This window comes from Devosia rhodophyticola (genome assembly GCF_028816475.1).
GTDB lineage: Bacteria > Pseudomonadota > Alphaproteobacteria > Rhizobiales > Devosiaceae > Devosia > Devosia rhodophyticola.
Map to the genome: position 1 here is coordinate 1,258,805 of NZ_CP118247.1, position 56,574 is coordinate 1,315,378.

A 56,574-nucleotide genomic window follows, 5' to 3' on the forward strand; every position below is an offset into this window, starting at 1 on the left:
ACCGTTAGCAGCGCATAGCCAAATTTTGATCCACCGGCCAGCGAAGTCGCCCAATTGCCGGGGTCCATATAGCCGACGGCAACAAGGTACCCCGGCCCGACAAAAGCAGCGGCGCGGCGCCATTTGGATGCCATGCCCTTGACCGGAATCGACCGATTGACGTCCGATAGCGAGGATTCACCACCACCACGGCTCCAGCCGGTGAATGTTTTGGGAGCGCGTTCATCCATCAATCAATTTTCCTAATCTGCATTTGCAAATCATTTGCAACTAATGAACTTGCCTGTCAAGGGCCGAATGCGAAGCGGCGCCCGTGCATTCCGCAATCCGGGAGGATTGCCCTCGAAAATGGCCGCGCCGACACCTTGATTTTAGGCCGCATCCCGGCCCTAATGCCGCACTGACAAAGTGACGCGCGCCAAATGGCCATGGTCTTATTCACCTCCAGCAGGCCTACCTATGGCGCTATCGGAAGGCCAAGTGCGCCATTGCGTGAAGGAATATGAGCATGTTCATGGGAATGAGCGCCGAAATTCTGGCGCGACTGCAGTTTGCGTTCACCATTTCATTCCACTTTATCTTCCCGGCATTTTCCATCGGTACGGCCGCCTTTCTGGCGTATCTCAACTTTCTCTATCTCTGGAAAAAGGACGGTGCATACCTGCGCCTGTTTGATTACTGGAAGACCATATTTGCCGTAACGTTCGGCATGGGCGTGGTCTCGGGCATTGTCATCAGCTACCAGTTCGGCACCAACTGGGCGACATTCTCGGACAAGGCTGGCGCGGTCATCGGTCCGTTGATGGGCTATGAAGTGCTGACAGCATTTTTCCTCGAAGCGGGCTTTTTGGGGATCATGTTGTTCGGGCGCAAGCGCGTCGGCGACAGACTGCATTTTTTCGCAACGCTCATGGTGGCGCTGGGGACGCTGGTTTCAGCGACCTGGATCATTTCCGCCAACAGCTGGATGCAGACACCGGCTGGCTATACCATTGCAGAAAACGGGCAATATGTGCCTGCTGACTGGTGGGCGATCATTTTCAATCCCTCCTTTCCCTATCGCCTGGTCCACACGGTTCTGGCCGCTTTTCTGACCACCGCATTTGCCGTAGGCGCGGTGGGGGCCTACCACCTGCTCGCGGACAGGACCAATCGGCAGGCGCGCATCATGTTTTCGATGGCGATGTGGATGGCAGCACTGGTGACACCCCTGCAAATCGTGGCTGGCGACGCCCATGGGCTCAATACGCTCGAGCACCAGCCAGCCAAGATCGCGGCCATGGAAGGACACTATGAAACCCAGTCGGGCGCGCCGCTCATCCTGTTCGGCATTCCCAATGACGAGACCGAAACAACCGATTTCGCCATTGAGATACCCAAGCTCGGGTCGCTGATCCTGACCCATGATCCCGAAGGTGAGATCAAGGGGCTCAAGGAATGGGCCAAGACCGATCGCCCGCCCGCTCTCATTCCCTTTATCACCTTCCGCGTCATGGTCGGACTTGGCTTCCTGATGCTGTGTCTGGGACTGTGGTCATTGTGGCTGCGCTGGCGAGGGCGTCTTTATGACAATGTGTGGCTGCATCGCGCCGCCATCTTGATGGGCCCCTCAGGATTTGTCGCAGTTCTGGCTGGTTGGTACACGACCGAAGTGGGGCGGCAACCCTACACAATCTATGGTTTGCTGCGCACCTCCGATAGCCTTTCCAATGTTGATGCTCCGGCAGTGGGCACATCGCTCATCGCCTTCATCATTGTCTATTTCGTCGTCTTTGGCGCCGGGGTTTTCTATCTGTTGCGCCTGATGCGCCGCACGCCGCAAACCGATGATCATGAGCTTGAAAAAGCGCCGAACCGGGCAGCGGGCATTACGCCCGGACCGGCGCAATCATCAAGGATGGAGCCGAAAAATGGCCATTGATCTGGCGTTTGTCTGGGCTGGCATCATTGCCTTTTCGGTTTTGGCCTATGTGGTGCTCGACGGCTTTGATCTGGGCATCGGCATCCTGTTTCCGCTGTTTCCCGAAAAACACGACCGGGACGTGATGACCAATTCAATCGCCCCGGTCTGGGACGGCAATGAAACCTGGTTGGTGTTGGGCGGCGGCGGCTTGATGGCGGTATTTCCGCTGGCGTACGCCACCATCATGCCAGCGCTTTATATGCCGATCATTGCCATGTTGCTGGGCTTGATCTTTCGCGGTGTGGCGTTTGAGTTCCGTTGGCGTACCGAGCGCTGGCGGCCCGTATGGGACGTCGGCTTTGCCGCCGGTTCAACCCTTGCAGCCTTTACCCAGGGGATAGCATTGGGCGCGTTGGTGCAGGGTATTTCGGTTACCGGCAGGCAATATAGCGGCGGCTGGTGGGATTGGCTGACCCCGTTCAGCGTCCTGACCGGGGTGGCCGTTGTTTTTGGCTATGCCCTTTTGGGCGCCTGCTGGCTCAATCTCAAGACCAGCGGTCCATTGCAGGCCAAAGCAAGGCGCCACGCCATGATCGCTGGCGTTGCTACCTTGATCATGATCGGCATCGTCAGCCTGTGGACGCCCTTTATTCGCGAGATCTATTTTGCCCGCTGGTTTGGCTGGCCGACGGCTTTCTTTTCTGCCTTCGTCCCGCTGCTGCTGGCTGTTTGCGCCTTTGCGCTTTGGCACGGTCTGACCACCGGCAAAAATCTGCAGCCATTTCTGGCCGCATTGGGGTTGTTCGTTCTGAGCTTTGCCGGGATCGGGATCAGCTTTTATCCCTATATCGTGCCCGGCGCGCTGACCATCTATGAAGCGGCGGCACCCGACAGCTCGCTGAGCTTTTTGCTGGTCGGCGCGGTGGTACTGGTGCCGATCATTCTGGCCTATACCGGTTATGCCTATTGGGTGTTCCGCGGCAAGATCGACCCTGAAGAAGGCTATCACTGATGGCCGAGACACCGCTTTATCGGCGCCTCGGCTGGTTTGTCCTGCTGTGGATCGGTGGTGTTGGGGCCGTCGCCATTGTGGGGCTGATCATCAAGACCATGCTGAGCGCTTAGGACAGTGGCCACACCAGCAGCAACATCGGCACGCCTACCAGCACCACGATGATCGAAAGCGGCAGGCCCAGGCGCCAATAGTCGCCAAATCGATAGCCGCCAGGCCCCATGACCATGGTGTTGCACTGGTGGCCAATCGGGGTGAGGAAATCACAGCCAGCGCCAATGGCAACGGCCATCAGGAAGGCTTCAGGCCGGAAGCCCAGCGTTGTGGCGAAAGTTGCCGCAATCGGGGCCATCACCAGAACAGTTGCGGCATTGTTGAGAAATGGCGTGACCGCCATGGCCGCGACCATGATGAGCGCCAGGGCTCCGTAGGGCGGCAGCGTACTCGCCAGCCCCGACAACCAGTCAGCAATGAGTTCGGTACCCCCGGTGGTTTGCAAGCTTTCCGAAACGGGAATAAGGGCCGCCAGCATGACCAGAATTGGGGCATCGAGGTGGGTATAAGCTTCGCGCAGCGGTATGGAGCGTGTCAGGACCATGAGTGTGGCGGCACCAAAAAAGGCTACCGCCACCGGCACAATCCCGAAGGCTGTCAGGGCCATGGCAACCGCCAGAATGCCAACCGGAATCAAACCATTGCGAACGCTGCCCAACTGCAGTTTGCGTTCGGCCAGCGGCAAGCAGTCCCATTGGCGCAAAAGGTTTGGCAGATAGTTCATGTTACCGCGCAACAGCAGAACGTCGCCGTTTTGTAGCTGAATCTCGCCCAGACGCTTGGTGAAGCGGATGTCGCGGCGGCTGATGGCCAGAATATTGACCCCGGTTCGATCAAAAAGCGTCAGATCCTGCGCGCTCAGCCCGATCAGGGCAGAGGATTTTCCAACAATTGCCTCGACGGTGCCGATATCATCGGCAGGCGTCACCATATCGACCTTGCGATCCGAGAGGCTGAGGCCGCCCTGCCCGACCAGCTTATCAAGTGCCTCAGGTTCGCCTTCCAGCATTAAAATATCGCCATCGCGCAGGATGGCGTCGGGCAATGGGGTGCGGCGACGGCCATTTTCGCCAAGAATTGCGGTAATCATGGCCTGACCGCCGCCTAATTTTTGCAATTCGCCAACGGTCTTGTCGAGCACGGCGGATTCAGCAACCACCTGGGCTTCGGTGGTGTAGTTCTTGATCTTTATGGCTTCATCAATCGAACTGTCTTCGCGCTCGCGTTCGGGCAGTAATTTGTAACTCACGGCCAACACAGCGACCCCGACGATGGCCAGAACGCCGCCAACGGGGGTGAAGTCAAACATGGAGAAAGTCTCACCGGTCAGTTCGTAGCGCACGCGCGAAACGATAATGTTGGGCGAGGTGCCCACCTGTGTCATCAAGCCGCCAAGCAGCGAGCCGAACGACATCGGCATCAGGAACAAGGAGGGCGAAACCTTGGATTTTCGCGCCATTTGAAAGGCGATGGGGATCATGATGGCGAGCGCGCCGATATTCTTGACGAAGGCCGAGAGCACAGTGACCACCAGGACCAGCGCGATCAGTTGAACGCGGGGATGGGTAAGGTTGGGGGCGAAGCGCTGGATGATCACTTCCATGATGCCGGAGCGGGAAACCGCTGCGCTAACCAGCAAGGCGCTGCCCACGATGATGACGATATCGTCGGAAAAGCCGGAAAACGCATGCTCCGGTTTGACAATACCCACACCGATGGCCACCAGCAGCGCGCCCGCTGCGACAATGTCGTAGCGCACCTTGCCCCAGATGAAGACGAGCATCATGACGATAATGACAGAAAAGGACAGCAGTTGGTCGGTGGTCATAATTGGGCTCCGGCATTTCACTGCTATTCAGAGTCTTAAAGCATGCAAACGTGCAGGCTAGTATTTTCGATCCTTGCGTCGATGAAAAGATCGCCAGCGCCGGGAAGCAGCATTGGGGCGATTAAGGATCGAAACAAGCGAGGTCTGCCGCTTTGCGGGCACGACGCGGTGGCGGGTTTTAGCCCAATAGAAAGGCCGGTCTAGCAGTTCGTAGATGGCGCGGAGCGTGGCCCAGGAAACAAATATCCAATAGAGCGGCAACAGCAGTTGTGGGATCAACAGGCGAACGTGGCCGAGGCGGATGAGTCCAACCCAGGTCTGGATCAGGGGCGCGGCGTAGCCAAGAATGATGACTAGCAGATAGACGGCGTGCCAGGGGTGATCGAAATCGGCGGAGAACGGCAATCCCATAAAAAGACGCGTCAATGTGGCGATAATGTAAGCGCTGTGGAGCAGGGGCGACAGGATCATGCCGCCGACCATGGCTTCAAAGGCGATGAAATTGCCCCAGCCCAAATCGCGACGCAAGTGATGCGGTCGACGGTTGTGCACCACAAAGGTCTGCATCCAGCCTTTCATCCATCGGGTCCGCTGGGCCAGCCAGGTGTGCAATTGGGTGGGGATTCTTCGAGTGTGCCGACGGCGAGCGTTTCAACGCGATGTCGTGAGCGGGCCAGACGGACACCGAGATCGGCATCTTCTGTGACATTGTAAGGATCCCAGCCGCCCAGGCGTCGCAGCGACGACAGGCGGAAATGGTTGGAGGTTCCACCCAGGGGTATGGGCAGACGCCAACGCGCCAGTGCTGGCAATTGCACACCGAAAAGTCCGGCATATTCGCCGGCGAACAGGCTGGTGAGCGGGGATTCTGCGGCATTGTCGACGATCAGTTCTGCCTGAATGCAGTGCACGTCGGGATTGTCGCGGAACAGCAGCGCGGTGCGCCAAAGCTGATCGGGAGATGGTGTGTCTTCGGCGTCAAACACCACAACAAACTCGCCGCGCGCCAGCGGCAGGGCATAGTCGAGCGCTTTGGGCTTGGTCAGAGGCGCGGCGTGAGGCACTTCGATGAGGGTAAACTGTGGCCGGTCCAGCACCGGTTGGATGGCGTCCACCGTGTCCCTGCCACGAGCCTCCACCACGAACTTGATATCGAGGCGAGCGTGGGGATAGTCCAGTGCCAGCATGGCTGCAACCAGTTGGGGCACCATGTGTGCTTCATCGCGAAGTGGGATCAACACCGAGTAGACCGGCAATTCTTCGTCCGGCGGGCGTTGCTCGGGGTGGGCCAGCGCGGGTTTTCGGTACGTAAGGACGCTCGCCAGACGGATAGCGGCAGGCAATGCCAACAGCAATGCGACCACGGGGAAAAGCACCGCTGATTGAAAAAACGAGGATATCAGCACCAGTGTCACGGTCGCAAACAGGCCAGCAACAAAGGTCAGCCGCGCTGGAGTCGTCAGCTCAAGATTGGCACTGGCCATTGGCCAATGCCGCGCCAATCCCTGTCGAGCTTCGGTCAAGAGGTGTTCGGCAGAGGCCTCAACCAAAAAGCGGCGGAGCGCATTGGCGGGCACAAGGCACAAGCGGCGCGCCAACTTTGGCTGGGCCTGCACTAGCAATTGCAACCGTGCAAGTTCAAAAAACTGCGGTGCGCAAAACAGCACGTCGCGATCCAGAAGCCTGATCTTGAAGGCGCGCACATCCGCCAGCGCCTCAAGCCGGACGGGCGCGTAGTTGCCCTGCATCTGGCGGGGCACCACATCAAAATGAGCCAGCCCGGCCCAATTGGCGCAGCGCTCCAGCGTTGGTGCCTGCCCCACGCCCAATGTGATGGCGCAATAATCCAGCGGGTCCTGCTCGAGCGACAGGGCCGTTTCCAACACACAAAGCGCATCGTCGTGAGAGGGACACTTTTCGCGCAGAACAGCGCGTATCAGATCAGTGTGCTGCGACATGCAACGGTCGCAATAGTCCTATCGCCTTTGATGTGCGCTTACAGCAACCTAGCGCCTTGATGCCAATGATAATCAACCGCCCGCTCCCCCAAACAAGTGCGGTGAGGTTGACGTATCCGTCAACGGTCGGCAATTGCCTTTAATTGCAAAGTTGGGCGTCACTAACAAATTGTATTAATTCGATGTTTACCAGCCGAGCCCACTTTGGCAATTTACATCAATGCTTGATGGAGAAATGGTGCGGGCTGAAGTGGTAGGCGGTCGAACAAAACTCGCAGACCACCTCGATTTCCCCATCGACTGCCATTTCATCGCGATCTGCATCGGTAAAGCTGGTGGCCAGCATGTCCTCGATCCGGTCCGCCGAACAGGTGCAGCGCTCAACCATGGGCAGAGGCGGAAAAACCCGCACGCCGGTTTCATGATAGAGGCGGAATAGCAATCTTTCGGGCGAAAGGTCCGGGTCCGCCAATTCAACGTCTTCCAGCGTTGCCAGAAGGGCCTTGGCCTGGGTCCAGCTATCGGCTTCCTCTTTGTCTGAATTATCCAGGTCGCCATCGCCGGGCAAATCGCGCACCACCGACTCGCCATGGTCGGGTAGATGCTGGATCAGTACGCCACCGGCGCGCCAATGGGGTCGTTCATCGCCTTTGCGCGTGAATTCGGCAACGGTCAGTCGAACCATGGTGGGGATCTGTTCTGACTGGACAAAATAGGTGTGAGCCACTTCTTCAAGCGAATTGCCATCGAGCGCCACGATGCCTTGATAACGTTCGGTATGTTCGCCCTGATCAATGGTCATGGCCAGATGGCCTTTGCCCAGAAGTTCGCCCGGCGTGGTTCTGCCCGCTTCGGCAGCTGCCACCAATGCGTCCTGATCGAAACGGGCATAGCCGCGCAGCCCGTCGGGCGCGTCAAAATCCACAACGATCAGATTGACCGGGCCATCGGTCTGGGTCTGGAGAATGAAACGCCCTTCGAACTTGAGCGAGGAGCCGATCAGGGCCGCCAGTGCAACTGCTTCGCCCAGTAGCCGGGCAACAAGAGCGGGATAATCATGGCGGCTCAGAATGGTATCGAGCGCATCGCCAAACCGGACGGCGCGTCCGCGCGTATCAAGTTGATCGAGCGTGAAAGGGACAACTGCGTCGTCGCCGGTTTCGGGACGATCAAGGCCCAGGGCAGTCATCATATTGTCAGTCATGGCACTCAGGTCCGGCGTAAAATTACAATAGTTTCGCAGGCCGACGGCAAACGCGCAATCGCCCCCGATTTCCCAGTTGGGAAAATCAGAGGCACTTGCCCATGCGTTCTGTCAGGGGATCAGTCTAGTTGACGTCCGCCCCGAAGGCCCAGCACAACACAGCCTTTTGTGCGTGAAGGCGGTTTTCGGCTTCATCCCACACGACCGATTGAGGACCGTCGATCACCTCATCAGTTACCTCGTCACCGCGATGAGCGGGCAGGTCATGCATGAAAAGAGCGTTTTTGTCGGCCAAGGCCATCAAACTGGTGTTGACCTGATAGGGTTTCAAGACCCGGCGGCGCTCGGCAATATCCACATCGCCCATTGATACCCAGGTATCGGTGATGACAAGATCGGCGCCTTCGACTGCTTCGCGTGGGTCCTGGATCAGCCGAACCATATCGCCGGCGCGACGGATGTCGTCCATCAAGTCCTTTTCCGGACTATATTCCTCGGGCGTGGCGATGGTCAGCTGGCACTCGAAAAGTTCGGCGGCATTAACCCAGGAATGCAGCACATTATTACTATCGCCAACCCAGGCCACCTTGGCGCCCTTGATGGGCCCCCGATGCTCCTCGAACGTCATGAGGTCCGCCATGATCTGGCAGGGATGAGCGCGGCGCGTCAACCCGTTGATCACAGGCACACTGGCTCCGCCAGCCAATTCGAGCAAATCGGCGTGGGACAGGATGCGGATCATGATCGCATCGACATAGCGGCTGAGCACCTTGGCGGTGTCCGACAGGGTCTCCTCGCGACTGAGCTGCATTTCCTGTCCGGAGAGCATAACGGTCTCACCGCCCAATTGGCGCATGCCGACATCAAAGCTGACGCGGGTGCGGGTCGATTGGCGTTCAAAGATCATCGCCAGGACTTTTTCGGCCAATGGCTTGGGGCGGTCGCCCTGTTTGAGCCGGGATTTCAGCGATGCTGCGGTCGTGAGCATAGCGCGCAATTCGGCATAGTCGAAGTCGTCGATCGAGAGAAAATGTCTAGGCTGGCCGGTCATTGGCTTGGGTCCGGTTCTGGTTATCCGAGGTGATGAAAGTGAAAGTCAGTCGACAGCGGGGGCAGCAATGGCCTCGGCTTCGATAGCGTCAAAGGCGGCGGCCAGTTTTTCCATGGCCTCGACAATCTCGGCTTCCGTCACAATCAAGGGCGGCAGCAGGCGCAGAACATTTTCGCCCGCCCCAATAGCCAACAATTGGTGATCATCGCGCAGCCGTGCCACGAAATCGCGTACTGGCGGCGTGATCTTGATGCCGGCGAGCAGGCCCTTGCCACGCGTTTCGGTGACGAATTGGGGGTAGCTCTGCATCAATTGTTGCAGGTGCCAGGCCAGCTTTTGACCCATCTGATTGACGTGATCTAGAAATCCGGGGGCCAGAATGCGATCCAAAACCGCATTGGCCACTGCCGTCCCCAGTGGATTGCCGCCATAGGTTGAGCCGTGGGTGCCCGGCACCATCGACGCGGCGACTTCGCTTCTGGCAAGACACGCCCCGATGGGGAATCCGCCGCCGAGCGCCTTGGCAATAGCCATGATATCGGGTTCGATATCGCTCCACTCATAGGCAAAAAAGCGCCCGGTACGGCCATAGCCGCACTGCACTTCATCCAGGATCAGCAGCATGTCGTTTTCGTCGCACAGCGCCCGCAGCCCCTGCATATATTCAGCGGGTAGCGACGTTGCACCGCCTTCACCCTGCACCGGCTCGATCAGAATTGCGCAGGTCTGAGGCGTGATCTGGGCTTTTACCGCCTCAAGATCACCGGGGGCGACATGTTTGAAGCCCTGGGCAACCGGGCCGAAGCCTTCGGTGTAGCCAGCGTTGCCACCCGCAGCAATGGTGCCCAGAGTGCGGCCATGGAAGGAGCCGGTAAAGGCGATGATCTCGAATTTTTCCGGCTGACCTTTGGCAAAGTAGTAGTGCCGGGCGGTCTTGATGGCGCATTCGAGTGCCTCAGCGCCAGAATTGGTGAAGAACACCTTGTCGGCAAAGGTGGCGTCGACCAGTCGCTGGCCCAGACGTTCCTGCTCGGGAATAGTGAAGACATTCGAGGTGTGCCAGACCTTGTCGGCGGCCGCGTGCAGCGCTGCAGTCAGATGCGGGTCATTATACCCCAGCGCATTGACGGCGATGCCGGAATGGAAATCGAGATAGGCGGTGCCATCCTGAGAGAACAGGCGCATGCCTTCGCCCCGCTCAAAAGCGAGTTCGGACCGGGCATATGTGCCATAAAGCGCCGACATTGGAGTGCATCCCTATCGTTAGTGTTGCAAATAAATCGCAATCGAATGGCCGAATGGCGACAGTGCCACCCGAAAAACCAAAAACGCGCTACTTTTGGCGGCGCGTTCAGCCCGGTAATTAGGTCAAATCGGGCCGACAAGTCAATGTTCTCCCGGCAAGTGACTGATTTGACTCATCTTCTATTAAAGGAAAATTAACCAAGGGATTTCCGGGGGATATTTTGGGGGGACTCTTGATCCCGATTCCACCGATAGCGTAAGATCATTGGTGTTGGGGACACGATATCTCGTGTGGCGGACCCGCTCAACATACGATCCGTAGCGATTACTTAAACTGCCAATTCCAAGTTGGCAGAACGATGAGGGACTCTGTTTTGGCGATGGTAGCGGAAGCACAAACTTCGGGCTGGACTGATGAGCGCGTCGAAATCCTGAAAAAGCTCTGGATGGATGGTTTGAGCGCCAGCCAGATTGCAGGTGAGTTAGGTCAGGGCGTGACGCGCAACGCGGTCATTGGCAAGGTGCACCGGCTTAAACTGTCGGCGCGCGCCAAGCCCACCAATTCAACCCCACGGTCACGACCGGCAGCGCGGACAGCGCCGCGACGTGTGGCGAGCCCATCCAGTTCCGGCTCAATGGGCGGGGGCATGGCTGGCAAGCAGCGCACTGTTTCGAGCATGCGCACCCAAAGCGTTGGCGCAACGGCGCTGGCAGCGGATGCCGAATATGAAACCGAGCGTTATGTTGCTCCGGCGGTGCAGGAAATTTTTATTCCCGAAGACAAGCGTTTGAGCCTGCTGCAGCTCAATGAAGAGACCTGCAAATGGCCGATTGGTGATCCGCTGACCAAGGACTTCTATTTCTGCGGGCAGCATTCGGATGAGGGAAAGCCCTATTGCGAGTTTCACTCGCGGCGCGCCTATCATCAGATCGACAAAAAGCGCCGCTAGACAAGCGTCGATAAAGTTTAACGGGCGTCCTGCGGGGCGCCTGTTTTTATGGGGGATCGGAAAATTCGAAATCGGGATGCTCCAGATGTTGCAGCGTGTCGGCAGGTTCACCGTTGATCAGGCGTAACAGCAAAAGACCGAGACGTTCGCCAGCAGCAGTGAAGTCCTCGAACACGGTTTCAGCGTCCGGGCGGAACTGGGTAAAAAGCGGGGAGGACTGTTTGGTGACGACAAAGCAGTTTTGCCCGACCACAAGACCGCTTTCGGTGAGACCGGCAAGGACGGAGAGCGCTGAAACTTCACTGCAGCAGACAAACCCATCAGGGGCATCGGGGCGGCGGCGCCGACGGATGACGTAGTCGCGAATGGCGTCGGCGGAGCTGTCCAGATTGACGTCGGCGGCAACTTCCCAGGCAAGCCCGGCCTCGGCAGCAGCCGTTTCCAAGCCGTTGCGCAAATGCTGGCTATAGGTGAGCGAACTATCAGGCAGGACGATAGAGACTTTGGTGGCGCCGCGTTCGGCCAGACGTTGAACTGCCCTTTGGGCAAAGGCCTGATTGTCAAAATCGACATAAGCGTGCTGCTCAGGCCAATCGGTGCGCCCGTGAGTGATGAAAGGGAAATTGTATTCCTGCAGGAATTTCACGCGCTCATCAAACGGCTCGGTCTTGGAAAAAACCACGCCATCGGCAAGACGATTATGCACGATATGGCGGATGGGCTCGATGGGCGCGATGTTGCGGAAATGGGGGGTCACCACCAGGTGGTAGGTGGTATCGCGCATGGCGAGCGACAGCCCATTGACCAGTGAAGCGCCAAAGCCAAAGATTTCCTCGTCCGGGGCCAGGACCAATGTGATGACATTGGTGCGGCCGGTCTTGAGCCTTAACGCCGTGCGATCGGGAACATAGCCGATTTCGGCGGCAATCTTTTGAATGCGGTCGCGGGTTTCCTGGGCCAGTTCAGGGGCGTTATTGAGCGCCCGGGAGATGGTGGTGGTGGCAAGCCCGGTCATTTGAGCGATGGTTTTCAGTGTTGGCCGACCGGATGGCTTGGCGCCGCGCCTGGGGCGCGGTGCGGTTTCATTTTCTGTCACGCCACTCGATCTCCCAAACAAGCCTTGATCGGCCTATGTTATCGTTTCCATTGGCCATCAACAGCAGAATTTACGCCAATATTCAACATGTCGATTCGGCGGCCGGTTCATTGAGCGCCATAAATCCACAGTGTCGAAATCCAGAATGCGACGAAAGTTGGGTAATATTTGTCAATTATTTTGCCCGATAAGGGTTCTGTGCGCTGGTAATCGTGGCCCCACTCGCCTATCTTGCCAGTGCGTCGGAATCACACCCGATGCAATTCGTTCAACCCGAAGGAGAGGACTGAAGATGACATCATCGAATAACTTCACTATCCGAACCGGGTGCCAGAACGTACGCGTAGCGGACCTGCTTATTGCCAGTAAATGGCTAGGGATTTGTCGCTCTAAACGAATGTGACCGCTCGTCACTCGTTTGTCTCACAAGATCGATAAAATCCCCGCGTTGACCGAAACTGCCATGACAAATGTCGGCACGATTGATCGGACCCAGCGCGCAAGTGGAGTTCCCACCAATGCAAGAACGTACTTTTGACAGGACCAAGGTCCAAAAGCCCATTGTGATAGAAGTCGGAGGCGAGCCGCTCGGGGTCGTCGTGGCCGACGAGGCGGGATATAGATTTCTCGCTGTTAAACTGCCGGCCTTCGCCATAGATGGCCATACATACAATAGTGTCGAGAATGCCCGGATTGCCGCCAGCGAGGCGATGCGGCAGAATGATCTGGATGCGGCGTAATACGGGCGGGCATAGTCGGCCCGCCTCCATTTCCCAATCTGTTCAAGTCCCGTTGGACCGCAGTGCGGCGTCATCGGGTCCGTGCCCGATTGGTAAATGACCGACCCGCAGAGCCTGCAGGAGATCAATCGTCATTGGTGGCGTTGAGCTCGGTGGGGTGTTTACCCTCTGACACCGGACCAATACTGCCAAGCTTTGAAGGCATGGCCGATACGATTGCGCGTGCCAATTGGGCAACATCAAGCCCCCCGATGGGATGCCCCTGTCGGCTCAATTCCTGATTGATGATGGCGGCGATCTGTTTGACCACATCACCTCCCTGAATTCGGCTACCCGTTGCCATCTATGGAAATTCCCTGTTCATCCACACGAACCTCGACCCCTGGGCGGGTCTGCTGCTGATAGGTATAGATGGCAAAGCCGATGACGACCACCACCAGAAGGGTGATGAGCAGGTAAAGACTGTTTCGGTTCATTGGATATCCTGACGCATTTGACTGATTATATTCAACGCGCCAGCGCCCAAACGGTTCACCTTGGCAGTCAGGCAGAATGGTGATCCGCGACCTGGCGCAGAGCCAGAACCAACCGGGTAATTCCAAAGGTTGGCGTGCCCGAATTATCAATGACAATGGGCACCACATCGTCGGGTAGCGGTCGGGTTTCGCGGGCCAACCGCGCGGCGATCTGCGCATGATCCTCGCGGCCGCGCCCGGCCAGGCGCTTGGCACGCAGCGAAATTTCGGCGGTGATCAGCATGACCACACAGCGAGGGAAGGTCGTGATGGCCTGCGGCAAGGTTTGTCGCGATCCATTGGCAATGACCACCTTGCCCAAAGCCAGATCAGTGTTGACGCTGAGCGGCAGGCCATAGCGCAAGCCATGGGCCTGCCAGGAAAAGGCCAACCGCCCTGCCTCTTCGAGTTCCCTGAAGCCAGCCTCATCAAGCGTTTCGTGATCCTCAAGCGTCTGATCGGCGGGGCGGGTCACAAGACGCCTGGCAAAACTAAAGCGCCTGTCGGCAACGAGCGCGTCGCGGGCACCATTGATCAAGGTATCCTTGCCGGCGCCCGAAGCACCGACAATAAGCACCAATGTCCCCGGCTCCTGCCCCATACTCAGCTAACCCGTCTGCCCTGTCGCCAGACGCCGCGCACCACAGGCATACCGTCAATAACCCGTACCCGCACCAAGTCGGCTCGTTTGCCGACAGCGATTTCGCCCCGGTCCACTAGCCCTGCCGCCTGGGCGGGGTTGGCAGTAACCATTGCCAGCGCAGCGGGCAGGCTCATGTCCTCGACCCGCGATGGCAAAAGGAACGCAGCCTGCAACAGGGCAAAGGGCACATAGTCGGAGCTAAGCACATCCAGAAGCCCGGCCCGCACCAGATCGGTGGCCGAAACATTGCCCGAATGGGAGCCACCGCGCACCACGTTTGGCGCGCCCATCAAAATGGCGAGACCAGCATCATGGGCGGCGGCGGCCGCCTCCAGCGTCGTGGGAAATTCGGCAATGGCAACGCCGTCGCCAACCGCCTGCTCGACATGGGCCAGATTGGCATCGTCATGACTGGCCAGTGCCAACCCCAGTTCGGCGGCGCGACGCACAATAGCGGCCCGGTTGGGCGCAGAATAGCGCTTGTGTTCGGCCTGCCGGGCATCAAGATATCGGTTTAGTTCCGCTTCGGTGCGGCCCATCTTGTCCTTGTAAAAGCGCCGATAATCATCAAGCGACTGAAACTGGCGCTGGCCCGGGGTGTGGTCCATGACCGAGGCCAGCCGGGTCAGATCGTGATCGACATAGGCCTCGAATTGCTCGAGCACATCGTGGCTGGGCAATTCGCAGCGCAAATGGATGAAATGATCGACGCGCAGCCGGTCCTGATCGCGGCCGGTGCGAATGGCGTTGACCAGACGCTCCACGTGCACCCCCATATCGGGCAGATCGACATCAGAGCCAATGCGCACTGCATCGAAAACGGTGGTGATACCGGAGGCGGCAATCTGGCCATCATGGGCCTGTAGCGCCGCCATTGGATCCCAGAAGACGCCCGGTCGGGGGCGATAGTGATTTTCCAGATGGTCGGTATGCAATTCGACCAGGCCGGGAATGAGAAAGTCGCCTTCCAGATCAAAACCGTGGGTGCCGACACCGGCACCCAAAACATCAATCATGCCGTTTTCCAGACCAAGCCCGCCTTCGATTACGGTGTCGGCGGTAACAATGCGGGCGTTGTAAAAAGCAGTTTCAGTTGGCATCAGTTAGCGCCCTGGAGTGGAAAATCGGCAATACGGGTGAACATGCTGCCGCTGTCGGCTTCGTGGTAAAGCGCCAACCGATCCAACTGCAGTGGGGCTTCGAGCTCGGGGGCAAACCAGGTGTTGGCGGCGGCGGCAATATCAGCTCGCTCGGCGGGGGCAAGTCTGTCGGTCAGGGTCATGTGAAACTGAAATTCTTCAAAGGCATATGGATAGCCATAGGCGTCGAGCAGTTCCTCCTGACGCGGGGTCAGGCCATCGGCAAGCCGCGCGGCGCGGACCTTGTTGGTAAGGGGGGCGCGAAAGATTTCAAACTGCTCAACGACGGTGGCGGCAAAATCCTTGATGGCCTCGTCAGGATCGGTAGGCACCAGCGCCAGAAAGCCGGACAGATCGCCAATTTGCAGCCGACCAAGATCGACAGGGGCGTAGGTTTTGGCAAACCGCTCCAACGCTGCCTGCAAATCGGCGCGGGTTGCTCCCGAAGCCAGCGCCATCGGGGCCTTGATGGTGGCATGAAAGCCGTAGCGGCTGGCGGATTGGGTCAGGTTCAACAGGCGGTTGCGGTCAATTCCGGCGACCGGCCCATCGTGGCGTTCCTTGTTTGCAGGGTCGCGCCCCAACCAGCTTGCCGCGCGGTCCCAAAGCGGATGAGTGGTGGCTGGCGCATAGTAAATTGCGAAACGTTCCGGCATAGATACCCCCAAGAGCGCAGCCCTATCTTACGCTCATGTCAGATTTTTGACGACTGGACAGCCACGAACGGCATAGCCAAAGTGGCACTAAAACACGAGAGCGCTAAGAAAATTTATGGATCGCCCCCTACTCCAAGAGCTGTTTAGTCACGCCGTTGCCATGGCCCAACCAAGCCTTGGGGTCAAAACAAATCTGCCGCCACAGCCCAGAGGCCGGACAGTCGTTATTGGTGCCGGCAAGGCTTCAGCCCAGATGGCACGGGCGTTTGAAATGGCCTGGGATGGTCCGATCACCGGACTGGTTGTGACCCGTTATGGGTATGCCGAGGCCTGCGAGCGCATTGAAATTGTCGAGGCGGCCCACCCTGTGCCCGACGAAGCAGGATTTCTGGCGGCGCGGCGAATCATGGAACAGGTTTCGGGGCTCGGGCCGGATGATCTGGTGGTGGCGCTGATTTCAGGCGGCGGATCATCGCTGCTGCCAGCACCCGCCCCGGGACTGACACTGGCCGACGAGCAGGCGATCAACCAGTCGCTGTTGGCTTCGGGCGCTCCCATTTCAGTCATGAATCTGGTTCGCAACCAGTTTTCCACCATCAAGGGGGGACGGCTGGCCCAGCAGGCGGCACCCGCACGCGTTGCAACGCTCGTGGTTTCGGATGTGCCGGGGGATGATCCGGCAGTCGTGGCATCGGGCCCAACCATTGCCCAAAGTGGAGATCGGGCACTGGCGCGCAAGTATGTTGAGCTTTACGGGCTTGACCTGCCTGTGCCAGCAGCGCGCATCCTGGCTGGCGAGGACAATCTGGCGCCAACGGCGGGCGATCCGCTGTTTGACAATCACAGCGTGCGCACCATCGCCTCGGCAGCGCTTTCCCTGTCGCAGGCGGCCAATCTGGCGCGACAAAGGGGAATTGAAGCGGCGATCCTGTCGGATTCTATTGAAGGGGAAGCGCGCGACGTCGCACAGGTTCATGCGGCCATGGCGCGCGAGGTCAGCCTGCGCAATCAGCCTTTTGCCAAGCCAGTTGTCTTGTTGTCGGGCGGTGAAACCACGGTAACGCTGCGCGGCAAGGGCCGCGGCGGGCGCAATGGCGAATTCCTGTTGTCGCTGGCCATCGGGCTTGACGGCACCAGCGGGATTACCGCGTTGGCTGCCGATACGGACGGGATCGACGGGTCCGAGGACAATGCAGGGGCGTTCGTTGATGGCCAGAGCGCCAACCGGATGCGGGCGGCCGGCATTGATCCGCTGGCGGCGTTGGCCAATAATGATGCCTACTCAGCATTTGCCGCGATCGGCGACCTTCTGATCACCGGGCCGACCGGTACCAATGTCAATGATTTCCGCGCGATCATCATTCGATAGGAGGCAAGCATGGCCAAGGCGGTTGGAATTGGCGGGGTGTTTTTTCGCGTCGCCGACAAGGATGGGCTCGCAGGCTGGTATGAAAAACATCTTGGTGTTACCGGCCTCTGGCAACAGCAGGCGGGCTATACGGTTTTCTCGCCCTTTGCGGCAGACAGCGATTATTTTCCGGCGTCCAAGCAATGGATGATAAATTTCCGCGTTGATGATCTGGATGGCCTGATTGGCCAACTTGAAAGTGCGGGCATTGCTGTTGAAACCCGCCCCGACGAATGGGACGCCCCCGAGACCGGTCGATTTGCCCGCATTCACGACCCCGAGGGCAATCCGATTGAGCTTTGGCAGCCGCCTGTCGGACCGGTGGTCTGATTTAGCGCAGAGCGGCTTCACTTTTCAGCGCCAATCTGTTCTAAAACCGGCAAATTTTTAGGGTGTTGGAAATGGCCAAGAAGAAGATTGCCGTCATCGGCGTGGGCAAAATCGCTCAGGATCAGCATTTGCCGGTGATTGATCGCGGGGACGATTTTGAACTGGCCGCCACGGTTTCGGGCCGCGGCGTGGCGCACGGCAATGCACCAGTATTCAAAACCCCGGCCGAGCTTTATGCCGCCATGCCCGAGGTCAAGCTGGTCTCGGTCTGCACCCCACCCGGCGTGCGCCACGCTTTGGTGCGTGAGGCACTGGATGCGGGCATGGATGTCATGATGGAGAAGCCACCCACCACCACGATCTCCGAACTCGATGACCTGGTTGCCTACGCCAAGGCCAAGGACCGAGTGCTGTTTCAGACCTGGCATTCCCAATATAATGCGGCGGTCGACAAGGCACGCGACATATTGGCGTCCGACGGGGTCAAATCGGTGCGGATCGACTGGCGCGAAAGTGTGCGCAAATGGCATCCCGGTCAGGACTGGATTTGGGAGCCCGGCGGATTTGGTGTGTGCGATCCGGGGATCAATGCGCTCTCGATCTTTACCAAAATCATGCCGTTCCCGGTATTTGTGAAAAGCGCCGAGTTGAATTTTCCGGCCAACCGGCAAACCCCGATCGACGCGGAGATCGTTTTCAAATCGGGGCAGGTTCACCAGCCGATAATGAGCGCCGGGTTCAACTGGCTCGAGGAAAACGGCGAAGTGTGGACGATCAGCATCGAGACCGTTCGCGGTGATCAGCTCAAACTGGAATCGGGCGGACGCATCCTCAAGGTCAATGACAAGATCGTGGTCGAAGCCCCATCGGAAGAATATGAGCGGATCTATGATCGGTTTGCTGCATTGCTCGAAAACCATGAAAGCGACGTGCAGGATGCACCGTTGCGGCTAACCGCCGATGCGTTCCTTATGGGCGCGCGCAACAATATCGAGCCGTTCGAATGGTAGGCTGAATTTTGAGGGGCGCTCATATCAGAGCGCCCACCAGCTTTACTTACCCGCGTCGGTCAGGCGTTTCAGTTCGGCTTCATCAAGTTCGAGCCGCACGCCTTTGGCGAGGCTCTTAACCTGATCGACTGAGGTTGCCGAGGCGATGGGGGCGGTGACGCCGGGCTGGGCGACAAGCCAGGCCAGTGATACTTCGGCTGGCGTTGCTTCATGATCTTTGGCCACATCGTCGAGCGCCTTGAGAAGGGCAAAGCCTTTGGGATTGAGATATTTTTCCATGCGGGCACCGCGCTGACTTTTGTCAAAATCATCCTCCGAGCGGTATTTTCCCGTCAGAAAACCCGCCGCCAGACTGAAATAGGTAAGCACCCCGATTTCCTCGTCAATGGCGAGTTGCTGTAGGGGTCCTTCGAATTTTTCGCGGTCGTAAAGATTATATTCGGGCTGCTCGGTTTCATAGCGCGGCAGGGATTTGATGACCGAAATATCATGGGCCTTCTTGATCATTTCGGCAGTAAAATTGGATGAACCGATCACCCGGACCTTGCCCGAGCGGATCAGGACGTCGAACGCTTCAAGCGTTTCTTCGTGGGGCGTGCCAGGATCGGGTTTATGGCTCTGATAGAGGTCAACATAGTCTGTTTGTAGCCGCTTGAGCGAGGCTTCAACGGCCTGTTTGACGTAGTCAGCCTTGAGACCGGACTTGCCCGGCGCCATTTCTGCACCGAGCTTGGTGAAAATATGCAGGCTTTCGCGATTGCCGCGCGCCTTGAGCCATTCCCCGATCATGGTTTCGGACTTGCCCTTGCCGTAAACATCGGCAGTATCGATGGCGGTGAAACCCTCATCGACATAGGCATCGAGCACTTTAAATCCCATGTTTTGGTCGACGGTCCAGCCAAAGACATTGCCGCCCAAAACCAGCGGTTCGATAACAAGTTCTGATCGGCCGAGGGGGCGACGTGACATAAAATTTCTCCTTGGGAAATGACGCTTGCCAGAGGGAAACGTCAGTCTTGGTGCTTAGGTTCAATCAGATCCCATTTGTTGGCGTAAAGATCTTCAAATACGGCAACCGTGCCATAGGGTTCGTGCCGCGGCGCTTCGAGAAATCGTACACCCTGCGACAGCATTTGCGCATGATCGGTGGCAAAATCGGTGGTCTCAAGAAAGAATGCGACCCGACCACCGGTTTGATTGCCGATAGCGGCGCGTTGCTCGGCAGTTTCGGCACGGGCCAACAGCAAGCGGGCACCTGAACCTATTGGCCCAACCTGCACCCAGCGTCTGTCCTGCCCCTGATCCACATCGGCAATCAGGGAGAATCCGAGCTTTTCACAATAAAAATCAATGGCCTCATCATAGTTTGCAACGATAAGGGCAAGGGTGGCAATGGACTGGGTCATGGCACATTTCGAGCACCATGGGTCCGCCCCGTCAAGCGCATCCATGGGGTCGCGGCGGTTAACAGATTGACCAATTGGTCAAAAGCCCATTGCGCTGCCAACAAAAAAGCGCTTTGCTGGGGGCCAAGCCACGGAGCAATACCGTGGCGCACATTCGTTTGGGAGACACAATCATGACATTTATGAAGAGCCTGCTGGCGGCGACCGCTGTGCTGGCGTTGAGCGTGGGCGCTGCGCAAGCCAAGCAATTAGTATATTGTTCGGAAGCTTCCCCTGCCCATTTTGATCCCGGCCCAACCACCGGCGGCAACGATTTCGATGCCTCCTCGCGCACGATGTACAACCGTCTGGTTGAATTCAAGCACGGAGGCACGTCGATCGAGCCTGCTCTGGCAGAGAGTTGGGAAGTGTCCGATGACGGACTGGAATATACTTTCCACCTGCGGCCCGGCGTCAAATTTCATACCACTTCCTATTTCACGCCGACGCGCGATTTCAATGCTGACGATGTGATCTTCTCGTTCGAGCGGCAGTGGAAGGAAGACAACGCCTATTACAATTATCTCGATGGCATCAGCTGGGACTATTTCCAGGGCATGGACATGCCCAAATATCTCAAATCCATCGAAAAGGTCGACGATCTGACGGTCAAGTTCACGCTTACCGAGCCCAATGCACCAATGCTGGCCAATCTGGGTATGGATTTTGCCTCAATCATGTCCAAGGAGTATGCCGACCAGCTTGAAGCTGCAGGCACCGAGGAATTGCTGGCCAGCCAGCCGATCGGCACGGGTCCATTCGAGTTTGTCGACTACCAGACCGACGCGGTTATCCGCTACAAGGCCTTTCCCGACTATTGGGGCGGCAAGGTTGCCATTGATGATCTGATCTTTGCCATCACTACCGACCCGGCAGTTCGCGTGCAAAAGCTCAAGGCTGGCGAATGCGATATCATGCCCTATCCAAATCCGGCCGATATTGCTGATCTGCAATCCGATCCCAATCTGAACGTGATGTCGCAGGAAGGCCTGAATATCGGCTACATGTCCTACAACACCACGGTCGCACCGATGGATAATGTTGACGTGCGCAAGGCGCTCAACATGGCCATCAACAAGGATGCGATCATTGATGCGGTCTATCAGGGTGCTGGGCAGCCAGCGGTTAATCTGATCCCACCGACGATGTGGTCGTACAATACCGACGTCAAAGACGATGCCTATGATCCAGATGCCGCCAAGGCGCTGCTGGAAAAAGCTGGCGTCAAGGATCTGACGCTTGACCTGTGGGCCATGCCCGTCAGCCGTCCCTACAATCCAAATGCGCAGCGTGTTGCAGAACTCATCCAGTCCGATTGGGCTGCGGTTGGGGTCAAAGCCAATATCGTTTCGTATGAATGGACCGAATATCGCGAACGCGGCAAGCAGAAGGATCGCCCCGGCGCCTTCCAGATCGGCTGGACTGGTGATAATGGTGATCCGGACAATTTCTTTGCCACCCTGTTCTCCTGTTCGGCCATCGGGGTTTCCAACTATTCAAGCTGGTGTGACCCAGACTTTGAAAAGCTGATCCAGGACGCCAAGACCACTTCGGATATTGCCGAACGCACCAAGCTCTATGAGCAGGCACAGGTTGTGTTCAAGGAACAGGCACCTGCCCTGACCCTTGCCCATTCCAAGGTGTTCATGCCGATGAGCAAGCGCGTAACCGGCTTTACGATGGACCCATTGGGCATCCATCGCTTCGACAATGTCGACGTGACCGAGTAAGACTGATCCTTAACTGACGCTGAGCGGCGCCGTTTCGGCGCCGCTCTCATTTATCAGGTCACCAATGCTCCGCTACATTTTGCACAAGCTGGCACTGATCGTGCCGACCGTTATTGGCATCACGATTGCCTCGTTCGCCTTTATCCGACTGTTGCCGGGCGATCCGATCCTGGCCATGGCCGGTCAACATGGCGTGTCGCCGGAACGCTATGAAATTTTGAGGGAGCAGTTCGGCTTCAATCAGCCCATCTGGACCCAGTATTTTCAGTATGTCTGGGGCGTGCTGCACGGCGATTTTGGCATATCGCTATCAACCAAGCGGCCCGTGATCGTTGATTTTCTGTCATTATTTCCCGCAACGATCGAGTTGTCGCTGTTTGCGATGATGCTGGCGGTGCTGCTTGGCATCCCGGCGGGAATTTTTGCCGCAGTCAAGCGCGGCTCCTGGTTTGATCAGATGACCATGGGGGTAGCGCTGACAGGCTATTCGATGCCGATCTTCTGGTGGGGACTGCTGCTCATCATCTTCTTTTCCGGCTATCTGGGCTGGACCCCGGTCTCGGGGCGGATAGCGCTGAGCTACTTTTTTCGCCCGATAACCGGGTTCATGCTGGTCGATACGCTGCTTTATGGCAATTGGCCGGCTTTTGTTTCGGCGGTGCGCCATCTGATCCTGCCAGCCGTGGTACTTGGCACCATTCCGCTGGCTGTTATTGCGCGCCAGACGCGTTCGGCGATGCTCGAAGTATTGGGCGAGGATTATGTGCGTACGGCGCGCGCCAAGGGCCTGTCGCCTGGTCGAGTGGTCAATGTGCATGCGCTTCGCAATGCGATGATCCCGGTGGTCACCACCATCGGTCTGCAGGTCGGCCTGCTGATGGCCGGTGCCATTTTGACCGAGACAATTTTTTCGTGGCCGGGCATTGGCAAATGGATGATCGAGTCGATTTCCAAACGCGACTATGTGGTAGTGCAAAGCGGTTTGCTGCTGATTGCGCTGGTAGTCATGGCGGTCAATTTGCTGGTCGATATATTATATGCGGTGATCAATCCGCGCATAAGGGTGCGCTAAATGAGCCAGACAACAACCGGCGCGGGCCCCTCGACCCCTGACGTAAAAAAGCTGGGACGGGCCGCCGCATTTGCCGAATTCTGGCATTATTTTTCGATCAATCGCGGCGCCGTCATTGGGTTGGTGGTTTTCATCCTCTTGGTGCTGGTGGCAATTTTTGCCCCACTGCTGGCGCCTTATTCGCCCGACGAGCAGTTCCGCGACGCGTTGCTGGTGCCTCCAGCCTGGGAAGATGGCGGGTCGATGAGCTTCTTGCTGGGCACCGATCCAGTGGGCCGCGACATGCTTTCACGCCTGATCCATGGGTCGCGCTATTCGCTGTTTATCGGGCTTGTTGTGGTGACCGTGGCGCTCAGCGTCGGGGTGACCCTGGGGGTTTTGGCTGGCTATTTCGGTGGCTGGGTCGATGCCGTGATCATGCGCCTGATGGACATCATCCTCGCCTTCCCATCGCTACTGTTGGCACTGGTTCTGGTGGCGATATTAGGGCCGGGGCTGTTCAATGCCATGCTGGCGATTGCGCTGGTGTTGCAACCGCACTTTGCCCGACTGGCCCGCGCGGCGGTGATGGCGGAAAAAAGCCGCGAATATGTCACCTCCGCAAAAGTTGCCGGGGCCGGGCATATCCGGCTGATGCTGATTACCATTTTGCCCAATTGCGTGGCACCGCTGATCGTTCAGGCAACGCTTTCATTTTCCAATGCGATTCTGGAAGCGGCCGCGCTGGGATTTTTGGGTATGGGGGCACAGCCGCCAACGCCTGAATGGGGCACGATGCTGGCCACAGCGCGCGAGTTCATCCTGCGCGCGCCATGGGTTGTCACCTTTCCGGGGCTAGCCATTCTGATCACCGTTTTGGCGATCAATCTGGTGGGCGACGGGTTGCGAGATGCACTCGATCCGAAACTGAAGCGGAGTTGAGGCCATGGCAATGTTGGAAATCAAGAATCTGACCGTGGCGTTCGATACGGCGGCGGGCCTGTTCAAGGCGGTTGACGGGATTGATGTGTCGGTCGACGGGCGCGAAGTGCTGGCGATTGTTGGCGAGAGCGGATCGGGAAAATCGGTGGCGATGCTGGCAGTTATGGGGCTGTTACCGGCTACGGCAACCGTCACCGCTGATGTAATGAACTTTGAGGGCAAAGACCTTCTGGCGATGCCACCGAACCAAAAGCGAGCCATCATCGGCAAGGAAATCGCCATGATTTTCCAGGAGCCGATTGCCAGCCTTAATCCCTGCTTCACCATCGGCTTCCAGATCGAGGAGGTGCTGAACCAGCACATGGGTCTACGCGGCGCCGCGGCACGAAACCGGGCGGTTGAGCTTTTGCAAATGGTCGGGATCAGCGATGGTGCCGAGCGCTTGGGGGCGTTTCCGCACCAGATGTCGGGTGGACAATGCCAACGCGTGATGATCGCCATGGCTATCGCCTGTGATCCAAAACTCTTGATCGCGGACGAGCCGACCACGGCGCTCGACGTGACTATCCAGAAGCAGATTCTGGATCTGCTGGTCAGCCTTCAGGATCGCTATGGCATGGCGCTGATCATGATCACCCATGACATGGGTGTGGTCGCCGAAACGGCTGATCGGGTGATCGTCCAATACAAAGGCAATAAGATGGAAGAGGCGGACGTGCTGTCGCTTTTTGAAAATCCGCAATCCAATTATACCAAGGCGCTGCTGTCAGCGCTGCCCGAAAATGCTGTGGGCGACAGGCTGCCCACGGTTGCCGATTTTGATGGAGGCACGGTGCAATGAGTGTTCCGGTTCTCGAAGTCAAAAGCCTTCGGCGCGATTATGTCTCGAGCGGCGGGTTGTTCCGCCCGGCAAAAGTGGTCCACGCGGTCAAGGATGTCAGCTTTACGCTGGAAAAGGGCAAAACCCTTGCCGTCGTCGGCGAAAGCGGTTGTGGCAAATCCACACTGGCGCGGATGATCACGCTGATTGATCAGCAGACATCGGGCGAGATCATTGTTGATGGGGCGACCGTAAATGCCAAGGGCGGGGTCGGCCCCGAATTGCGCCGCAAGGTGCAGATCGTTTTTCAAAACCCCTATGGGTCACTCAATCCGCGCCAGAAAATCGGCTCGGTGCTGGCCGAACCCTTGTTGCTGAACACCTCGATGAGCCCGGCGGAGCGGCGCGACAAGGCGATGACCATGCTGCTCAAGGTGGGCCTGCAGGAAGAACACTTTAATCGCTATCCGCATATGTTTTCAGGCGGTCAGCGCCAGCGCATCGCCATTGCGCGTGCCCTGATGCTCAATCCATCGTTTCTGGTGCTTGATGAGCCGGTGTCGGCGCTCGACCTTTCGGTGCAGGCGCAAATTCTCAATCTGCTCAAGGATTTGCAGGACGAGTTCGGGCTGACCTTTGTGTTCATCAGTCATGATCTGTCAGTGGTCCGCTACATCGCTGACGAAGTGATGGTGATGTACTTTGGCGAAGTGGTGGAACACGGCACGCGCGATGCGGTGTTTAACGATCCGCAGCACGACTATACCCGCACCCTTTTTGCGGCCACACCGCGCACCGATGTAGCCAGCATCAAATCACGGCTGGCAAAGAAGACGGCGGCCTAAATCGCCTGACGCCAGTTCTGGGCGGTCAGGAAATCAACCAGGTCACCCGAGCTCATAGGGCGGGCGAAAACATAACCCTGCAGGATATCGCATCCCAGATCGCGCAGCACACACGCATGCGCCATGGTTTCAACGCCCTCGGCGACCACTTCGATACCTAGTGATTTGCCAATGTCGACGATGGACTGCACGAGGCGCCGCTGGGCCGGATCCTCGACCACGGGGGCGACCAGTTGCCGGTCAATCTTGAGCCGTTTGGGGCGCAATTTCTGGAGCGAGACGATTGAGGCATAGCCGGTGCCGAAATCATCAATTTCGATATCAATGCCCAACTCCTTGAGCTGATCAATATTCCAGCCGACGACGTCGTCCTTTTCGTCGAGATAGATGGATTCGACCAGTTCAAACGAGATCCTGCCCGGTTCGATATCGAGGTCGCGCAGGCCCGCGATCAGGTCATCATCATTCAGGCGCCGCAGGGAAACATTGACCGAGGCGCGCGGCACCATGATGCCGTCTTGATCCCATTGGGCCAGATCAGCCAGGGTTTGCTCCAATACCAACCGATCAAGCGTGGCGACGACATTGAGTTCCTCGGCGATCTTGAGGAAGCGATCCGGGGTAAGAACACCCTGGGTCGGGTGATCCCAGCGCGCCAATGCCTCGACCCCGATGAGGTCGAGCGATGTGGCACAAAACTGGGGCTGGTAAAAGGTAATGAACTGATTTTGTTCGATCCCACTCAATATCTGGTCGGCGACGCGCTTGGTGTGAACCACTTCGGCCTCAAGGGCCTTGGTAAAGAACTCATAGCGATTGCGGCCGCGCGCCTTGGCACGATAGAGCGCAATGTCGGCATCGATCAGCAGGCGTTTGACATCAAGTTCACTGTCGCATTCCACCGCGATGCCAATACTGACGCCAAAGCGACATTCATGGCCGTGATAATAAACCGGCTGACGCATCTGGCAGACAATCGCCTCTGCCATTTCGGCCAACCGGGCTTGTCCCTCGGCAACGCTCGAAACGACGACAAATTCGTCGCCACCGATCCGGGCGACAAAATCACCGGGCCTCGCATGACGCCGCAGGACGGCCGCGGCGTGGACCAGCATGGCGTCACCAGCGGCGTGACCCAGGGTATCGTTGATCTGCTTGAACCGATCCAGATCGATGTGCAGAAGCCCAATGCTGCCAGTATCGTCATAACCGTTGGTCGCGTTTGCCTGCAGCAATTCATCGAGATAACGCCGATTGGGGAGCCCCGTAAGACTATCGTGCAGGGCTGTGTGTTCGATACGGACCTTGGCAATCTCAAGTTCGCGGTTGCGCGCTTCGGTCAGGCTGTTGGCGCGCTTGAGCTCCTCATTAAGCGCGACGTCGGCGGTCACGTCCCAATTGACGCCGACGATGCGGGGATTTTCACCTTCGGAAGCATGGACCGAACCCATGGTGCGGATGTTGCGCACGATGCCACCGGGCAGCACGACGCGAAATTCCGAGTTATACTCGCCCGTCTCGCGACCGGTCTCAAAGTCGGCAAGCGCCCGGGCGCCATCATCGGGGTGAAGGCGTTCTGTCCAGCGGTTGAGGTTATTGGGCGCGATCTGGCCGGACCAGCCGTACATTTCATTCATGCGGTCGTCCCAAAGCAATTCGTTGGTGACCAGATCAACTTCCCATACCCCGATCCGCGACGTATCGAGCGCCAACCCCAGGCGCTTGGACAGGCGCGACAGATCAATCTGGCGCTGGCCCAGTTCTCGGATATGGCTTTGACGTTCATGGAGCAGCCGCGCCACGATGAAGGCCGGGATGAAAAGAAGCGCCCAGACAAGGCCAATCATCGCCCGAAATGCGGTGTTGTTATTTGGCGCGGCATCCCAACCGCCTTTGGGAATGGCCGAAATTTCCCAACTGCCCGTGGGCAAGATAACTTGTGCTGTGACCGGATCGACGTTGGCCAACGAGCGCCCATAAAAACGGGTACCCCGATGACCGGTGGCATCCTTGCCGGCGATCGAGATTTCAATGGAAAGATCAGGATCAAGCAGGCCGCTATCGGCATAAAGCTGCTCCATATCGACGACCGAGGAGACGATGCCCCAGAATTTCTTGTTCTCGCCGACAAAGACGGGGAAGCGACCGAGGAAGCCAGTACCGCCCTGGACAAGATTGACAGGTCCGGCCAATACCAGCTTTCCGGTATCGCGGGCCCGCAGTACCGCGTCGCGCTGGGCCAGATTGAAGCGATAATCAAGTCCGATTGCCTTTTCGTTTCCCTTGAGCGGAAAGGTCATGGAAACAACCAGGTTGGGCGCAATGGCAATTGACCGCAGTTGGGTCGACTGGCCAATCAGATTCTCAGCCAACGCAGCTATGCGCGTTTGATCAAATTCGGGCGTGCTGGAAATGACGCTGACCAGACCGCGCACCAACTGGATATTGCTGCTGATATTGCCTTCAAGCTTGGCGCGCACAATCGAAAGCGCGTTTAGGGCCATGGCACGCGCATGCTGGTTGGCAACATGGGTATTTTGCCGGTCGGCATAGATGCCTGCCGCAATGACAATGACCGCAAAAAGAACGGCCAAAAGCTGGAGCGAACCGCGCCAGAGGGTCTGGGCCAGACCGAATGTCTTTTTCTTCTTAGTCACCACTACCTCAGCCACTTGGCGCCAATTTGGGCAACCTAGAGGCAGAAAGTTTACAACCGGCCTACTGGGTCGGGCCGAAATTCGACGTGGTTAACAAATATTACTGCATCGTAAATCAGAGACCTGCCACAGCTTCGATCAGGTTCACGCCATGTTCGGCGCATAATGCGCGGAAGCGCGCCGACGGGCAGGAATCGGTAATGAAGGTATCGATCTGGTCGATGCGGGCTATGCGTACCGGGGCGGTACGCTCGAATTTGGTGGCGTCAGCCACCAGAATGACGTGGCGGGCATTGGCGATGATGGCCTGGGCGACCTTGACCTCGCGAAAGTCGAAATCAAGCAGGGCGCCGCCCTCGTCGAGCGCCGAGGCGCCGATCACGGCGTAATCGAGCTTGAATTGCTCGATGAAGTCAACCGCGGCCTCGCCCACGATGCCGCCGTCGGCGCCGCGCACAATGCCACCGGCGATCACCACTTCAAATTCCGGGTAGATGCGCATGCGGTTGGCGACATTGATATTGTTGGTAATCACCATCAGACCCAGATGATCCAGCAAGGCGCGACTGACGGCCTCCGTGGTGGTGCCGATATTGATGAAAAGTGCACAATTATTGGGAATTAGCGCGGCCGCGGCGCGCCCTATGGCTTCTTTTTCTGGAGCGGCCAGATCGCGGCGGGCCTCATATTCGAGATTTTCGATCCCCGAGGGCATGACAGCGCCGCCGTGGACGCGTTCAAGCAGCCGCTTGTCGCACAACTCGTTGAGATCCTTGCGAATTGTCTGAACGCTGACACCAAAATGATGTGCCAGATCATCGACCAGAACCCGCTCCTGCTGTCGGGCAATGGCAATGATTTCATCATGTCGGGCGATCAATCCCATGGTGCTGCTTTCGTTTTTCTCCAATTTAGGTCAAAACGAAACCAGAAGGAAGCCTGTTTCAAACCTCTTCGAGTTCGATCAGCGTGCCATCGAAATCCTTTGGATGCACAAAGACCACCGGGCGGCCATGGGCGCCAATTTTGGGGTTGCCGTCACCCAGCACGCGCGCGCCCTCGGCGGTCAGACGCTTTATCGCAGCGGCCAGATCAGCGACCTCAAAACAGATGTGATGCATGCCACCCCCCGGATTACGCGCCATGAAGGCGGCGATGGGGGAATTGCCGTCCAGCGCCTGCAGCAGTTCGATCTTGGTGTTGCCAGTGTCGATGAAGATGACGCGCACGCCATGTTCTGCCAATACTTGTTCTTGCCCCACCTGGGCGCCCAAGCCCTCGCGATAGCGGGCCGCTGCTGCTGCCAGATCGGGCACGGCGATGGCGATATGATTGAGCCGACCGATCATTTGTTGGTCAACCTTCCCTCGATCTGGCCGAGGACCGCAAAGGCGGCTTCGAGCACATTGGTGCCCGGTCCGAAAATTTCAACAACACCAGCATCGCGCAAAAAGCCATAGTCCGCTTCGGGGATGACGCCGCCGACGATGACGGCGATATGGCCAAGACCACGGTTTTGCAGATCCTTGATCAATTCCGGCACAAGGGTCTTGTGCCCCGCCGCGAGGGAAGAAACGCCGATGGCATCCACCTGCATTGCCCCAGCGCTTTCAGCGATTTCGGCCGCCGTTTCAAACAGCGCGCTGATTTCCACCTTGAAACCGAGATCGGCAAAGGCCGAGGCGATGATCTTGGCACCCCGGTCGTGACCATCCTGCCCCATCTTGGCGATGAAAATTGACGGTGGACGGCCCCGACTCTGGCCAAAATTTTGTATGCGGCGGGTGAGTTCTTCATATTGAGGATCACCGGCATAGCTTTGGGCGTAGATTCCGAGATTATTTGGGTGGTCGCAGAATAGCGCCCAAACACGTCTTCCATGGCCTGGGAAATCTCGCCTAGCGTCGCGCGAGCCCTTGCCGCCTCGATGGCAGCATCAAGCAGGTTGCCTTCGTCCATGGCCGCATATTCACGCAGCGCCGCGAGTGCTGCATCAACCGCCGACTGATCTCGGGTCTGGCGCAGCTTTTCGAGCAGGGCAATCTGTTCGGCGCGCACCCGGGCATTGTCGATATCGCGCACGGCAAGCGGTTCTTCGGTTTCGAGGCGATAGCGATTGACCCCGACAATGACGTCCTCTCCCCGATCAACACGTGCCTGTCGCAGGGCCGCCGCTTTTTCGATTTCAAGCTTTGGTGTGCCCGCAGCAACCGCCTTGGTCATGCCACCCGCCGCCTCAGCTTCGGCGATCAGGACGCTGGCCTGTTCGACCAATTGGGCGGTGAGTGCCTCGACATAGTAGGAGCCGCCCAACGGGTCGACCACATCTGTGATGCGGCTTTCGTGTTGCAGGATCAATTGGGTATTGCGGGCGATGCGACTGGAAAATTCGGTGGGGAGCGCGATGGCCTCGTCAAAGGAATTGGTGTGCAGGCTTTGCGTGCCCCCCAACGTTGCGGCCAGCGCTTCAATGGTGGTGCGCACGATATTGTTGTGCGGGTCCTGTTCGGTCAGCGACACGCCCGAGGTTTGACAATGGGTCCGCAGCATTTTCGAGCGCGCGTCTTTGGCACCGAGATCGGTCATGATGCGCGACCAGAGCTGGCGGGCGGCGCGCAGCTTTGCCACTTCGACAAAAAAGTTCATGCCAATGCCGAAAAAGAAGCTGAGGCGCGGCGCGAAAGCGTCGATATCGAGCCCCTTGGCCGAAGCGGCGCGGACATATTCCATGCCATCGGCCAGCGTATAGGCTAGTTCCTGCACCGCCGTCGCACCCGCTTCGTGCATGTGATAGCCCGAAATCGACACCGAATTGAACTTTGGCGCGTGGCGAGCCGTCCATGCAATAATGTCGCCAACGATGCGCATCGAGGGTTCGGGCGGGTAAATATAGGTATTGCGTACCATGAACTCCTTGAGCACATCGTTTTGAATGGTGCCGGAGAGTTTTTCGGATTTGACGCCCTGTTCTTCGGCCGCAACGATGAACATGGCCAGTACCGGGATGACTGCCCCGTTCATGGTCATTGACACGCTCATTTGATCGAGCGGGATCTGGTCAAAGAGAATTTTCATGTCCTCAACGCTGTCGATGGCGACGCCAGCCTTGCCGACATCGCCCGTAACGCGCGGATGGTCGCTATCGTAGCCGCGATGGGTGGCCAGATCGAAGGCGACCGAAAGCCCTTTTTGGCCGCCTGCCAGGGCTTGGCGGTAAAAATTATTGCTTTCGCGCGCGGTCGAAAACCCGGCGTATTGGCGAATAGTCCAGGGGCGGTTGGCGTACATTGTGGCGCGCACGCCGCGCGTAAATGGTTCAGCGCCGGGGATTTCTGCTGTGGGATCGGTGCCGAAATAGACGGGTTTGACAGCAATCCCGCCATAGTCGCGGTCAAGCGTTTCGGGCTCGGCCTTAAGCTCGGCCTGTGCCACTTGATACCATTTGGCGGCTGGAGATTTTTCGCTCATCACACCGCCTCAAATTCCATCATGATCTGGTCGACCGCCAATATGGCGCCCGCCGTGACATGGAGTTTTGAAACGCGGGCGCGCTTGGGCGCCTTGAGCACATTTTCCATTTTCATGGCCTCAACAATTGCCAGCGTCTGGCCGTCCTCGACCACTTCGCCCTCGCTGACATCGACGCGCACCACCTGGCCCGGCATAGGGCAGAGCAGATATTTGCTCATGTCGGGCGGCACTTTGATCGGCATCAAACTAAGAAGCGCGGCGATGTGCGGTGCCAAAGCCTGCACCTTGAGATCGGCGCCGCGATAGCGAATGCGGAAACCGGCGGTGATCGGGGAAACCTTGAGCGTGCTCAACTGATCACCATGCCAATGGATGGTCGCAAGGTTAGCGCCCGGCTTCCAGTCAAAACGATCAACCTGGGCGGTGTTATCAAGCAGGTTCAGCTCCCAGGTGCCGCCTGGCTCGAGCCGATGCAGTTTGACCGGAAAATGCTCGCCTTCAATGACAATGCTCCACTCGCCGTAAATTTCGACGCCACCGCCAAGAGCGGCGCGGCTGGTCTGACCGTGACGCTCGGCCAGTTGCAAAGCCATCATGGCGGCGACCGCGATGACCTCAAACAGCCGACCATGCGGCAACTGAACGCCGGAAAATCCTTCGGGAAATTCCTCCGCGATATAGTTGGTCGTCAGCTGGCCGGCGCGGAAACGCTCCTGATCCATGACGGCGGAGAGGAAGGGCAGATTATTGCCGACCCCTTCAAGCTCGAACCTGTCCAGCGCCACTGCCATCGCGTCGATGGCCTGGAGGCGAGTGGGTGCCCAGGTGCAGAGTTTTGCGATCATCGGATCATAAAAAGTCGATATTTCGCCGCCCTCGAACACCCCGGTATCATTGCGCACGGCCAAAGTATCGTGGGCCTCTTCCTGCGGTGGTCGATAGCGCGTCAGTCGCCCGGTGGAAGGCAGGAAATTGCGGTAAGGATCCTCAGCATAAAGCCGGGATTCGATGGCCCAGCCATTCAGTTTCACCTCGGCCTGGGTCAAGGGCAGCTTTTCGCCCGCAGCGACACGCAGCATCAGTTCGACCAGATCAAGGCCGGTGATCAGTTCGGTCACCGGATGTTCGACCTGCAGGCGGGTGTTCATTTCCAGAAAATAGAAATTGGCCTTGGCATCGACGATGAATTCGACCGTGCCGGCACTGAAATAGCCAACAGCCTTGCACAGCGCCACGGCCTGCTCGCCCATGGCCTTGCGGGTCTTGGCGTTCAAAAACGGGCTGGGCGCTTCTTCGATGACTTTTTGGTTGCGGCGCTGGATCGAGCACTCGCGCTCACCCAGATAAATGATGTTGCCGTGGGTATCGCCGATCACCTGAATTTCGATATGGCGCGGTTCGGTGACGAATTTTTCAATGAAAATGCGGTCATCGCCAAACGAGGACGCCGCTTCCGACTTGGAGCGGGCAAAGCCTTCGCGGGCCTCCTCGTCATTATAGGCAACGCGCATGCCCTTGCCGCCGCCGCCCGCACTGGCCTTGATCATCACCGGATAACCGATTTCGCTGGCAATCCTCACCGCCGCGTCGGCATCGTCGATCAGGCCCATATGGCCGGGCACAGTGGAAACACCCGCCTCGGCGGCCAGTTTTTTGGACGTGATCTTGTCGCCCATCGCCTCGATGGCGTTTACCCGTGGGCCGACGAAAATGATGTTGGCGGCGGCAAGCGCTTCGGCGAATTTTGGGTTTTCGGACAAAAAGCCATAGCCGGGATGGACGGCATCGGCGCCGGTCTCTTGGCAGGCGGCAATGATTTTTTCGATCTGCAGATAGCTTTGTGCCGCTGGAGACGGACCGATATGAACCGCCTCGTCAGCCATTTGCACATGCAGCGCTTCGCGGTCAGCATCCGCATAAATCGCGACGGTTTTGATGCCGAGCTTTCTGGCGGTCTTGATGATCCGACAGGCAATCTCGCCGCGATTGGCAATGAGGAGTTTTTGGATCATTTCAGGCGGGCTCCATCACGATGCGTTGTGGCGTGGTCTGTATTGCGCGGAAGCCTTCGCGCTCATAAAATTTTATCGCTCGCGGATTGGTGGTCAAGACGCTGAGTCGCAAAGGCAGGCCAAGCAAGTCTGCATCGTTGCGGGCGCGTTCGAGCAACGTCACACCGTGACCACGGTTGCGCGCTTCGGGCAGCAGATAGAATTTATTGAGTTCAACAAAAGTCGGCTTTTGCCAAAGGTCAATGCAGCCCATATCGCGGTCATTGATAACGACAATCCTGTGCCGTTCTACGTCGAAGCCGTATTTTTCTATACTCGGCACCCAGTCGTCCCATAACGCTAGCGCGTAATCACGCATGCAGATGTCTTCGAGGCTGTTGACGAAATCAGCGTCGTCCACCGTTGCCGGGCGAAGTGTTAGCACCACTTTTGGGCTAGGACCGTGATTTGTAGTGGAACCTCCGGCACTGGGTGGTCCCGCGCCCGGGACGGACGAGCGTGCCTCTCTCATAGCGGAATGTTCCCGTGCTTCTTCCTGGGCCCAACCGACTGCTTGTTCTTGAGCGTTGAGAAGGCGCGGATGACGCGGCGGCGGGTGCCGTGGGGCATGATGACGTCGTCGATAAAGCCGCGTTCGGCGGCAACGAAGGGGTTGGCAAAGCGCGCTTCATAGTCGGCGGTCCGTTTAGCGATCTTTTCCTTGTCAGTCAGTTCGGAGCGATAGAGAATTTCGGCGGCACCCCTGGCGCCCATCACGGCGATTTCGGCGGTGGGCCAGGCGTAGTTGACGTCTGCCTTGATATGTTTGGAGGCCATCACATCGTAAGCACCGCCATAGGCCTTGCGGGTAATGACGGTGACCAATGGGACAGTGGCTTCGGCATAGGCGAACAGCAGTTTTGCCCCGTGTTTGATGATGCCGCCATATTCCTGGGCGGTACCGGGCAGAAAGCCGGGGACATCGACAAGGGTCAATATCGGGATTTCAAAACTGTCGCAGAAACGAATGAAGCGGGCGGCTTTTTTGGCAGCGTTAATATCAAGGCAACCGGCCAATACCAGCGGCTGATTGGCAACAACGCCTATCGGCTGGCCATCGAGCCGGATAAAGCCTGTCAAAATATTGCCGGCATGGTCTTTTTGCAGTTCAAGAAAATTGGCCTCGTCAGCAATTTTGACGATGACTTCGTGCATGTCATAGGGTTGGTTGGGGCTGGCCGGAATGATGGTATCAAGGCTGATTTCGGCGCGGTCGGGACTATCGCTTGAGGGCAGAACGGGCGGTTTATGACCGGCAGACAGGGGCAGGAAATCAAACAGCCGCCGCACTTCGAGAAGCGTTTCGATATCATTGTCGAACGCGGCATCGGCAACGGCAGAAATCTTGGTGTGGGTCGATGCTCCGCCCAATTCTTCGGCGGTGACGATTTCGTTGGTGACGGTTTTGACCACGTCGGGGCCAGTTACAAACATGTAGCTGGTGTCTTTGACCATATAGATGAAATCGGTCATGGCGGGCGAGTAGACCGCACCACCGGCGCAGGGCCCCATGATCACAGAAATCTGGGGAATGGCCCCCGAGGCCTGCACATTGCGCCAGAACACATCGGCATAGCCGCCAAGGCTTGCGACACCTTCCTGAATACGGGCGCCGCCACTGTCATTGAGCCCAATGACCGGCGCGCCGTTTTGCAGCGCCAGGTCCATGATCTTGCAGATTTTCTTGGCGTGGGTCTCGCTTAGCGAACCGCCAAAGACGGTAAAATCCTGGGAGAATACATAGGTGATGCGGCCATTGATGGTGCCCCAGCCGGTCACCACGCCATCGCCGGGAATGATGGTGTCGGCCATGCCGAAATCGGTGGCGCGATGGGTGACGAACATGTCGTATTCTTCAAAACTGCCGGGATCGAGCAGAATGGCGAGCCGTTCGCGGGCGCTCAGCTTGCCCTTGGCGTGTTGGGCGTCGATACGGCGTTTGCCGCCGCCCTGCCGCGCCTGTTGACGCCGCGATTCGAGCGCCTTGATGATCTCCTGCATATCTCCCCCGGCAAAGTTCAGATGCTGCCGTTTTTGACCGGACAGTCAAAAGCCAGATTGGGCGGGGCAGCGTAAAAATGCAATGACCGATCAGCGTTTACCCTCAGGTCGGGTCAAAGCTTAATTCATGTTTGGCGACCGGGCGACATCCCTTGGCAAAGCGGCGAGCGTTCTGGACATAATGATCGGCGGACTGAACCAGCTTGGCGATGGCGTCGGCATCGAGTTCGCGCACCACTTTGCCCGGCGCACCAACGACCAGGGAATTATCGGGAATGGTTTTTCCCTCAGTGATCAAGGCCCCGGCGCCGATCAGGCAATTCTTGCCAATTTTCGCGCCATTCAGAATGGTGGCGCCCATGCCGATCAGCGTGTTGTCGCCAATAGTACACCCATGCAGCATTGCCTTGTGGCCAATGGTGCAGCCCACCCCCACGGTCAGCGGAAAACCCATGTCGGTGTGAAGCACAGTATTTTCCTGGATGTTGGTGCGCGGGCCGATGGTAATCGGCTCATTGTCGCCCCGCGCCACGACGCCGAACCAGACACCGACATCGCGGGCAATATTGATCTGACCAACCAGCACAGCGGTCGGGGCGATCCAGGCAACTTCGGGATCAATGTTCGGGCCGACATCATCCAACGCATAAAGGGTCATGGCACCCTCCTTTTCACGGTTCAATGCCATAGGCGTCGCGCATTTGGGCAATTTCGGCAAGAGTTGATGCCAAAACCGACCAATCGTCATTTTCGGCAATCGGGTCCCAGATCGCCTCGACCTCCTCGATCAGCATGGTGCGGGGGCGTGATCGCGCAAAATAGGGGTGATTGAGATTGGCGGTCTTGTCGGGCACAAAATTATCAAGAAGGTCGGCGACCGAGCGAAAATCGGCGCTCGTGTAAAACTGGGCCGCCGGACTTTTGGCGGCGCGTTCGGCACTTTGGGCCCCGCCGCGCCAATCGAAAAAGAACTGCTCATAGGGTGCCTCTGATGCGCCTAAAAAGCCGAAAAGCGCGGTGACAAATTGGGTGCCCTGCTCGTCGGTGCCCGGTGTGAGCGCCAAACGCGCCAGCATGGCATTGGACAATTCGGTGCGAAAGATCGGCCAGAACCGGTTGAGGACGGGTTCAAGCGCCTCGGTCGAGGAAATCGGTAGCAAGGATTCGGCCAGGCGGGTAAGATTCCACGCCAATGTGTCGGGTTGTCGGCCAAAGCTATAAAGTCCTGTATTGTCGAAATAGGCGGCGGTGAATTCGGGATCATAGCTGGGCACGAACCGCCACGGGCCATAGTCGAAACTTTCCCCGGTGATGTTGATATTATCGGTATTGAGCACGCCGTGAACAAATCCCGCAGCGATCCACTGCGCGCCCAGTCGCGCCACTCGAGCAGCCACGACCCCGAGAAAAGCGGCGGGCCTGTCGGCGGCGTCGGTCAGTTCAGGATAGTAATTGGCAATGGCATAATCGAGCAATTGGCTGATGCCAGCATGGTCCTCAAGATAGGCCAACCGCTGGAACGTGCCGATGCGAATATGGGAGTGGCTGAGACGTACGAGAACCGCCGAGCGGGTTGGGGATGGTTCGTCGCCGCGATGCAGCGCCTCGCCGGTTTCGACCAATGAGAACGATTTTGAGGTGTAAACGCCCAACGCCTCAAGCATTTCGGTGGCCAGAATTTCGCGCACGCCGCCCTTGAGGGTCAGCCGCCCATCGCCGCCACGCGACCAGGGGGTTTTGCCCGACCCCTTGGTGGCAAAATCTAGCAGGCGACTATCGACAGGATCATAGGCTTGCGCGAACAAAAATCCTCTTCCATCGCCGAGTTCTGGATTGTAGCTGCGGAACTGATGGCCGTGGTAGCGCAAGGCCAGTGGTTCGGCTAGAGAGCCTGGAAGCGGTTCAAAACGGCCAAAATGGGCCAGCCATTGGGCTTCATCAAGATCCCCCAACCCCATGCGGTCGGCCCAGCGCTGGTCGCGATGGCGCAGGATGGTTTTGGGGAAATCGGCCGGGGCAACATGATCATAAAAGGCATCGCCCAAAGTTTCGTGGTTTTTGGCTGGCTTGAAAGTGCTCATGGTCCAAGGCTTAGTCCGCCCAATGCAATCCGTCTACTGATGCGTCAGGGCAGCAGGGATTGGCGAAAAGCCAATGATTTCTTATCAGCCACTTGATTGGATCGGCCAAGCCCATAAAAGTGCGGCAAAGCCGGAGACAATCATGACCAAAATCCTCGCCGATCTCGAAACCCCTTGCGTTGTCATCGACATTGATCGGGTGGAAGCCAATCTCAAACGGGGTCAGGCAGCGGCCGATGCCCTTGGCGTTGCCTTGCGTCCCCATATCAAGACGCACAAGATTCCGCGTTTTGCGCTGCGGCAGGTTGAACTGGGCGCAGTGGGGATCACGGTACAAAAGCTGGGCGAGGCCGAAACCATGGCCGATGCCGGACTGGATGATCTCTTCCTGCCCTACAATATCATTGGGACCACAAAGCTTGATCGGTTGGTGGCGCTCAATGATCGGCTCAATCTGAAGGTCACGGCAGACAGCCCCGACACGGTTGCGGGCTATGCGCAACGCCTTGCAAATTCGGCCAAACCACTGGTGGTTCTGGTGGAATGCGATACCGGATTAGGCCGGTGCGGGGTACAGACGGCGGCGCAGGCTCTTGCCCTGGCGCGCCATATTGCTTTGTCGCCGGGGTTGCAATTTGGCGGGCTAATGACCTATCCGGCAGCTGGCAAGGTCGCCGAGTCCGATCATTGGCTGGCCGATGCAGTGGCCCTTCTGACCGAAGCCGGGTTTGATTGCCCCGTGGTTTCGGGGGGCAACACGCCCGACATGTTTCGCCTGAACAAATCTGTTGTTACCGAAATTCGGCCCGGCACCTATATTTATTTTGACCGGGGGCAGGTCTCGCTCGGGGCTGCAAGTTTTGAGGATTGTGCGCTCAGCGTTTTGACAACCGTGGTATCGCGCCCAACGGCAAACAGGATCGTTATTGATGCCGGATCAAAATCGCTGACCAGCGATCTGTTCGGTCTGGTGGGGTTTGGCGTGGTGATGGACAACACGGCGGTGAGCGTTACCTCGCTTTCCGAAGAACATGGGGTCATCGAGCTTGCCGAGCCCTCCGACGCGCCAAGGGTTGGTGATCGCATCCGCATCATTCCCAACCACGCCTGTCCGGTTTCCAACCTGCACGATCAGGTCCATCTGATCTCGGGCAACGAATGGGTTGAGACCATTACAGTTGCGGCGCGCGGTCGCACGGATTGAGCAGGCGTTGAAATTAAATTCCTGTGGTGAACCATATCGAGGATGGTTGCGTTAGCAATCGGTGAACTCTGCTCACCTATTCAATTCACGGGGGCTCCGAACAGGAGCTTGGAAGTGCCATATAGTTTAATTGATATCGGCATTGTGCGCCGTAACGCGCACAAGTCACTGCCGAACCGCGTGGTGGGTACGGTACGCGCTGTGCTCAAGGAAATTCAGGATGATCGGGAGCAGGAACATGAGCTTGCGGTGTCCGTCTGGGCCGAGACCTGCCCCGAGATGAGCGAGCAGGACATTGAAATGGCGCTGTTGCTCAAGGCCGCCGATATTGTGGGTCGGGTCAAAACCAATCTGGAACGCAGCGATCGGATACCCCCGCCATCACCATCTTAATGGTAACCGAGGCCTAGTGCTTTTGATTGGCCAATTCCCGATCATCGGTCGACAATACAGGAACGCGGGCCCTTTCGGTCATCGGGCCGAGGCGGGCAACGGCCAGCCGCGTTGCCGAAGGGCGTGCAAATTGGCGCGCAATGGCATCCTGTTCAGCCTCACGGCGGGCGCGTCGAGCGCGCTCATCCTTGACAAACCAGAGGATTGCCAGGGCCACAACCGCCCACATTGCCAGCAATTGCAAGATCATAACCGCACCCGTGTGTTTTTCGCACGAGTTTCATAGCTAACAAAAGCTTAACTGGCCAAAGGATGTCGGTGTTAGGCTTAACGGTGGGCATTTTATCCAAAATTTCCGCGCACCATCGGCCCCAATATTCGCTATCTGTCGGCGCCGTCCGGTTTGTTGATCGGGACCGCATAGAGTTCGAGCCGGTGATCGACCAGCTTGTACCCGAGCTTACGGGCAATCACTTCCTGAATAGCCTCTATTTCCTCATTGCGAAATTCAATGACGGTACCAGTGCGGATGTCGATCAGATGGTCGTGATGCTCATCAGGGATCAGCTCGAACCGGGCGCGGCCGTCCTTGAAGTCGTGCTTGGTAACAAGCCCCGCTTCTTCAAACAGGTTCATGGTGCGATAGACTGTGGACAGCGAAATGCGCGGATCAATCGCCGAGGCGCGGCGATAGAGTTCCTCGACATCGGGGTGATCCTCGCTCTGTTCGATCACCTGGGCAATCACACGGCGCTGCTCGGTCATGCGCATGCCGCGCTGGGCGCAAGCTTCTTCGAGGGTCAACTCGGTCTGGATGTTGCTCACGCTATCCTCCTACCGCCAAAATACCGGGTTACCCAAGATCGCGAGACATGACAAGCGCTGTTGCCGCGCTGCCATCGGCCTTGGGATAATAGCCCTTGCGGGTGCCGATTTGGGAAAAGCCCTCGCGTTCATAGAGCGCCAGTGCCGATGCATTCAGTTCGTCAACCTCGAGAAAAACGGTTTTGACTGGACTCATCATCAAATCGGAAAAGGCGGCGTGCAACAGGGCGGTCCCCACTTTCTTGCCGCGCCATTTTGGATCGACGGCAATGGTCAAGAGTTCGGCCTCGTCGCCTGCAATGCGAAACATGGCAAATCCGGCAATGCGCCTTTTGGCGTCGCACGCCACATATGTGGGATTGGACGCTTCGGCCAGAAAGCCCGTGAACTCGTCACTCGACCATCCCCGATAAAAGCCCTGTTTGTGCAATCTGGCCAGATCGGCAGCATCGCGGGTCTGGGCTGGCTCGATATGCAGGCCCGCCGGGGCCATCCATAATTTCATCATGGGCTCACCCTGGCGATACGGGCGGCGGTTTGCGGTTTGGCGTCGGCGTGCCGCACATAGCTCGCCTCGGGCGGGAAGGCTGCCGGATCGGCCTTATCTGCAAAGCGCGCCAGCAGGGCGATCTCAACAAAGGGGCTTTCTATGATGACGGCGTCGGCCGTGAGGCCTGCACGTGCGCCCTCCATGGGAACAAGGCGCGCCGCATCGAGAGGTACACCGGGGGCGGAAAAATTTTGCACATAGGCCTGATCGCGTCGTGCATCGAGCAAGACACTGACCGGCACACCCGGCGTGGCGGCAAGCGAAATCGCCAAAAGACTCGGTACGCCCAGAACCGGGATATTGCGTGCCAGACCGACGCCACGGGCCGCCGACAATCCGATCCGCAGGCCGGTAAAGGAGCCGGGGCCGGTCGTGACCGCGATCCGCTCAAGATCGGCATAGCCGAGATCATTGCGCGACAAAAGCGTCTCGATCCGGGCAAAAATGAGCTCGGCATGACCCGTGGAAATCTCGTCGATGAGCTGGTCGGTTTGCCCATTGGCGTGCAGCAGCGCCAATTGCAAACGGGGGGCAGCGGTATCAATTGCCAAGGTGATATACATAATTAGGGTCTAGCGATGCAGGCGTAGCTAGTCCAGCGGCTTGACGCTATGGATTGGGACGGCGACCTTGCCGGGATGCACACTGATTCGTTGCGAGTTGCACTGATATGACCTGGTTGGCAGAAACTGCCATGTTGAGCCACGGCTGGCGGCGATTTTTGTTGCTGGTGGTGGCCGGAGCCATTGCCGCGCTGTCGATTGCCCCGCTGTTTGTGCTGCCCGCCTTGTTCGTGACTTTTCCGATCTGGATCTGGTGTCTGGACGGGGCCGAGCGGCGTGGCGGCTGGCAAAAATTGTTCGGGCCAGCCTTTGGCATCGGCTTTGCCTTTGGGTTGGGCTATTTCACCGTATCGTTTCACTGGCTGGGCGCCGCGTTTTTTGTTGATGGCGGCATCATGATCGCGATCATGCCGTTTGCCATGGTGTCGCTGGCGGCACTGATTGCGCTTTTCTGGGGCTTTGCAAGCGCGTTGGCGCACCTGTTCTGGTCCAATGGGGCGTGGCGGGTGGTGACGCTGGCCACTTTCCTGACCATCGCCGAATGGGCGCGCGGCCATTATCTGAGCGGCTTTCCGTTTGATCTTTTGGGCTATGCGCTGACCCCGACCGAAGAAATGATGCAGCTGGCCTCGGTCATCGGGATTTACGGCCTGACATTTTTGGCAGCACTTCTGGCGATGACGCCCTCGCTGATCTGGCCAGCCGATCAACGCACCCTGACGCGGCGTCTTGCGCCGTTTTTTCTCGGCCTTCTGGCGTTGGTGGGACAAATGGGCTTTGGCTACAACCGGCTTGCGGCAACACCGGTCACACCAATGCAGGACATTCGGATCCGGCTGGTGCAGCCGTTGATTTATGAGCATGCAGACTGGAGCAAGGTTGATCCCGCCGCAACGATTGACCGGTTGCTGACCCTATCACAAATGCAGGTTAGCCCAGAGGACAAGGGTTTGGCGGGGATCACCCAATTGATATGGCCAGAGTCGGCACTGCCGTTCTTCTTGTCGCAATATCCCGAGGCACTGGCCCGTATTGCACGCATGTTGCCCGATACGACGATCCTGCTGACCGGCGCCCCACGACAGGACTATGTTCCGGGCGATGCGCCATCGGCCAAACCACCGTTCAATTCCCTGCTCGCCATCAATGGCGATGGAGAAGTGTTTGACAGCTATGACAAGTCGCATCTGGTGCCATTCGGCGAATTTTTACCATTTCAAGGGTTTTTCGCCCAGTTGGGGATCAAGCAGTTTGTGCCTGGCGCCGATGGCTGGGCGCATGGCGACGCGCGACGTCGGTTGATGAGCCTGCCCAACATGCCGCCGTTTCTGGCGCTGATTTGCTATGAGGCGCTTTTTTCAGGCGACCTTGGCGATACCGTGCAGGCCCGGTACCTGCTCAATATTACCAATGATGCGTGGTTTGATGGCTCCATCGGGCCGGCCCAGCATGCCCAGCATGCGCGGGTGCGGGCTGTGGAAGAAGGCATGAGTCTGATCTCGGGCGGCCAATTCGGGCGTCACCATGGCGGTTGATCCGCTGGGGCGGATTGCAGCGCAATTGCCGGTGCAACAAATGGATGTGCTCGACGTCGTGCCAGATGAGCGGCTCGCGACCACAATTTTTGCACAGTATCGCTATTGGCCGCTGCTGATCGCCTTGCTTTTCGGCCTCGGTATCAGCGTAGCGGTCGGTCGCCGTCAAAAGCGCGTTTCCTGACGCAGGAAATTTGTTTCCGGACAATCACTTCAACATATCAAGATTTCTTTATATCCGTCTTGACCGTTTGGCCATGCGGTGGCAGAAACTGGCCCCAATTGCTCTTTTTTGAGCCTTTTGCGCATTTGGAGGCCTGTTTTGGCACGCTCAACCTATCTGTTCACCTCTGAATCAGTCTCTGAAGGCCATCCCGACAAGGTGTGTGACCGGATTTCCGACGAGATCGTTGATCTGGTTTTCCGCGAAGCCAAAAAGGCTGGCATGGATCCTGCTCAGGTGCGCACTGCCTGCGAAACGCTGGCAACCACCAACCGCGTGATCATTGCCGGTGAAGTTCGCGTTCCCCCTTCCTTGCTCAAAAAGGACAAGGACGGCACCATCATGCTTGATGCCGCAGGCAATCCGCGGGTCAATCCTTCCAAGTTCAAGTCGGTTGCCCGCAAGGCCATCCGTGCCATTGGCTACGAACAGTCGGGCTTTCACTGGAAGACCGCCAAGATCGATGTGCTGCTGCATGGGCAGTCTGCCGATATTGCGCAAGGCGTGGATGAAAGTGGCAACAAGGATGTTGGCGCGGGCGATCAGGGGATCATGTTTGGCTATGCCAGCCGAGAAACTCCCGAACTGCTGCCAGCGCCGATCTATTATGCCCACAAAATTCTCAATGACCTGACCGTTGCGCGCAAGGAAGGAACCGGCCCTGCCCGCGTCCTGGGACCTGACGCCAAGAGCCAGGTAACGGTGCGTTATGAGAATGGCATTCCCGTTGCTGTAACCCAGATTGTTCTGTCGACCCAGCATCTGGATGCATCGCTCAATTCCAGCGATGTCCGGCTGATCGTTGAGCCAATCATCCGGGCGGCCTTGCCTGAGGGTTGGGTTTCGGAAGAAACTGTGTGGCACGTCAACCCGACCGGCAAATTCGTCGTGGGGGGCCCTGATGGCGATGCAGGTCTGACCGGCCGCAAGATCATCGTTGACACTTATGGCGGTGCTGCCCCCCATGGCGGCGGCGCTTTTTCGGGCAAAGACCCCACCAAGGTTGATCGGTCAGCAGCCTACGCGGCGCGCTATCTGGCCAAAAACGTTGTGGCTGCAGGGCTCGCAGACCGCGCAACGATCCAGCTCAGCTATGCTATTGGTGTCGCCCAGCCACTTTCGATCTATGTCGATCTGCACGGCACCGGCAAGGTCGATGAATCGGTATTGGAACTCGCCCTGGCAAAAGTCATGGATTTGACGCCGCGCGGCATCCGTACCCATCTCGACCTCAACAAGCCGATTTACTCCAAGACGGCCGCCTACGGCCATTTCGGGCGCAAGGCCGGTCGCGACGGTAGCTTTTCCTGGGAAAAGACTGATCTGGTCAGCGCGCTCAAAGCTGCAGTCAAATAGCGTCGCCTCAATGGTTCCGGCCCGGATTTATGACCAGGCCGGAACCATGTGGGGTTGACGGCGGGGCCCGTGTCTTTGCAAGGAGGGCAACGATTTTGCTGTCGAGAAAGCCCTGATGTCCCACGAACTCCCCAAAACCCGCGATGGTGCGCCGCGCGCCTTTTTCGGTCGCCGCGTGGGCAAACGCCTGCACGAGGGGCAACAGGCGATCTATGACGCCACCTTGCCCGATCTTGAAATCAAGCCGGATGACGGTGCATTTGATCCGGCATCCCTGTTCCCCGAGGCCAAAAAACTGTCGCTGGAAATTGGCTATGGCGGGGGCGAGCATCTGGCTCTGGAGGCCAGCCGCAATCCCGAGACAGGCTACATTGGTTGCGAAGTTTTTACAGGCGGTATCGGCAAGATCGTCCAGACGATCAATGAGCAGCAGCTAAAAAACATCACACTTTATACCGACGACGCCTACAAGCTTTTGGTCAAACTGCCTGACGCATCGCTTGACGAGATTTTCCTATTGTACCCCGATCCATGGCCAAAAACCCGACACCACAAACGCCGGTTTGTTTCGCCTACGACGCTCAAGGAACTGGCGCGGGTGCTCAAGCCCGGTTGCCTGTTTTATTTTGCGACCGATATCGAGGATTACGCCAACTGGACTCTGGCCCATATTCTGGCAACGCCAGAATTTATCTTCGCGCCAAGCCACCCAGGGTCATGGCACGAGCCCTACCCGGGCTGGCAGGCGACGCGGTACGAAAAAAGGCGCGCCGCGAAGGGCGACTGCTTAGCTTCTACTTCACATTCACCCGCCGGTAGGCCCAAGTGTCCGGCGGCGCGGTCGGATGACAAAAGTTTAATGGGTGTTGGGGTGCAATTGGGCGCGAACGGTCCCATATGAAGCTTGAAATTGCCTAAGGACGATCATGCCCGCGTCACCCCAAAACAGCGATCACGAGCCATTGCTGGTGGTCAAGCCAGGAAAATGGACCCTCGTGGTCATCACGCAATTGCGCGCCGAACGGCACCGCTTTAACGAATTGCGGCGTGGAATCGGCGCGATTACGCAGAAAACCCTCACTTCGACATTGCGCGAACTGGAACGCGACGGGTTCGTAACGCGCACCATCTATCCCAGCATTCCGCCTCGGGTCGAATATGAACTGACCGATCTCGGACGGGCATTTCTCGAGCTGGCCGACGGGTGGCGGCGATTTGCGGACAAGCACCGCGACAGTGTCGAGGCAGCGCGGCAGCGCTTTGATGAGGTTCAATCTCGGGTTGAACCCTCTCAGGGCGCTGCCCGCTGAGTTTCGGGCACCGTCAGCATCGCGCCGACGGTGCCAATTTACCCAATCGATTAGAGGGTGACGGGGGTCAGGCTGTCAGGCGTGAAATACTTCATTTCTGTCTTGCCGTCGTTGGTCTTGACCCAAGCGCGAACCAGATCGCCCCATTCTTCGACCGAAGTTGCTGCAACACCCTTGTCCTGCAGGCGGGTTAGAATGGTTTCGGCGGCAAATTCACGTGCGCTGTCATTGCCGTCGCCGAATGGAGAGGTGCTGGCAAACGCTGGAGCAACAACGCCAGCAAGGCTGGCAACGGTCACGAGTGCGATGATTGTTTTCTTCATTTTCTAAGTTCCTGTGTGTCTTGGACGTCGGGAGGACATCGTATCGAACACACCGGAAATGAGCATTTGCACCGTGGTTCGCAAGGTGACAAATTCATGACAACACCCCTTGAAACCCCGGATAGCATGACCAGAGTTTTCGCAGGGATATCAAGGAACTATCGAGATATTCAGTTTCTCCCGCGATACCGGGTTTCGTCACAGAAACGATTTGCGCCAGTTGGATATTTGGCCCTTTTTCGAGCCCCGGTGAGGTCGATCGACGAATTAAGAGCGCAAGAACTGGGCTCAACGTGCCCCGTTTCCGTCCCAGCAACCCCACCCAAAAAAATTTCTGCAAAGCGTGATTTTTTTGCTTCCACCCATTGGGCGGCGCAAGTTTGTGGCGTCGGGGGAACCATATGGGGCCGCTCGCGTCTGATTTGGAAAGGAGAGCGTCATGCCAACCAGCGTCAAAATCCTCAAAACCGAAAAGATCACCCCCAATGTGCGCCACTATCGGCTCGAAAAGCCCAAGGGATATTCGTTTGGACCGGGGCAGGCCACGGAGGTGTCGATCGACAAGGATGGTTGGCGCGACAAAAAACGCCCGTTCACCTTTACCTCGCTCAACGACTGGGAGGAGTTGGAGTTCACGATTAAGAGCTACACCGACCATCCCGGCGTCACCGCTGAGCTGTGGGGGCTGGAGGCAGGGGACCGCCTATTGCTGCGCGACGTGTGGGGAACAATCCAATATGAAGGGCCCGGCACCTTTATTGCGGGTGGGGCCGGCGTAACGCCGTTTATTGCCATTTTGCGTCAGCTCAATGCCAAGGGTGGGTTGGCAGGCAACCGGCTTATTGCGTCAAACAGCACCGAAGCCGACATCATCCTGCGCAACGAATTTGAAGCCATGGAGGGCCTCGAAACCCTTTGGACGGTGACGCACGATCCCAAAACCCGTCTTGAACAGGAACGGATCGACAGCGCTTTTCTTAAAAAGCACATCAGCGACTTTTCGCAGAATTTCTATCTTTGCGGACCTGACGACATGGTCAAGGACTTAAGGGATGCGCTGGAAAGGCTGGGGGCCAACGTCAACGCGCTGGTTTGGGAAAAGTAGTCAGTCCTGCAACCAATTATTTAGCGCGCCCAGAACGGCGACTGTCTGTTCGCGCAGCGCGAAGTGGCCAGCGCGTTGCACCAGCACATATCCGGATCCGGGGATGAGCGCGTGCATCCGGTCGGACAAGGCCGGAGGGGTGACCTGATCACTATCGCCGACAATGATGGTTGTTGGGCAGACAATGGTTGGCAGCAGATCATATGATTCAGGGCGATTGAGAATGGCGCTTTGCTGGCGGACATAAGTATCGGGCCCGGTATCGAGCGCCATTTGCAAATGCAAAGCGCGCAATTGGACATCATTGAGGTGATCGGGATGCACATTATTGGCGAAATTGGCCCCGGCGATTGTTGAGAACTTGCCCGCACGAACCAGCGCAATTTGTCGCTGCCGATTATCGCGCTGTTCGGGCGTATCGCTGCCAGCGCCGGTACTGAGAAGGGCGAGATGGCTAACGCGCTCGGGCGCCTGACGCATGATTTCAAGCGCGATATAGCCTCCCATTGAAAAGCCCAGTAGTGCGAACCGGGGCGGTGCGTCCTTTAGAATGGTGGCGGCTATTTCAGCAATTGTATTGCCGCGGCGATGATCGGTCAGCACGAGCGCACCGCGGCTCCACAATGTCGGCAACAAGGGAGCAAATACCGCCTGGGTGCAATTAAGGCCGGGAACGAGCAGCAGCGGCGTGACGGTCATGTTTGGATCTTTGCACTTGCGGGCGCTCTTGCCCTTGGGATTGAACGGGAGTATAGAGACGACAACATCTCTGGCGGTTTGCAGAGTGGGAGCCGTCCGGCCCCCGCTCTTTTTTATTCCCAAAGCGTCGGCAAATTGACAAGACATATTGAAGTGGGCGCAGCACATCGACATGAGTTTTGATCTCAAGGAAAAGCGATACATCAAGGAGACGGGTCTGGAATCGCGCATTGCCGCGATTGTCGAGCCGGTGGCCAATGATCTGGGCTATTCTCTGGTTCGCATCAAGCTGACCCAGGAAAACGGTTGCACGCTGCAGATCATGGCTGAAGACGCCAATGGTCATTTTGCCATTACCGACTGCGAAAGGCTGTCCAAGGATCTATCGCCGGTTCTGGATGTCGAGGACCCGATCGAGCGCGAATATCATCTTGAGGTCTCCTCGCCCGGTATCGACCGGCCGTTGGTGCGGGCGCGCGATTTTGCCGCCTACATCGGCTTTGAAGCCAAGATCGAGCTTAGCGAAATGATCGAAGGTCGCCGACGTTTTCGCGGCTTTATCCTTTCGGTCGATGATGAAGCGGTTACCATTCGCCTGCCCGATGCCCCGGCCGGGGTCGATCCAAACCACCGCCTGACGCTAACCATGCTGGCCGATGCAAAGCTTGTGATGAGCGATGCGCTGATGGAAGTTGCCCGCAAGGCGCAGGAAGAAAACAATCCTCTCGATGACGACGAAATCGAGACTGAAACCGACGAAATGTCCGACGATTTTGATGAAGATGATCAGTCGGGCGATGATGACGACAAAAGCTCCGAGGAGATACACTGATGGCTGTTAGCGCGAACCGACTGGAGCTCTTGCAAATCGCAGACGCCGTTGCCCGCGAAAAATCGATTGACCGGATGGTCGTGATCGACGCCATGCAGGATGCCATCGAAAAGGCCGCCAAGGCGCGCTATGGCGCGGAAACCGAGATCAAGGCCGAGATCAATCCGCGCTCGGGCGAATTGCGCTTGTGGCGGCTACTCGAAATCGTTGAAGAGGTCGAGGAGCATTCGCGCCAGGTATCGCTCAAAGATGCGCTGCCCAAGAACCCAACGGCCAAGGTTGGCGATTTTCTGACCGAGCCCCTGCCCCCCATTGAATTTGGCCGGATCGCGGCTCAGTCCGCCAAGCAGGTGATCGTGCAAAAAGTGCGCGATGCCGAGCGTGAGCGGATGTATGACGAATATTTCAACCGCATTGGCGAAGTGGTCAATGGTTCGGTCAAGCGTGTTGAATATGGCAATGTGATTGTTGATCTGGGTCGGGGCGAAGCCATTATCCGGCGCGATGAGTTGATCCCGCGCGAAATGTTCCGCTATGGCGACCGCGTTCGCGCCTATGTCTATGATGTGCGCCGCGAACAGCGTGGGCCGCAGATTTTCCTTAGCCGCACCCATCCCCAGTTCATGGCCAAGTTGTTCATGCAGGAAGTGCCTGAAATCTACGACGGCATCATCACCATTCGTTCGATTGCACGCGATCCAGGCAGCCGCGCCAAAATCGCTGTGACCTCCTCGGACGGGTCCATTGATCCGGTTGGCGCCTGTGTTGGCATGCGCGGCAGCCGCGTTCAGGCGGTTGTGGGCGAATTGCAGGGCGAGAAGATCGACATCATTCCCTGGACTGACAATATCGCGGATCTGGTGGTTAGCGCCCTACAGCCAGCCGATGTCGCCAAGGTGGTGCTCGACGAGCAGGCCGAGCGTATCGAAGTGGTGGTGCCTGATGAGCAATTGAGCCTGGCCATTGGTCGGCGTGGACAGAATGTGCGCCTTGCCAGCCAGTTGATCGGCTGGGATATCGACATTCTGACTGAGCAGGAAGAGAGCGAACGGCGCCAGAAAGAGTTCACCGAACGGTCAGCTTTGTTTATCGAAGCCCTTGACGTGGACGAGATGGTTGCCCAACTCTTGGCTTCGGAAGGTTTTTCCACGGTTGAAGAACTGGCCTATATCGAACTCAATGAAATTGCCACGATTGAAGGGTTCGACGAGGAAACGGCCACCGAAATCCAAAATCGCGCCATTGAATATCTGGCCGCCATCGACCGCGCTTATGACGAAGAGCGCAAGAAACTTGGCGTCAAGGATGAACTTTTTGATATTACCGGGCTCAATGCTGCCATGCTGGTGGCGTTAGGTAAGGAAGAAATCAAGACGGTCGAAGACTTTGCCGGTTGCGCTGCGGACGATCTGGTTGGATGGTCCGAACGCAAGGATGGGGAAACCAAGCGGTTCGAGGGAAGTTTCAAGGATTTCCCGATCAGCCGCGAGGAAGCCGAAGACATGATCTTGCAGGCTCGATTGCAGGTTGGCTGGATTACGGCTGAAGAGCTTGCGACCCCTGAAGACGATGTCTCGCAGGAGGAAGCGGTTTAGGAGTTTTGGCGGGGTAGACTATGGCCCGCACGGAAGAAACCACGCGCCTTTGCGCCCTGAGCCGACAGGAAAAGCCGGTGACGGATCTGATCCGTTTCGTTCTGGGACCGGACGGGATGATCGTGCCCGATACAGATGCCAAGGCCGAAGGGCGCGGTGTCTGGATCCGACTCGACAAGGCTTCTGTGGCTGAAGCGGTCAAAAAAAGGTCTTTGGCCGTAGCCTCAAATGTGAGGTAAGGGTGCCGGACGATCTGGCCGGGCTGGCCCAGCTCAGACTGGAGCAGCGATTGTTGTCGGCCTTGGGCATGTGCCGCAAGGCAGGGCAAATCGTTACCGGAGCAACCAAGGTACGTGCCTTGCTGGCCAGTGGCGATCTGATTGCGCTACTGACAGCGACTGATGCTTCGCCCGATGGGCGCAGTAAAATGGTGGGGCCACTCAAGGCCCTGCACTATGGGGCCGAGGAAGAAGGAATCGTGGGGTTTGACGTGCCCCATCTCGAATTGCTGAGTTCAGAACAATTGGGTTTGGCACTTGGGCTCGAAAATGTGATACATGCTGCGCTCATGAATGGGGCTGCAGCCCGATCAGCACTGGAAAAGGCCCGCAGATTGGCCCTATACAGCGCTAAACATGGTCAAAGTGACAGCGACCGCGACGCGGTTGACGCTGACATTTTGTCGAACGGCATGGAGTAGAATCGAAATGGCGATGTAACTGCCCGATCGATTTTTCGACACACAGAGACAAGAGACGCGATTTACATGGCTGATAACGACGACAAGCGCACCGACGATAATTCTGGCGCTGGCGGCAAGAAAACGCTGACATTGAAGGGTGGGCCGGGCATCGGCAATCGCCCCGGAGTGGCGCGTTCGTCTCGTACAGTGGTTGTCGAGAAGCGCACGCGGCGCATTGCAACGCCCGGCGCACCCAGTGGCACGTCGACGCCGTCACAGCGTCCGAACGAGCAAAGACCCCAGGGCCAGCGTCCGCCGGGAGGCGCTCAACGTCCGCAAAATGCGCGCCCTTCACCGCAGCAGCGACCCTCCGCAGGGCTTTCGGCGGCCGAGGCTGAAGCACGCCGTGCTGTCCTGCGCGAGGCTGGAGCCCGCCAGGAAGAAGAGCAGAAGCGTTTTGCTGCTGAAGAAGCGCGCCGCGTCGAAGAGGATGCTCGACGCCGCCAGATCCGCGAAGACGCCGAACGCCAGGACGAAGAGCGCCGTCAGGCCGCCGAGGTCGAAGCGCCAGCGTCTCCAGTTGCGCCAGACTCACCAGCGGCCGAGGCAACGCCTGAAGCACCAGCGCCTTCGGATGCTAACGCTGAAAAGAGCGAGGAATTTGTTCCGCGCTCGCACCAGCAGGCTGGTCCCAAGAGTGTGCGCGTGGTTGCCGGGCGTCCCGGTCAGCCATCACGGCCACAGCGTCCGGCTGGCGATCGCCCCAATCCAAATGCGCGTCCCGCCAGTGAACGCGGTGCCGGCGCGGCATTGCGTACGCCCGCAGGCAGCGCTCGTCCCGGTGCAGAACGGCGTCCAACCGGTGCCGGTATGGCTCCGATTGGCAATGCGCCGCCGGCTGAACCCAGTGAGGCCGATGGCCGCAAGATCCGCACCGGTGCACCATCCAACCGTCCGATTGTCAATGCGGCCGAGCTGGAAAATGCCCGTCGCGCTTCGCGCGCGGCACCAGAACGTCCTACGCGCCGTTCAGGGCAGGACGGCAATGGCCGCGGTCGTCTGACCGTTACCAACGCCGGTGTTGAAGGTGATCGCGACAAAGGGCCGTCGCTGGCCGCCATGCGTCGCCGCCGCGACAAGAAAATGGGCCGCAACCAGACTGTTGCGCCCAAACTGGCACGTGAAGTGACCATTCCTGAAGCCATCACGGTGCAGGAATTGGCCAATCGCATGACCGAGCGTTCCGTCGTTGTGATCAAATATCTGATGGCACAGGGCCAGATGGCCACGATCAATGATGTGATCGATGCCGATACCGCCGAACTGATCGCCATTGAGTTGGGCCATACGGTCAAGCGCGTGTCCGATGCCGACGTTGAAGAAGGGCTTTACGATCTGCCTGCCGACGACAAGGCCGAGGATTTGACGGATCGTGCACCGGTTGTGACCATCATGGGTCACGTCGACCACGGCAAGACCTCGCTGCTCGATGCGATCCGTGAAGCCAATGTCGTGTCCGGTGAAGCGGGTGGCATTACCCAGCATATCGGCGCCTATCAGGTCGAAAGGAACGGTGCCAAGATCACCTTCCTCGACACCCCGGGCCATGAAGCCTTCACCGCCATGCGTGCCCGTGGCGCGCAGGCAACCGACATTGCCATTCTGGTGGTGGCAGCCGACGACGGCGTGATGCCGCAGACCATTGAATCGATCAAGCACGCCAAGGCGGCCGAAGTGCCGATTATTGTTGCGATCAACAAGATGGACAAACCCGGTGCCGATCCGCAGCGGGTGCGCACCGAGTTGCTGCAGCACGAGGTGTTTGTGGAATCCATGGGCGGCGATGTTCTGGACGTCGAAGTATCGGCGATTAACAAGACTGGCTTGGACAAGCTGCTCGAAACAATTCTGTTGCAGGCTGAAGTGCTTGAACTCAAGGTGGCTCGTGATGGGCGCGCCGAGGGTCTGGTGGTTGAAGCCAAGCTCGACCGCGGTCGCGGTGCTGTGGCAACGGTTCTGGTACAGCGCGGCACCTTGGCTATCGGCGATATTCTGGTTGCCGGCATCGAATTTGCCCGCGTCCGGGCGCTGATCAATGACAAGGGCGAACAGGTCAAGGAAGCGGGTCCATCGACCCGGTCGAAGTTCTGGGCTTTACGGGCGTTCCGAGTGCGGGTGACCGTTTCTCGGTGGTTGAATCTGAAGCACGGGCGCGCGAAGTGACTGAATATCGCCAGCGCGCCATCCGCGAAAAGACAGCAGGTGGCGGCGCTACCAGCCTTGAGCAGATGATGAACCAGCTCAAGGATCTGGGCATTGCCAAGTTCCCGCTGATCATCAAGGGCGATGTGCAGGGTTCGGTCGAAGCAATCAACGCTTCGCTCAACAAGCTGTCGACCGAGGAAGTTTCGGCGCAGATCCTGATGTCGGGCGTTGGCGGCATTACCGAAAGCGATGTGACCCTGGCAACGGCTTCGAACGCGATCATTATCGGGTTCAACGTACGAGCCAACAAGCAGGCAACGGATCTTGCGACGCGCGACGGTATCGAAATCCGCTATTACAACATCATCTACGATCTGGTGGACGATGTTAAGGCGGCAATGTCGGGTCTGTTGAAGCCAGAGCGGCGCGAAACCTTCATCGGCAATGCCAAGATCCTGGAAGTGTTCAATATTTCCAAGGTTGGCAAGGTCGCCGGTTGTCAGGTTACAGAGGGCATGGTCGAACGTGGCGCGGGTGTTCGCCTGATCCGCGACGATGTGGTGGTGCACGAAGGCAAGCTGTCGACGCTCAAGCGCTTCAAGGATGAAGTCAAGGAAGTCCAGATCGGTCAGGAATGCGGTATGGCCTTTGAGAAGTACGAGGACATGCGCGTCGATGATGTCATCGAATGCTTCCGCGTCGAGACGATCCAGCGCACGCTCTAGCGAGTCGCAAATGAAATTGAAAGGGGCACCCAGCGGTGCCCCTTTTTTGTTGATTGATCGCCCACGGTTTCAGATCGAGGCGGGCTCTTCAGCCTCCTGAACCACTAGGTCACTCATCTGGACCGCGCCCTCGTCACCAACGACGGACACAGCGCCGCTGGTACCCAGATCGAAGGAATGCTTTTCGTCCTCTGGCAGACCTTCGCGGCGCGACAGGCGCACCATCACAAACGCGATCAACACCAGTTGCACCACGGCGTTTGTAATGAACAGCCCGGCGGGTCCGAACATTTCGATATTGAGAGAGGCGATCAGCGGCCCGATCGTGGACCCCAGCCCATTGAGCAACAACAGGCCGGCAGAAATTTCGACATAGTCCGCGCGATCAGCAAAATCAAAAACGTGGGCGGCGGCAATGGCATAGGCCGGTAAAAGCCCTGCCCCAAAGACCAATCCGAGCATCAACCAGAGGTATGTGGCCTGGGGCAACAGGATAATGGCGCCACCCATCACAACGCTGGCGGCGGCCAACCCGATCAGGACCAGCCGCCGGTCGACACTGTCCGACAATTTGCCGGTTGGCCATTGCGCCAGGGCGCCACCCAGAACCGCTGCACTCATGAACAGGGCGGCGTCGGTAACGCTACCGCTGGCAGCACTTGCATAGGACGGTCCCAGCGACCAGAAGGCGCCCGTTGCCAGTCCAATCAGAAAGATCGCAATCGTGCCGGTCGGCGACAGCCGAAACATGCGAATGGGCCGAAAGCGCACCAGTGTGATTGGAGGTGGCTGGGCGGTTCGGGTCATGACGATGGGCACGGCGGCCAGCGAGACCAGCACCGAGGCTATGGAAAACAGGATGAACGAGGATGGCTGGAACAGCGTGACCATCATCTGGCCCAGGGTAATCACTGTGAAATTAACCGTCACATAGGTCGAGATCAAAGTACCACGCGTTTGGTTGGTGGCCTGATCGTTGAGCCAGCTTTCAACCACAAGATAAAGTCCGGCGAGACAAAACCGGTGATCAGCCGCAAGCCAATCCACACTAGGGCATCGACGGCGATCGGGTAGCCCAGAGCGGCGGCGGAGGCGACCGAGACCAGCGCCGCAAAGGTGCGGATATGGCCGACACGCACGATCAGTCGCGGGGTGAAGGCGCAGCCCAGCACAAAACCAAAAAAATATCCCGAGCCCAACAGGCCGATTTCGACTGAGGAAAATCCTTCAATACCGCCGCGAATGGGCAGCAACATCAATTGAAGACCGTTGCCCATGATCAAGAAAGCAACGCTGAGCAGTATGGCACCGACGGCAATGATCGGCGTAGTGGGGCGGGCGATGCTCGTCACGATACCTCCTTGGCCGAAAACTCATTGAAATGTGATCGAACGCGTCACAAGACGACGGCCACCATGGCTTTTTGGAAGCCGCGCGGTACCGCGCGCAAACTTCCAGTGATGCGCGAATTCTCAGTGCATCCGTAGATAGGATTGATGAGCCGATCAATCCGATTCGTCTCTGTCCTCGATAAATATCCGCACCTTGGTAACGCGATGCTTTTGCCGGGCCAACACCAGAAAACGATAAACGCCCAGGTGGGTTTCCTCGCCGCGCAGCGGAATGCGTCTGGTCTGATTAATGACGATCCCCGCAACAGTATTGGCGTCGTCGTCGGGCAATTCCCAGCCAAGGGCACGATTGACGTCCCGAATGGCAATGCTGGCGTCCATGATGTAGCTGCCGTCGGCCTGTTTACGAATGCCGGCAATCGCCTCGTCTTCGGGCGTGTCCTGCTCGTCCGAAATGTCGCCAATGATCTCTTCGATGATGTCTTCAAGCGTTACCAGGCCTTCAACGGCGCCATATTCATCAAGCACCAGCGCCATGTGGGAATGGCGCTTTTGAAAATCGGTCAATTGTGCCTGCAGGCTGGTATTTTCGGGCACGAACCAGGGCTCGACCATGATCTTTGAGATATTGATATGGCTGGGGTCACCCTTGGCCGCCAGCATGGCGCGCAGCACGTCCTTGACGTGCACCACACCCACAATATTGTCGCGGTCCCCGACATAGATCGGAATTCGGGTGTAGGAGCTGTCCAGAACCGCAGCCAGTAGCGCTTCGGCGGGTTGATTGCCGTCGAGCGCCACCATATTGGTGCGGTGTACCATGACGTCGCTGACGCTGAGATCGCGCAGGTCGAGAATACCGCCCAGCATGTCGCGGTCACTTTTGACCATGCCGCCTTCCGAATGGAGCAGATCAACCGTGCCGCGGATTTCCTCATGTCCCGAGACCGCCATATTGGCGTCCTGTTTGAGGCCAAACAGGCGCAGGATGGCATTGACGATGGCTTGGACGGCCAGTGTCACCGGGGCAAACAACACCACTACAAGCTTTATGGCGGGGGCAACGACCAGCGCAAACCCATCCGGCCGCATCAGCGCCAGTGTCTTGGGCAGCACTTCGGAAAATACCACCACCGCAGCGGTCATGGCGACCGTTGCATAAAAATCCCTGCCTCGCCGAAAATCTGGATAAGGACGCTGGCGGCCAGAGTCGAAGCGAGGATATTGACGATATTGTTGCCCAAAAGGATGGCGCCGATCA

The 56,574-nt window shown here is 57.8% G+C and carries 55 protein-coding genes and 3 pseudogenes (2 of these 58 only partly in view); 25 read left to right on the plus strand and 33 right to left on the minus strand.

Annotated elements, in window-relative coordinates; genetic code table 11:
- On the minus strand, positions 1-230 hold the 5' end (the start) of the coding sequence (locus PSQ90_RS06065; RefSeq protein WP_282212514.1) for an Nramp family divalent metal transporter. It extends 1,114 nt beyond the left edge of the window; only the first 230 of its 1,344 coding nucleotides appear in the window; the start codon lies at positions 228-230; its stop codon lies off the left edge, out of view.
- Between the two features lie 278 nt (positions 231-508).
- Between PSQ90_RS06065 and PSQ90_RS06070 the strand changes: the two genes are divergently transcribed.
- A complete protein-coding gene (locus PSQ90_RS06070) occupies positions 509-1,921 on the plus strand; it encodes a cytochrome ubiquinol oxidase subunit I (RefSeq protein WP_282212515.1) in 1,413 nt (470 codons plus the stop codon).
- Positions 1,911-2,915, plus strand: coding sequence for a cytochrome d ubiquinol oxidase subunit II (gene cydB, locus PSQ90_RS06075; RefSeq protein WP_282212516.1), 1,005 nt, complete (start codon positions 1,911-1,913; stop codon positions 2,913-2,915). Before PSQ90_RS06070 ends, cydB begins: the two co-directional genes overlap by 11 nt.
- Before the next feature lie 109 nt (positions 2,916-3,024).
- Here the strand turns inward: cydB and PSQ90_RS06080 are convergent, their stop codons facing one another.
- From PSQ90_RS06080 to PSQ90_RS06105, 6 genes are all read right to left on the minus strand, one after another.
- Positions 3,025-4,797, minus strand: coding sequence for an SLC13 family permease (locus tag PSQ90_RS06080; RefSeq protein ID WP_282212517.1), 1,773 nt, complete (start codon positions 4,795-4,797; stop codon positions 3,025-3,027).
- A gap of 57 nt (positions 4,798-4,854) precedes the next feature.
- Positions 4,855-5,376, minus strand: coding sequence for a hypothetical protein (locus tag PSQ90_RS06085; protein ID WP_282212518.1), 522 nt, complete (start codon positions 5,374-5,376; stop codon positions 4,855-4,857).
- Complete coding sequence (locus PSQ90_RS06090) at positions 5,373-6,755, minus strand: glycosyltransferase (RefSeq protein ID WP_282212519.1); 1,383 nt, start codon at positions 6,753-6,755, stop codon at positions 5,373-5,375. Before PSQ90_RS06090 ends, PSQ90_RS06085 begins: the two co-directional genes overlap by 4 nt.
- Positions 6,756-6,972: 217 nt before the next feature.
- On the minus strand, positions 6,973-7,959 hold the full coding sequence (locus PSQ90_RS06095; RefSeq protein ID WP_282212520.1) for an Hsp33 family molecular chaperone: 987 nt from the start codon (positions 7,957-7,959) through the stop codon (positions 6,973-6,975).
- 124 nt (positions 7,960-8,083) lie between these two features.
- The gene (gene argF, locus PSQ90_RS06100; RefSeq protein ID WP_282212521.1) at positions 8,084-9,010 is read right to left on the minus strand and encodes an ornithine carbamoyltransferase; all 927 of its coding nucleotides are present in this window, start codon (positions 9,008-9,010) and stop codon (positions 8,084-8,086) included.
- 45 nt (positions 9,011-9,055) lie between these two features.
- Positions 9,056-10,255: an aspartate aminotransferase family protein gene (locus PSQ90_RS06105; protein ID WP_282212522.1), complete on the minus strand. Its 1,200-nt coding sequence runs from the start codon at positions 10,253-10,255 to the stop codon at positions 9,056-9,058.
- A gap of 359 nt (positions 10,256-10,614) precedes the next feature.
- On the opposite strand from PSQ90_RS06105, the gene PSQ90_RS06110 reads away from it, so the two are divergent.
- Positions 10,615-11,205, plus strand: a complete 591-nt coding sequence (locus tag PSQ90_RS06110; protein ID WP_282212523.1) for a GcrA family cell cycle regulator — start codon at positions 10,615-10,617, stop codon at positions 11,203-11,205.
- 46 nt (positions 11,206-11,251) lie between these two features.
- Here the strand turns inward: PSQ90_RS06110 and PSQ90_RS06115 are convergent, their stop codons facing one another.
- The gene (locus tag PSQ90_RS06115) at positions 11,252-12,301 is read right to left on the minus strand and encodes a LacI family transcriptional regulator (protein WP_282212524.1); all 1,050 of its coding nucleotides are present in this window, start codon (positions 12,299-12,301) and stop codon (positions 11,252-11,254) included.
- A 518-nt stretch (positions 12,302-12,819) separates the two neighbouring features.
- On the opposite strand from PSQ90_RS06115, the gene PSQ90_RS06120 reads away from it, so the two are divergent.
- Positions 12,820-13,041, plus strand: coding sequence for a hypothetical protein (locus tag PSQ90_RS06120; RefSeq protein ID WP_282212525.1), 222 nt, complete (start codon positions 12,820-12,822; stop codon positions 13,039-13,041).
- Between the two features lie 124 nt (positions 13,042-13,165).
- On the opposite strand, the gene PSQ90_RS06125 is transcribed toward PSQ90_RS06120, so the two are convergent.
- The 5 genes from PSQ90_RS06125 to PSQ90_RS06145 all read right to left on the minus strand — a co-directional run bounded on the left by PSQ90_RS06125 (position 13,166) and on the right by PSQ90_RS06145 (position 15,994).
- Entirely contained in the window at positions 13,166-13,384 is a 219-nt protein-coding gene (locus PSQ90_RS06125) for a hypothetical protein (protein ID WP_282212526.1), read from the minus strand.
- The gene (locus PSQ90_RS06130) at positions 13,371-13,517 is read right to left on the minus strand and encodes a hypothetical protein (RefSeq protein ID WP_282212527.1); all 147 of its coding nucleotides are present in this window, start codon (positions 13,515-13,517) and stop codon (positions 13,371-13,373) included. Before PSQ90_RS06130 ends, PSQ90_RS06125 begins: the two co-directional genes overlap by 14 nt.
- A 67-nt stretch (positions 13,518-13,584) precedes the next feature.
- The gene (gene phnN / locus PSQ90_RS06135; protein WP_282212998.1) at positions 13,585-14,133 is read right to left on the minus strand and encodes a phosphonate metabolism protein/1,5-bisphosphokinase (PRPP-forming) PhnN; all 549 of its coding nucleotides are present in this window, start codon (positions 14,131-14,133) and stop codon (positions 13,585-13,587) included.
- Between the two features lie 26 nt (positions 14,134-14,159).
- Positions 14,160-15,299 carry an alpha-D-ribose 1-methylphosphonate 5-triphosphate diphosphatase gene (locus tag PSQ90_RS06140; protein WP_282212528.1) on the minus strand — a complete coding sequence of 380 codons (1,140 nt, stop codon included), beginning with the start codon at positions 15,297-15,299 and terminating at the stop codon, positions 14,160-14,162.
- A complete protein-coding gene (locus tag PSQ90_RS06145; protein WP_282212529.1) occupies positions 15,299-15,994 on the minus strand; it encodes a DUF1045 domain-containing protein in 696 nt (231 codons plus the stop codon). Before PSQ90_RS06145 ends, PSQ90_RS06140 begins: the two co-directional genes overlap by 1 nt.
- 115 nt (positions 15,995-16,109) lie before the next feature.
- Here PSQ90_RS06145 and PSQ90_RS06150 point away from each other — a divergent pair, with 115 nt between their 5' ends.
- The 3 genes from PSQ90_RS06150 (at position 16,110) to PSQ90_RS06160 (ending at position 18,742) form a co-directional block, all read left to right on the plus strand.
- The gene (locus PSQ90_RS06150) at positions 16,110-17,363 is read left to right on the plus strand and encodes a glycerate kinase type-2 family protein (RefSeq protein ID WP_282212530.1); all 1,254 of its coding nucleotides are present in this window, start codon (positions 16,110-16,112) and stop codon (positions 17,361-17,363) included.
- Positions 17,364-17,372: 9 nt separating this feature from the next.
- A complete protein-coding gene (locus PSQ90_RS06155; protein WP_282212531.1) occupies positions 17,373-17,732 on the plus strand; it encodes a VOC family protein in 360 nt (119 codons plus the stop codon).
- Between the two features lie 71 nt (positions 17,733-17,803).
- Positions 17,804-18,742: a Gfo/Idh/MocA family protein gene (locus tag PSQ90_RS06160; protein WP_282212532.1), complete on the plus strand. Its 939-nt coding sequence runs from the start codon at positions 17,804-17,806 to the stop codon at positions 18,740-18,742.
- A 42-nt stretch (positions 18,743-18,784) separates the two neighbouring features.
- On the opposite strand, the gene PSQ90_RS06165 is transcribed toward PSQ90_RS06160, so the two are convergent.
- Together PSQ90_RS06165 and PSQ90_RS06170 are read right to left on the minus strand one after the other, a co-directional pair.
- Positions 18,785-19,711 (minus strand): aldo/keto reductase, encoded by a 927-nt coding sequence (locus PSQ90_RS06165; protein WP_282212533.1) that lies wholly within the window; start codon positions 19,709-19,711, stop codon positions 18,785-18,787.
- 41 nt (positions 19,712-19,752) lie between these two features.
- Positions 19,753-20,148 (minus strand): VOC family protein, encoded by a 396-nt coding sequence (locus PSQ90_RS06170; RefSeq protein ID WP_282212534.1) that lies wholly within the window; start codon positions 20,146-20,148, stop codon positions 19,753-19,755.
- 173 nt (positions 20,149-20,321) lie between these two features.
- On the opposite strand from PSQ90_RS06170, the gene PSQ90_RS06175 reads away from it, so the two are divergent.
- The 5 genes from PSQ90_RS06175 to PSQ90_RS06195 all read left to right on the plus strand — a co-directional run bounded on the left by PSQ90_RS06175 (position 20,322) and on the right by PSQ90_RS06195 (position 25,575).
- Complete coding sequence (locus PSQ90_RS06175; protein ID WP_282212535.1) at positions 20,322-21,917, plus strand: ABC transporter substrate-binding protein; 1,596 nt, start codon at positions 20,322-20,324, stop codon at positions 21,915-21,917.
- 64 nt (positions 21,918-21,981) lie between these two features.
- Positions 21,982-22,989: an ABC transporter permease subunit gene (locus PSQ90_RS06180; protein WP_282212536.1), complete on the plus strand. Its 1,008-nt coding sequence runs from the start codon at positions 21,982-21,984 to the stop codon at positions 22,987-22,989.
- Positions 22,990-23,910: an ABC transporter permease subunit gene (locus PSQ90_RS06185; RefSeq protein WP_282212537.1), complete on the plus strand. Its 921-nt coding sequence runs from the start codon at positions 22,990-22,992 to the stop codon at positions 23,908-23,910.
- Positions 23,911-23,914: 4 nt separating this feature from the next.
- Complete coding sequence (locus tag PSQ90_RS06190) at positions 23,915-24,751, plus strand: ABC transporter ATP-binding protein (RefSeq protein WP_282212538.1); 837 nt, start codon at positions 23,915-23,917, stop codon at positions 24,749-24,751.
- A complete protein-coding gene (locus PSQ90_RS06195) occupies positions 24,748-25,575 on the plus strand; it encodes an ABC transporter ATP-binding protein (protein WP_282212539.1) in 828 nt (275 codons plus the stop codon). The genes PSQ90_RS06190 and PSQ90_RS06195 overlap by 4 nt, the downstream gene beginning before the upstream one ends.
- On the opposite strand, the gene PSQ90_RS06200 is transcribed toward PSQ90_RS06195, so the two are convergent.
- The 9 genes and pseudogenes from PSQ90_RS06200 to PSQ90_RS06240 form a co-directional block, all read right to left on the minus strand.
- The gene (locus PSQ90_RS06200; protein ID WP_282212540.1) at positions 25,572-28,232 is read right to left on the minus strand and encodes a bifunctional diguanylate cyclase/phosphodiesterase; all 2,661 of its coding nucleotides are present in this window, start codon (positions 28,230-28,232) and stop codon (positions 25,572-25,574) included. The genes PSQ90_RS06195 and PSQ90_RS06200 overlap by 4 nt on opposite strands.
- A gap of 115 nt (positions 28,233-28,347) precedes the next feature.
- Positions 28,348-29,118: a DeoR/GlpR family DNA-binding transcription regulator gene (locus tag PSQ90_RS06205; RefSeq protein WP_282212541.1), complete on the minus strand. Its 771-nt coding sequence runs from the start codon at positions 29,116-29,118 to the stop codon at positions 28,348-28,350.
- A 58-nt stretch (positions 29,119-29,176) separates the two neighbouring features.
- Positions 29,177-29,581 (minus strand): methylmalonyl-CoA epimerase, encoded by a 405-nt coding sequence (gene mce / locus PSQ90_RS06210; RefSeq protein WP_282212542.1) that lies wholly within the window; start codon positions 29,579-29,581, stop codon positions 29,177-29,179.
- Positions 29,578-31,700: pseudogene (gene scpA, locus PSQ90_RS06215) on the minus strand (methylmalonyl-CoA mutase). The gene mce and the pseudogene scpA overlap by 4 nt, the downstream one beginning before the upstream one ends.
- Positions 31,700-33,715, minus strand: a complete 2,016-nt coding sequence (locus tag PSQ90_RS06220; RefSeq protein ID WP_282212543.1) for an acetyl-CoA carboxylase biotin carboxylase subunit — start codon at positions 33,713-33,715, stop codon at positions 31,700-31,702. The pseudogene scpA and the gene PSQ90_RS06220 overlap by 1 nt, the downstream one beginning before the upstream one ends.
- A 1-nt stretch (position 33,716) precedes the next feature.
- Entirely contained in the window at positions 33,717-34,073 is a 357-nt protein-coding gene (locus PSQ90_RS06225) for a GNAT family N-acetyltransferase (RefSeq protein ID WP_282212544.1), read from the minus strand.
- 149 nt (positions 34,074-34,222) lie between these two features.
- A complete protein-coding gene (locus tag PSQ90_RS06230) occupies positions 34,223-35,755 on the minus strand; it encodes an acyl-CoA carboxylase subunit beta (protein WP_282212545.1) in 1,533 nt (510 codons plus the stop codon).
- A 103-nt stretch (positions 35,756-35,858) separates the two neighbouring features.
- On the minus strand, positions 35,859-36,413 hold the full coding sequence (locus PSQ90_RS06235) for a gamma carbonic anhydrase family protein (RefSeq protein WP_282212546.1): 555 nt from the start codon (positions 36,411-36,413) through the stop codon (positions 35,859-35,861).
- Between the two features lie 13 nt (positions 36,414-36,426).
- Positions 36,427-37,836, minus strand: a complete 1,410-nt coding sequence (locus PSQ90_RS06240) for a protein adenylyltransferase SelO (protein WP_282212547.1) — start codon at positions 37,834-37,836, stop codon at positions 36,427-36,429.
- Positions 37,837-37,978: 142 nt separating this feature from the next.
- Between PSQ90_RS06240 and PSQ90_RS06245 the strand changes: the two genes are divergently transcribed.
- Positions 37,979-39,040: a D-TA family PLP-dependent enzyme gene (locus PSQ90_RS06245; RefSeq protein ID WP_282212548.1), complete on the plus strand. Its 1,062-nt coding sequence runs from the start codon at positions 37,979-37,981 to the stop codon at positions 39,038-39,040.
- A 114-nt stretch (positions 39,041-39,154) separates the two neighbouring features.
- Entirely contained in the window at positions 39,155-39,433 is a 279-nt protein-coding gene (locus PSQ90_RS06250) for a hypothetical protein (RefSeq protein WP_282212549.1), read from the plus strand.
- 13 nt (positions 39,434-39,446) lie between these two features.
- On the opposite strand, the gene PSQ90_RS06255 is transcribed toward PSQ90_RS06250, so the two are convergent.
- The 4 genes from PSQ90_RS06255 to tsaB form a co-directional block, all read right to left on the minus strand.
- Positions 39,447-39,683: a hypothetical protein gene (locus PSQ90_RS06255; protein WP_282212550.1), complete on the minus strand. Its 237-nt coding sequence runs from the start codon at positions 39,681-39,683 to the stop codon at positions 39,447-39,449.
- Between the two features lie 131 nt (positions 39,684-39,814).
- Positions 39,815-40,204: a Fur family transcriptional regulator gene (locus PSQ90_RS06260; protein ID WP_282212999.1), complete on the minus strand. Its 390-nt coding sequence runs from the start codon at positions 40,202-40,204 to the stop codon at positions 39,815-39,817.
- A gap of 82 nt (positions 40,205-40,286) precedes the next feature.
- A complete protein-coding gene (rimI, locus tag PSQ90_RS06265) occupies positions 40,287-40,766 on the minus strand; it encodes a ribosomal protein S18-alanine N-acetyltransferase (protein WP_282212551.1) in 480 nt (159 codons plus the stop codon).
- Positions 40,763-41,371: a tRNA (adenosine(37)-N6)-threonylcarbamoyltransferase complex dimerization subunit type 1 TsaB gene (gene tsaB / locus PSQ90_RS06270; protein WP_282212552.1), complete on the minus strand. Its 609-nt coding sequence runs from the start codon at positions 41,369-41,371 to the stop codon at positions 40,763-40,765. The genes rimI and tsaB overlap by 4 nt, the downstream gene beginning before the upstream one ends.
- A 107-nt stretch (positions 41,372-41,478) precedes the next feature.
- On the opposite strand from tsaB, the gene lnt reads away from it, so the two are divergent.
- The 5 genes from lnt (at position 41,479) to PSQ90_RS06295 (ending at position 45,795) form a co-directional block, all read left to right on the plus strand.
- On the plus strand, positions 41,479-42,906 hold the full coding sequence (lnt, locus tag PSQ90_RS06275; protein WP_282212553.1) for an apolipoprotein N-acyltransferase: 1,428 nt from the start codon (positions 41,479-41,481) through the stop codon (positions 42,904-42,906).
- On the plus strand, positions 42,896-43,090 hold the full coding sequence (locus PSQ90_RS06280) for a hypothetical protein (RefSeq protein WP_282212554.1): 195 nt from the start codon (positions 42,896-42,898) through the stop codon (positions 43,088-43,090). Before lnt ends, PSQ90_RS06280 begins: the two co-directional genes overlap by 11 nt.
- 138 nt (positions 43,091-43,228) lie before the next feature.
- Entirely contained in the window at positions 43,229-44,485 is a 1,257-nt protein-coding gene (metK, locus tag PSQ90_RS06285) for a methionine adenosyltransferase (protein ID WP_282212555.1), read from the plus strand.
- Positions 44,486-44,600: 115 nt separating this feature from the next.
- On the plus strand, positions 44,601-45,386 hold the full coding sequence (gene trmB, locus PSQ90_RS06290; protein WP_282212556.1) for a tRNA (guanosine(46)-N7)-methyltransferase TrmB: 786 nt from the start codon (positions 44,601-44,603) through the stop codon (positions 45,384-45,386).
- Between the two features lie 25 nt (positions 45,387-45,411).
- Positions 45,412-45,795, plus strand: coding sequence for a winged helix-turn-helix transcriptional regulator (locus PSQ90_RS06295; RefSeq protein WP_282212557.1), 384 nt, complete (start codon positions 45,412-45,414; stop codon positions 45,793-45,795).
- A 50-nt stretch (positions 45,796-45,845) separates the two neighbouring features.
- On the opposite strand, the gene PSQ90_RS06300 is transcribed toward PSQ90_RS06295, so the two are convergent.
- On the minus strand, positions 45,846-46,118 hold the full coding sequence (locus tag PSQ90_RS06300; RefSeq protein WP_282212558.1) for a hypothetical protein: 273 nt from the start codon (positions 46,116-46,118) through the stop codon (positions 45,846-45,848).
- Positions 46,119-46,557: 439 nt separating this feature from the next.
- On the opposite strand from PSQ90_RS06300, the gene PSQ90_RS06305 reads away from it, so the two are divergent.
- On the plus strand, positions 46,558-47,223 hold the full coding sequence (locus PSQ90_RS06305; RefSeq protein ID WP_282212559.1) for a ferredoxin reductase domain-containing protein: 666 nt from the start codon (positions 46,558-46,560) through the stop codon (positions 47,221-47,223).
- Here PSQ90_RS06305 and PSQ90_RS06310 read toward each other — a convergent pair whose 3' ends face one another.
- Positions 47,224-47,922, minus strand: coding sequence for an alpha/beta fold hydrolase (locus PSQ90_RS06310; RefSeq protein WP_282212560.1), 699 nt, complete (start codon positions 47,920-47,922; stop codon positions 47,224-47,226).
- 172 nt (positions 47,923-48,094) lie between these two features.
- Between PSQ90_RS06310 and rimP the strand changes: the two genes are divergently transcribed.
- The 5 genes and pseudogenes from rimP (at position 48,095) to infB (ending at position 53,961) form a co-directional block, all read left to right on the plus strand.
- On the plus strand, positions 48,095-48,754 hold the full coding sequence (rimP, locus tag PSQ90_RS06315; RefSeq protein ID WP_282212561.1) for a ribosome maturation factor RimP: 660 nt from the start codon (positions 48,095-48,097) through the stop codon (positions 48,752-48,754).
- Positions 48,754-50,349 (plus strand): transcription termination factor NusA, encoded by a 1,596-nt coding sequence (gene nusA / locus PSQ90_RS06320; RefSeq protein ID WP_282212562.1) that lies wholly within the window; start codon positions 48,754-48,756, stop codon positions 50,347-50,349. The genes rimP and nusA overlap by 1 nt, the downstream gene beginning before the upstream one ends.
- A gap of 20 nt (positions 50,350-50,369) precedes the next feature.
- Positions 50,370-50,588: a YlxR family protein gene (locus PSQ90_RS06325; protein ID WP_282212563.1), complete on the plus strand. Its 219-nt coding sequence runs from the start codon at positions 50,370-50,372 to the stop codon at positions 50,586-50,588.
- Positions 50,589-50,590: 2 nt separating this feature from the next.
- The gene (locus tag PSQ90_RS06330; RefSeq protein WP_282212564.1) at positions 50,591-51,049 is read left to right on the plus strand and encodes a hypothetical protein; all 459 of its coding nucleotides are present in this window, start codon (positions 50,591-50,593) and stop codon (positions 51,047-51,049) included.
- Between the two features lie 489 nt (positions 51,050-51,538).
- Positions 51,539-53,961, plus strand: a pseudogene (gene infB / locus PSQ90_RS06335) (translation initiation factor IF-2).
- Between the two features lie 69 nt (positions 53,962-54,030).
- Here the strand turns inward: infB and PSQ90_RS06340 are convergent.
- The 3 genes and pseudogenes from PSQ90_RS06340 to PSQ90_RS06350 all read right to left on the minus strand — a co-directional run.
- A complete protein-coding gene (locus PSQ90_RS06340) occupies positions 54,031-54,957 on the minus strand; it encodes an MFS transporter (RefSeq protein WP_282212565.1) in 927 nt (308 codons plus the stop codon).
- Entirely contained in the window at positions 54,903-55,313 is a 411-nt protein-coding gene (locus PSQ90_RS06345; RefSeq protein WP_282212566.1) for an MFS transporter, read from the minus strand. Before PSQ90_RS06345 ends, PSQ90_RS06340 begins: the two co-directional genes overlap by 55 nt.
- A 153-nt stretch (positions 55,314-55,466) precedes the next feature.
- Positions 55,467-56,574 (minus strand): annotated as a pseudogene (locus PSQ90_RS06350) (HlyC/CorC family transporter) (it continues 172 nt past the right edge of the window).

Coding starts and splice junctions, on each gene's coding strand:
- PSQ90_RS06070 (WP_282212515.1), top strand. CDS start 509: ATGTTCATGGGAATGAGCGCCGAAATTCTGGCGCGACTGCAGTTTGCG.
- cydB (WP_282212516.1), top strand. CDS start 1,911: ATGGCCATTGATCTGGCGTTTGTCTGGGCTGGCATCATTGCCTTTTCG.
- PSQ90_RS06080 (WP_282212517.1), bottom strand. CDS start 4,797: ATGACCACCGACCAACTGCTGTCCTTTTCTGTCATTATCGTCATGATG.
- PSQ90_RS06085 (WP_282212518.1), bottom strand. CDS start 5,376: ATGAAAGGCTGGATGCAGACCTTTGTGGTGCACAACCGTCGACCGCAT.
- PSQ90_RS06090 (WP_282212519.1), bottom strand. CDS start 6,755: ATGTCGCAGCACACTGATCTGATACGCGCTGTTCTGCGCGAAAAGTGT.
- PSQ90_RS06095 (WP_282212520.1), bottom strand. CDS start 7,959: ATGACTGACAATATGATGACTGCCCTGGGCCTTGATCGTCCCGAAACC.
- argF (WP_282212521.1), bottom strand. CDS start 9,010: ATGACCGGCCAGCCTAGACATTTTCTCTCGATCGACGACTTCGACTAT.
- PSQ90_RS06105 (WP_282212522.1), bottom strand. CDS start 10,255: ATGTCGGCGCTTTATGGCACATATGCCCGGTCCGAACTCGCTTTTGAG.
- PSQ90_RS06110 (WP_282212523.1), top strand. CDS start 10,615: ATGAGGGACTCTGTTTTGGCGATGGTAGCGGAAGCACAAACTTCGGGC.
- PSQ90_RS06120 (WP_282212525.1), top strand. CDS start 12,820: ATGCAAGAACGTACTTTTGACAGGACCAAGGTCCAAAAGCCCATTGTG.
- PSQ90_RS06125 (WP_282212526.1), bottom strand. CDS start 13,384: ATGGCAACGGGTAGCCGAATTCAGGGAGGTGATGTGGTCAAACAGATC.
- PSQ90_RS06130 (WP_282212527.1), bottom strand. CDS start 13,517: ATGAACCGAAACAGTCTTTACCTGCTCATCACCCTTCTGGTGGTGGTC.
- PSQ90_RS06140 (WP_282212528.1), bottom strand. CDS start 15,299: ATGCCAACTGAAACTGCTTTTTACAACGCCCGCATTGTTACCGCCGAC.
- PSQ90_RS06145 (WP_282212529.1), bottom strand. CDS start 15,994: ATGCCGGAACGTTTCGCAATTTACTATGCGCCAGCCACCACTCATCCG.
- PSQ90_RS06150 (WP_282212530.1), top strand. CDS start 16,110: ATGGATCGCCCCCTACTCCAAGAGCTGTTTAGTCACGCCGTTGCCATG.
- PSQ90_RS06155 (WP_282212531.1), top strand. CDS start 17,373: ATGGCCAAGGCGGTTGGAATTGGCGGGGTGTTTTTTCGCGTCGCCGAC.
- PSQ90_RS06160 (WP_282212532.1), top strand. CDS start 17,804: ATGGCCAAGAAGAAGATTGCCGTCATCGGCGTGGGCAAAATCGCTCAG.
- PSQ90_RS06165 (WP_282212533.1), bottom strand. CDS start 19,711: ATGTCACGTCGCCCCCTCGGCCGATCAGAACTTGTTATCGAACCGCTG.
- PSQ90_RS06170 (WP_282212534.1), bottom strand. CDS start 20,148: ATGACCCAGTCCATTGCCACCCTTGCCCTTATCGTTGCAAACTATGAT.
- PSQ90_RS06175 (WP_282212535.1), top strand. CDS start 20,322: ATGACATTTATGAAGAGCCTGCTGGCGGCGACCGCTGTGCTGGCGTTG.
- PSQ90_RS06180 (WP_282212536.1), top strand. CDS start 21,982: ATGCTCCGCTACATTTTGCACAAGCTGGCACTGATCGTGCCGACCGTT.
- PSQ90_RS06185 (WP_282212537.1), top strand. CDS start 22,990: ATGAGCCAGACAACAACCGGCGCGGGCCCCTCGACCCCTGACGTAAAA.
- PSQ90_RS06190 (WP_282212538.1), top strand. CDS start 23,915: ATGGCAATGTTGGAAATCAAGAATCTGACCGTGGCGTTCGATACGGCG.
- PSQ90_RS06195 (WP_282212539.1), top strand. CDS start 24,748: ATGAGTGTTCCGGTTCTCGAAGTCAAAAGCCTTCGGCGCGATTATGTC.
- PSQ90_RS06205 (WP_282212541.1), bottom strand. CDS start 29,118: ATGGGATTGATCGCCCGACATGATGAAATCATTGCCATTGCCCGACAG.
- mce (WP_282212542.1), bottom strand. CDS start 29,581: ATGATCGGTCGGCTCAATCATATCGCCATCGCCGTGCCCGATCTGGCA.
- PSQ90_RS06220 (WP_282212543.1), bottom strand. CDS start 33,715: ATGATCCAAAAACTCCTCATTGCCAATCGCGGCGAGATTGCCTGTCGG.
- PSQ90_RS06225 (WP_282212544.1), bottom strand. CDS start 34,073: ATGCGTGATTACGCGCTAGCGTTATGGGACGACTGGGTGCCGAGTATA.
- PSQ90_RS06230 (WP_282212545.1), bottom strand. CDS start 35,755: ATGCAGGAGATCATCAAGGCGCTCGAATCGCGGCGTCAACAGGCGCGG.
- PSQ90_RS06235 (WP_282212546.1), bottom strand. CDS start 36,413: ATGACCCTTTATGCGTTGGATGATGTCGGCCCGAACATTGATCCCGAA.
- PSQ90_RS06240 (WP_282212547.1), bottom strand. CDS start 37,836: ATGAGCACTTTCAAGCCAGCCAAAAACCACGAAACTTTGGGCGATGCC.
- PSQ90_RS06245 (WP_282212548.1), top strand. CDS start 37,979: ATGACCAAAATCCTCGCCGATCTCGAAACCCCTTGCGTTGTCATCGAC.
- PSQ90_RS06255 (WP_282212550.1), bottom strand. CDS start 39,683: ATGATCTTGCAATTGCTGGCAATGTGGGCGGTTGTGGCCCTGGCAATC.
- PSQ90_RS06260 (WP_282212999.1), bottom strand. CDS start 40,204: ATGCGCATGACCGAGCAGCGCCGTGTGATTGCCCAGGTGATCGAACAG.
- rimI (WP_282212551.1), bottom strand. CDS start 40,766: ATGATGAAATTATGGATGGCCCCGGCGGGCCTGCATATCGAGCCAGCC.
- tsaB (WP_282212552.1), bottom strand. CDS start 41,371: ATGTATATCACCTTGGCAATTGATACCGCTGCCCCCCGTTTGCAATTG.
- lnt (WP_282212553.1), top strand. CDS start 41,479: ATGACCTGGTTGGCAGAAACTGCCATGTTGAGCCACGGCTGGCGGCGA.
- PSQ90_RS06280 (WP_282212554.1), top strand. CDS start 42,896: ATGGCGGTTGATCCGCTGGGGCGGATTGCAGCGCAATTGCCGGTGCAA.
- trmB (WP_282212556.1), top strand. CDS start 44,601: ATGTCCCACGAACTCCCCAAAACCCGCGATGGTGCGCCGCGCGCCTTT.
- PSQ90_RS06295 (WP_282212557.1), top strand. CDS start 45,412: ATGCCCGCGTCACCCCAAAACAGCGATCACGAGCCATTGCTGGTGGTC.
- PSQ90_RS06300 (WP_282212558.1), bottom strand. CDS start 46,118: ATGAAGAAAACAATCATCGCACTCGTGACCGTTGCCAGCCTTGCTGGC.
- PSQ90_RS06305 (WP_282212559.1), top strand. CDS start 46,558: ATGCCAACCAGCGTCAAAATCCTCAAAACCGAAAAGATCACCCCCAAT.
- PSQ90_RS06310 (WP_282212560.1), bottom strand. CDS start 47,922: ATGACCGTCACGCCGCTGCTGCTCGTTCCCGGCCTTAATTGCACCCAG.
- rimP (WP_282212561.1), top strand. CDS start 48,095: ATGAGTTTTGATCTCAAGGAAAAGCGATACATCAAGGAGACGGGTCTG.
- nusA (WP_282212562.1), top strand. CDS start 48,754: ATGGCTGTTAGCGCGAACCGACTGGAGCTCTTGCAAATCGCAGACGCC.
- PSQ90_RS06325 (WP_282212563.1), top strand. CDS start 50,370: ATGGCCCGCACGGAAGAAACCACGCGCCTTTGCGCCCTGAGCCGACAG.